The 57,671-nt window shown below is 38.5% G+C and carries 51 protein-coding genes and 1 other RNA gene (1 of these 52 only partly in view); 19 read left to right on the top strand and 33 right to left on the bottom strand.

Annotated features, from left to right (window positions below; genetic code table 11):
* Positions 1 to 281 precede the first annotated feature (281 nt).
* On the top strand, positions 282 to 566 hold the full coding sequence (locus tag K6I41_RS14715; protein WP_004794079.1) for a hypothetical protein: 285 nt from the start codon (positions 282 to 284) through the stop codon (positions 564 to 566).
* Positions 567 to 842: 276 nt separating this feature from the next.
* Positions 843 to 1,145, top strand: a complete 303-nt coding sequence (locus tag K6I41_RS14720) for a hypothetical protein (RefSeq protein ID WP_250374685.1) — start codon at positions 843 to 845, stop codon at positions 1,143 to 1,145.
* Positions 1,146 to 1,150: 5 nt separating this feature from the next.
* Here the strand turns inward: K6I41_RS14720 and K6I41_RS14725 are convergent, their stop codons facing one another.
* The 12 genes from K6I41_RS14725 to K6I41_RS14780 all read right to left on the bottom strand — a co-directional run bounded on the left by K6I41_RS14725 (position 1,151) and on the right by K6I41_RS14780 (position 19,140).
* Positions 1,151 to 2,101, bottom strand: coding sequence for a hypothetical protein (locus tag K6I41_RS14725; RefSeq protein ID WP_250374686.1), 951 nt, complete (start codon positions 2,099 to 2,101; stop codon positions 1,151 to 1,153).
* Between the two features lie 279 nt (positions 2,102 to 2,380).
* A complete protein-coding gene (locus K6I41_RS14730) occupies positions 2,381 to 3,292 on the bottom strand; it encodes a GIY-YIG nuclease family protein (RefSeq protein ID WP_250374687.1) in 912 nt (303 codons plus the stop codon).
* 13 nt (positions 3,293 to 3,305) lie between these two features.
* The gene (locus K6I41_RS14735; protein ID WP_250374688.1) at positions 3,306 to 6,356 is read right to left on the bottom strand and encodes a type I restriction endonuclease subunit R; all 3,051 of its coding nucleotides are present in this window, start codon (positions 6,354 to 6,356) and stop codon (positions 3,306 to 3,308) included.
* 38 nt (positions 6,357 to 6,394) lie between these two features.
* Positions 6,395 to 7,717 (bottom strand): restriction endonuclease subunit S, encoded by a 1,323-nt coding sequence (locus K6I41_RS14740; protein ID WP_250374689.1) that lies wholly within the window; start codon positions 7,715 to 7,717, stop codon positions 6,395 to 6,397.
* Positions 7,714 to 9,951, bottom strand: a complete 2,238-nt coding sequence (locus tag K6I41_RS14745; RefSeq protein WP_250374690.1) for a type I restriction-modification system subunit M — start codon at positions 9,949 to 9,951, stop codon at positions 7,714 to 7,716. The genes K6I41_RS14740 and K6I41_RS14745 overlap by 4 nt, the downstream gene beginning before the upstream one ends.
* A 27-nt stretch (positions 9,952 to 9,978) precedes the next feature.
* The gene (locus tag K6I41_RS14750) at positions 9,979 to 10,572 is read right to left on the bottom strand and encodes a restriction endonuclease subunit S (RefSeq protein ID WP_250374691.1); all 594 of its coding nucleotides are present in this window, start codon (positions 10,570 to 10,572) and stop codon (positions 9,979 to 9,981) included.
* A gap of 239 nt (positions 10,573 to 10,811) precedes the next feature.
* Entirely contained in the window at positions 10,812 to 12,752 is a 1,941-nt protein-coding gene (locus K6I41_RS14755; protein WP_250374692.1) for a DUF262 domain-containing protein, read from the bottom strand.
* Positions 12,753 to 12,881: 129 nt separating this feature from the next.
* Positions 12,882 to 13,240: a transfer-messenger RNA gene (gene ssrA, locus K6I41_RS14760) on the bottom strand.
* Between the two features lie 160 nt (positions 13,241 to 13,400).
* Positions 13,401 to 15,386: a gamma-glutamyltransferase gene (gene ggt, locus K6I41_RS14765; RefSeq protein ID WP_250374693.1), complete on the bottom strand. Its 1,986-nt coding sequence runs from the start codon at positions 15,384 to 15,386 to the stop codon at positions 13,401 to 13,403.
* A gap of 303 nt (positions 15,387 to 15,689) precedes the next feature.
* Positions 15,690 to 17,216, bottom strand: coding sequence for a DHA2 family efflux MFS transporter permease subunit (locus K6I41_RS14770; protein ID WP_107881053.1), 1,527 nt, complete (start codon positions 17,214 to 17,216; stop codon positions 15,690 to 15,692).
* 6 nt (positions 17,217 to 17,222) lie between these two features.
* Positions 17,223 to 18,374, bottom strand: coding sequence for an EmrA/EmrK family multidrug efflux transporter periplasmic adaptor subunit (locus K6I41_RS14775; protein WP_250374694.1), 1,152 nt, complete (start codon positions 18,372 to 18,374; stop codon positions 17,223 to 17,225).
* A 268-nt stretch (positions 18,375 to 18,642) separates the two neighbouring features.
* Positions 18,643 to 19,140, bottom strand: coding sequence for a thioesterase family protein (locus tag K6I41_RS14780; RefSeq protein WP_250374695.1), 498 nt, complete (start codon positions 19,138 to 19,140; stop codon positions 18,643 to 18,645).
* Positions 19,141 to 19,282: 142 nt separating this feature from the next.
* Between K6I41_RS14780 and hemB the strand changes: the two genes are divergently transcribed.
* Positions 19,283 to 20,296 (top strand): porphobilinogen synthase, encoded by a 1,014-nt coding sequence (gene hemB, locus K6I41_RS14785; RefSeq protein WP_004794101.1) that lies wholly within the window; start codon positions 19,283 to 19,285, stop codon positions 20,294 to 20,296.
* A gap of 25 nt (positions 20,297 to 20,321) precedes the next feature.
* Positions 20,322 to 21,437 (top strand): NAD(P)/FAD-dependent oxidoreductase, encoded by a 1,116-nt coding sequence (locus tag K6I41_RS14790; protein ID WP_250374696.1) that lies wholly within the window; start codon positions 20,322 to 20,324, stop codon positions 21,435 to 21,437.
* Here K6I41_RS14790 and K6I41_RS14795 read toward each other — a convergent pair.
* Positions 21,429 to 22,334, bottom strand: a complete 906-nt coding sequence (locus tag K6I41_RS14795; protein WP_250374697.1) for a TIGR01777 family oxidoreductase — start codon at positions 22,332 to 22,334, stop codon at positions 21,429 to 21,431. The genes K6I41_RS14790 and K6I41_RS14795 overlap by 9 nt on opposite strands.
* An 83-nt stretch (positions 22,335 to 22,417) precedes the next feature.
* Positions 22,418 to 22,870, bottom strand: a complete 453-nt coding sequence (locus K6I41_RS14800; protein WP_250374698.1) for an ABZJ_00895 family protein — start codon at positions 22,868 to 22,870, stop codon at positions 22,418 to 22,420.
* 374 nt (positions 22,871 to 23,244) lie between these two features.
* Between K6I41_RS14800 and K6I41_RS14805 the strand changes: the two genes are divergently transcribed.
* Positions 23,245 to 23,622: a VOC family protein gene (locus K6I41_RS14805; RefSeq protein WP_151761026.1), complete on the top strand. Its 378-nt coding sequence runs from the start codon at positions 23,245 to 23,247 to the stop codon at positions 23,620 to 23,622.
* 74 nt (positions 23,623 to 23,696) lie between these two features.
* On the opposite strand, the gene K6I41_RS14810 is transcribed toward K6I41_RS14805, so the two are convergent.
* A complete protein-coding gene (locus K6I41_RS14810; RefSeq protein WP_250374699.1) occupies positions 23,697 to 24,170 on the bottom strand; it encodes an OsmC family protein in 474 nt (157 codons plus the stop codon).
* 164 nt (positions 24,171 to 24,334) lie between these two features.
* On the opposite strand from K6I41_RS14810, the gene K6I41_RS14815 reads away from it, so the two are divergent.
* On the top strand, positions 24,335 to 25,603 hold the full coding sequence (locus K6I41_RS14815; RefSeq protein ID WP_250374700.1) for an exonuclease SbcCD subunit D: 1,269 nt from the start codon (positions 24,335 to 24,337) through the stop codon (positions 25,601 to 25,603).
* 9 nt (positions 25,604 to 25,612) lie between these two features.
* Positions 25,613 to 29,209, top strand: a complete 3,597-nt coding sequence (locus K6I41_RS14820; protein ID WP_250374701.1) for an AAA family ATPase — start codon at positions 25,613 to 25,615, stop codon at positions 29,207 to 29,209.
* Positions 29,210 to 29,336: 127 nt separating this feature from the next.
* On the opposite strand, the gene K6I41_RS14825 is transcribed toward K6I41_RS14820, so the two are convergent.
* Positions 29,337 to 30,179 carry an undecaprenyl-diphosphate phosphatase gene (locus K6I41_RS14825; RefSeq protein WP_151767746.1) on the bottom strand — a complete coding sequence of 281 codons (843 nt, stop codon included), beginning with the start codon at positions 30,177 to 30,179 and terminating at the stop codon, positions 29,337 to 29,339.
* Positions 30,180 to 30,286: 107 nt separating this feature from the next.
* On the bottom strand, positions 30,287 to 30,979 hold the full coding sequence (locus K6I41_RS14830) for a YggS family pyridoxal phosphate-dependent enzyme (protein ID WP_250374702.1): 693 nt from the start codon (positions 30,977 to 30,979) through the stop codon (positions 30,287 to 30,289).
* Between the two features lie 126 nt (positions 30,980 to 31,105).
* On the opposite strand from K6I41_RS14830, the gene K6I41_RS14835 reads away from it, so the two are divergent.
* Positions 31,106 to 32,143 (top strand): type IV pilus twitching motility protein PilT, encoded by a 1,038-nt coding sequence (locus K6I41_RS14835; protein WP_003653239.1) that lies wholly within the window; start codon positions 31,106 to 31,108, stop codon positions 32,141 to 32,143.
* Between the two features lie 19 nt (positions 32,144 to 32,162).
* Positions 32,163 to 33,281, top strand: coding sequence for a PilT/PilU family type 4a pilus ATPase (locus K6I41_RS14840; protein WP_013198760.1), 1,119 nt, complete (start codon positions 32,163 to 32,165; stop codon positions 33,279 to 33,281).
* 69 nt (positions 33,282 to 33,350) lie between these two features.
* On the opposite strand, the gene fur is transcribed toward K6I41_RS14840, so the two are convergent.
* Positions 33,351 to 33,788 carry a ferric iron uptake transcriptional regulator gene (gene fur, locus K6I41_RS14845; protein ID WP_004794120.1) on the bottom strand — a complete coding sequence of 146 codons (438 nt, stop codon included), beginning with the start codon at positions 33,786 to 33,788 and terminating at the stop codon, positions 33,351 to 33,353.
* A gap of 111 nt (positions 33,789 to 33,899) precedes the next feature.
* Between fur and K6I41_RS14850 the strand changes: the two genes are divergently transcribed.
* Positions 33,900 to 34,298: an outer membrane protein assembly factor BamE gene (locus K6I41_RS14850; protein WP_003653245.1), complete on the top strand. Its 399-nt coding sequence runs from the start codon at positions 33,900 to 33,902 to the stop codon at positions 34,296 to 34,298.
* Positions 34,299 to 34,362: 64 nt separating this feature from the next.
* On the opposite strand, the gene K6I41_RS14855 is transcribed toward K6I41_RS14850, so the two are convergent.
* The 10 genes from K6I41_RS14855 to K6I41_RS14900 form a co-directional block, all read right to left on the bottom strand.
* A complete protein-coding gene (locus K6I41_RS14855) occupies positions 34,363 to 34,677 on the bottom strand; it encodes an RnfH family protein (RefSeq protein WP_250374703.1) in 315 nt (104 codons plus the stop codon).
* A complete protein-coding gene (locus tag K6I41_RS14860) occupies positions 34,677 to 35,744 on the bottom strand; it encodes a hypothetical protein (RefSeq protein WP_250374704.1) in 1,068 nt (355 codons plus the stop codon). Before K6I41_RS14860 ends, K6I41_RS14855 begins: the two co-directional genes overlap by 1 nt.
* A gap of 151 nt (positions 35,745 to 35,895) precedes the next feature.
* A complete protein-coding gene (locus K6I41_RS14865; RefSeq protein ID WP_013198763.1) occupies positions 35,896 to 36,351 on the bottom strand; it encodes a bacteriohemerythrin in 456 nt (151 codons plus the stop codon).
* 249 nt (positions 36,352 to 36,600) lie between these two features.
* Positions 36,601 to 37,449 (bottom strand): class II glutamine amidotransferase, encoded by an 849-nt coding sequence (locus K6I41_RS14870; protein ID WP_013198764.1) that lies wholly within the window; start codon positions 37,447 to 37,449, stop codon positions 36,601 to 36,603.
* Positions 37,450 to 37,556: 107 nt separating this feature from the next.
* The gene (locus tag K6I41_RS14875) at positions 37,557 to 38,339 is read right to left on the bottom strand and encodes a GNAT family N-acetyltransferase (RefSeq protein ID WP_250374705.1); all 783 of its coding nucleotides are present in this window, start codon (positions 38,337 to 38,339) and stop codon (positions 37,557 to 37,559) included.
* A 122-nt stretch (positions 38,340 to 38,461) separates the two neighbouring features.
* Positions 38,462 to 39,367: an acetylglutamate kinase gene (argB, locus tag K6I41_RS14880; protein WP_004794131.1), complete on the bottom strand. Its 906-nt coding sequence runs from the start codon at positions 39,365 to 39,367 to the stop codon at positions 38,462 to 38,464.
* Between the two features lie 15 nt (positions 39,368 to 39,382).
* The gene (locus tag K6I41_RS14885) at positions 39,383 to 40,801 is read right to left on the bottom strand and encodes a phosphomannomutase/phosphoglucomutase (protein WP_005303157.1); all 1,419 of its coding nucleotides are present in this window, start codon (positions 40,799 to 40,801) and stop codon (positions 39,383 to 39,385) included.
* A gap of 198 nt (positions 40,802 to 40,999) precedes the next feature.
* Positions 41,000 to 41,452 carry a dUTP diphosphatase gene (dut, locus tag K6I41_RS14890; RefSeq protein ID WP_003653255.1) on the bottom strand — a complete coding sequence of 151 codons (453 nt, stop codon included), beginning with the start codon at positions 41,450 to 41,452 and terminating at the stop codon, positions 41,000 to 41,002.
* Positions 41,453 to 41,476: 24 nt separating this feature from the next.
* Positions 41,477 to 43,516 carry a UvrD-helicase domain-containing protein gene (locus tag K6I41_RS14895; RefSeq protein WP_004794135.1) on the bottom strand — a complete coding sequence of 680 codons (2,040 nt, stop codon included), beginning with the start codon at positions 43,514 to 43,516 and terminating at the stop codon, positions 41,477 to 41,479.
* Between the two features lie 193 nt (positions 43,517 to 43,709).
* Positions 43,710 to 44,363 (bottom strand): YiaD family glycine zipper/OmpA-like lipoprotein, encoded by a 654-nt coding sequence (locus tag K6I41_RS14900; RefSeq protein ID WP_005303150.1) that lies wholly within the window; start codon positions 44,361 to 44,363, stop codon positions 43,710 to 43,712.
* Positions 44,364 to 44,608: 245 nt separating this feature from the next.
* Between K6I41_RS14900 and yihG the strand changes: the two genes are divergently transcribed.
* The 6 genes from yihG to K6I41_RS14930 all read left to right on the top strand — a co-directional run bounded on the left by yihG (position 44,609) and on the right by K6I41_RS14930 (position 48,974).
* Positions 44,609 to 45,535, top strand: coding sequence for a 1-acylglycerol-3-phosphate O-acyltransferase, YihG family (gene yihG, locus K6I41_RS14905; RefSeq protein ID WP_013198766.1), 927 nt, complete (start codon positions 44,609 to 44,611; stop codon positions 45,533 to 45,535).
* Between the two features lie 16 nt (positions 45,536 to 45,551).
* Positions 45,552 to 46,598 (top strand): preprotein translocase subunit SecA, encoded by a 1,047-nt coding sequence (locus K6I41_RS14910; RefSeq protein ID WP_107881037.1) that lies wholly within the window; start codon positions 45,552 to 45,554, stop codon positions 46,596 to 46,598.
* A gap of 121 nt (positions 46,599 to 46,719) precedes the next feature.
* The gene (gene minC, locus K6I41_RS14915; protein WP_004641649.1) at positions 46,720 to 47,448 is read left to right on the top strand and encodes a septum site-determining protein MinC; all 729 of its coding nucleotides are present in this window, start codon (positions 46,720 to 46,722) and stop codon (positions 47,446 to 47,448) included.
* A 66-nt stretch (positions 47,449 to 47,514) separates the two neighbouring features.
* Positions 47,515 to 48,327, top strand: a complete 813-nt coding sequence (minD, locus tag K6I41_RS14920) for a septum site-determining protein MinD (RefSeq protein ID WP_004794144.1) — start codon at positions 47,515 to 47,517, stop codon at positions 48,325 to 48,327.
* A 2-nt stretch (positions 48,328 to 48,329) separates the two neighbouring features.
* Positions 48,330 to 48,602, top strand: coding sequence for a cell division topological specificity factor MinE (gene minE, locus K6I41_RS14925; RefSeq protein WP_000896934.1), 273 nt, complete (start codon positions 48,330 to 48,332; stop codon positions 48,600 to 48,602).
* Between the two features lie 84 nt (positions 48,603 to 48,686).
* Complete coding sequence (locus K6I41_RS14930) at positions 48,687 to 48,974, top strand: PA4642 family protein (RefSeq protein ID WP_003653274.1); 288 nt, start codon at positions 48,687 to 48,689, stop codon at positions 48,972 to 48,974.
* A gap of 41 nt (positions 48,975 to 49,015) precedes the next feature.
* Here the strand turns inward: K6I41_RS14930 and rhtC are convergent, their stop codons facing one another.
* Complete coding sequence (gene rhtC / locus K6I41_RS14935; RefSeq protein ID WP_250374706.1) at positions 49,016 to 49,636, bottom strand: threonine export protein RhtC; 621 nt, start codon at positions 49,634 to 49,636, stop codon at positions 49,016 to 49,018.
* 156 nt (positions 49,637 to 49,792) lie between these two features.
* Positions 49,793 to 52,834: a DNA translocase FtsK gene (locus K6I41_RS14940; RefSeq protein ID WP_250374707.1), complete on the bottom strand. Its 3,042-nt coding sequence runs from the start codon at positions 52,832 to 52,834 to the stop codon at positions 49,793 to 49,795.
* A 269-nt stretch (positions 52,835 to 53,103) separates the two neighbouring features.
* Here K6I41_RS14940 and trxB point away from each other — a divergent pair, with 269 nt between their 5' ends.
* From trxB to K6I41_RS14955, 3 genes are all read left to right on the top strand, one after another.
* Positions 53,104 to 54,051, top strand: coding sequence for a thioredoxin-disulfide reductase (trxB, locus tag K6I41_RS14945; protein WP_013198771.1), 948 nt, complete (start codon positions 53,104 to 53,106; stop codon positions 54,049 to 54,051).
* 122 nt (positions 54,052 to 54,173) lie between these two features.
* A complete protein-coding gene (aat, locus tag K6I41_RS14950) occupies positions 54,174 to 54,905 on the top strand; it encodes a leucyl/phenylalanyl-tRNA--protein transferase (protein WP_250374708.1) in 732 nt (243 codons plus the stop codon).
* Between the two features lie 18 nt (positions 54,906 to 54,923).
* Positions 54,924 to 55,739, top strand: coding sequence for an arginyltransferase (locus K6I41_RS14955; RefSeq protein WP_005303129.1), 816 nt, complete (start codon positions 54,924 to 54,926; stop codon positions 55,737 to 55,739).
* 41 nt (positions 55,740 to 55,780) lie between these two features.
* Here K6I41_RS14955 and rimI read toward each other — a convergent pair whose 3' ends face one another.
* The 3 genes from rimI to K6I41_RS14970 all read right to left on the bottom strand — a co-directional run.
* Positions 55,781 to 56,236 (bottom strand): ribosomal protein S18-alanine N-acetyltransferase, encoded by a 456-nt coding sequence (gene rimI, locus K6I41_RS14960; protein WP_013198774.1) that lies wholly within the window; start codon positions 56,234 to 56,236, stop codon positions 55,781 to 55,783.
* 107 nt (positions 56,237 to 56,343) lie between these two features.
* Positions 56,344 to 57,219, bottom strand: a complete 876-nt coding sequence (locus tag K6I41_RS14965; RefSeq protein WP_250374709.1) for a metal-dependent hydrolase — start codon at positions 57,217 to 57,219, stop codon at positions 56,344 to 56,346.
* Positions 57,220 to 57,459: 240 nt separating this feature from the next.
* A protein-coding gene (locus K6I41_RS14970) for a metal-dependent hydrolase (RefSeq protein ID WP_250374710.1) crosses the window boundary here: on the bottom strand, positions 57,460 to 57,671 show its 3' portion. It continues 670 nt past the right edge of the window; the window shows 212 of its 882 coding nt (coding positions 671-882); its start codon lies off the right edge, out of view; it ends in the stop codon at positions 57,460 to 57,462.

The following is a 57,671-nucleotide window of genomic DNA, read 5'->3' on the forward strand; positions in this document are numbered from 1 at the left end:
GTGATCTTTGGTGGTAGAGCTCCATACATTCTAGGAGTTGACCATGACCTTTTTTATATTAATCCCCTATCCTCTCTCGTAATTTTATTTATTTAAAATTTAGGCTTTCTCTCACCTAAAATATTTTAAATTTATAAATAATTTTATTTTAAAATTTTAATCATTTTATTTTCCTGTATTTCAGGCGGGTTAACTATTCCCTTTTTAAATGATTTTAATACTTTAAATATATGCGGCTTATTTTTTATTAATAACTTAGTGAAAATTATCACGAGAATAATATGAAACTTTATAAACCTATTTTGGCTTTAAGCCTTTTAATAGGCGATTACGGTGTTTCTGGTTGCGACATTCACACTCAGCAGGATTTTGAAGAAATTTGCCTGTCTGGTGGGCACACCCAAGCCAGTTGCGACTGTATTTACCAACGGCTTGAACAAGTGTATTCGCATAAGCTTATGCAACGACTAGAACATGTCAGTTTGCAAAGTCCTGCTCTCCCACAGGACTTTGCCCCTACTTTTTTTAGTGTGATGCGGCGATGCGATAAAGAAGACATGGGCTAAGCGTTTGGCTTAGCTCCCTTATCTCTGTGTCGCAATGGTGGATTACTTTAAATCAGCGCAAAAAATTAAAGTTCTGTTGTGGCACGGGGGCCTTGGGGAATGATTGCATTACGTCCTTTTCTAAGGATTTGTTCGTACCATTTGTCTTGAAGTATCTATGTTAATCAAAAAATTTAGTCTATTATTTTTACATAGAAAGAATGCTCAAAAAATTAATTCGTTGATTTTAAAAAAATTGTTTATCTAAAATTTAATATTTCAAAGCGAGCTATTCCTATGTCAATAGAAGATTTCTTTATAAAAGACTCTCCCTCTAAGAGATATCTTTTAATGAGCTTAGCCCTATTCATGTTAATAATGGCTTTAATTGCTTACTTTAAGGGAAAGTTGGGATTTGAATATGTATTTTCACTTATTGCAGGGTACGCCTTAATATTCTTTATTTTAAAAAATGCAGCATTACCACTTTTTCCCCCACTTACGAAAAAAAGTAGTGATGCAAACGCTATGGCTAGAACAACAATAGCAATTGTTTATATCCTTGCTTTCATAATTCTAACTATTTCTTATTTTTTATAATTTAATTACTCTTCAATTTTCTTGCTTCGCTCTACAGTAATATATTCATTAGGAATCACTAACTGCTTTTCCATATTCTTTACCTTATAAGAAACTAAAGTGCTTTTACCAATGCCTTGAAATAACACTTTAATATCTTTAAAAATAAAGGTTTTATACTGACTCAGTTCTTTAGTAGTCGTTTTTGGTAATTCAATTAAATCTGCATATGGTTCTTTGATGTATAAAGTCGCTTTTTCTACTCTCACACCAGTTTTTTGCATGGCATAGTTTAGAAACGTGTTACCAACCTCTTCAATAAAAAACATGGGGGTAAGTGGTATCAAAATCAAAATAATGGCAACTTGTAAGCTATCATTAATATGCGTTTCTAATCTTTTGAATTTCTTTATCGCAAATGTTTTAAGATGATCACTTGCTTCTGGGTCATCAATAATATCTTGCAAATTTTCAAATTTTATACGAAATTCTTTAATCTTCTGTCGGTTGATATAAAAAGGATAATAAGTAAAGGCAATAAAAAATACGGTAATACCTATGTAAAGATTGATTTTCCAATGCAGTAAAAACAAACTATGAATAACATATACGAGATAAAGGGATGCAGCCAATGTGGTAATGCTAATCTTTGGAAATGGCAGTTTTTGTCCAATTCTGATATGAGGTGGTAAGTACTTATCAACCACACTAAAGATGATATATGTCACTGGAACTAAGGAAATACCAAAGAAAAACAATATCGTGCTTAGCCCCGCATAAATAATAGAACATGCTACAAAAATTAGTAAAAAAATGAGCGTATCACCAAAGCTAATTTCCGAAGGGATATAGCTAATCGTCACTAAATATGCGACTAAGCATAATACACCTATAGCAATAATGGCTTTAGTCGTTGTGAGTGCTGTTTCATGCCACTGCCCCAGATTATTTAAAAATCTCGTTATTAAGTTGTTCATTTGATCTAACCAAATCTTATAAATTATTTAAGAATCGATGATTACCCTTTTCTTAAACCGCTCCCCAGCGGAGTAATCATCTTTTGAAATTTCCCCAAATTTCAGAGTATGTCCCTGCATACTGTGTAGCTAATTGTCTCCTTTTAAATACTTATATCCCTTGCATGTTGCAATATGCTTGTGTCACTTCAGATCAATACAAAAGTAAAGTTCTGTTTGTTAAAAAGGACTCGTGATTAGAAAACAATCAATTAAATTTTTCTTTTCTACTATCTAAACTTATGCACTATCTACTTGCTTTTGCTGCCACTCTGCATAAGTTAAATGGGTATTTATTTCTTTCCACTCTTTTCTCCCATTTGATGAACGACCTTGTATTACACCTGATGCTGCAGACGGACTACTAAACAAATAATCTTCATTAAAAGTAAAATCTTTAGAGTCAATAATTTCATTTTCAATTAAATGGTTACGCAATTTTGTGTAATTAAAGGTAGAGGATGATACTCTTTTTACTTGTGAGCCTTTTAAAACAAAAAACTCTCCATCTATCTCTTGTGCTTTAGCTTCTACTTCACGGCTAGATAAATAAAAGTTTGCTGTTTTATCAATCTCAGGTTCTACAAAACTATGCGTTTTTGATAAGTATTGTTGATAGCTAGGTCTTTTTAAATCTTTGAGGAAATCGTAGCCTAATACAGGCAAAACAATTTGTATTTGCTCTAAAAAAAACTCCATATCAGCAATATCCGACTCTGGTAAACGGCTATAACTATGTGCTGTACCATTTTCGAGCTGGCATTGTCCATTCTGTTTAGCAATATCCATTAGACGACTTTCAAGATATTTGATATGCGCTTTAGTTAAATTCTGGTCTTTACTTGTAATTAGACAAACTTTTTCCCAAAAATCTTTTCCACCACTTTCTTCTGTCCGGTTATGTTGTTTTAAACGATTAGCAACATCATCCGATTCCCCAATATACACTCTTGGATATAATGGATTTTCTGGATCATGGCTAATCAGAAAATATACACCTGTTTTTGTACATTCTTCACGCTGGATCAACTCGGCCAATTTACTACGGGGGGCAGAAAGTACATGTCCTGTCCAGTTAATAATTTCGGCTGTTAAAATCCCATTGGGTGTTCCATCCGCCAAAAATAACTTAATACTTTTACCTTGCCCCATTTCTCTTTCCTTACTATAAAATATTCTTCTTAGCACGAACATAAATATGTTTTGCCAATCGTTTAGCGACTTTTTTCCTTAATTCTTCTGTACCCATTACTTTATTACAAACTTCTTCATTCCCAGCAAGTCGGGTAAGGAAGAGGTCAATTAACTTCCCAGATAGATACTCAGTAAAACTATCTAAAGAGTTTGCATTCACTGCCTGTACGATTTCTTCATTTTCGATAGCTGCTTGCTCAATCTGATCAAAGAACAATTGATCAGCTATTGTAAAGTCTGTACCGAATGCCTCATTTAACTCATCAATCAAATGGGATACATTATCCGTAGATTCTGCCTGTCCTGTTCCAACATCCGTTGAACCTTTTAAGGCATTCGCTTCACCCTGCCCCAAATCGATACTATTTTCACTTATTTTCTGCAATCGATAAAATTGAAGTTCAACAATTTTAGATAAATCAACTTCATTTTCCTTAGAGCCTTTAGGCAACTTTTGTAGTAAGGCTTTTAAATACGCATAGCGTTGCTCATGTTCTGAGTCTGTAAAGTCCATGATTTGTGAGACAAACAGATATAAATTTAAATAGCTTTGTAATTGGCTTTTAAATAGCTTTTGTTGCTCTTGTTGATGTACAAGATCATCAGGATGAATTTTCTTATATTTATCGACAGCACGATCAATAATACTATTCAACTGCTTATGTTCATGCCCTGTTAGCTTGCTTCTATCCTTAAACCAAATATTTGCAAACTCAATTAAATCGGCCTCAAAGTAAAACTTCCATTGATTCAATGTATGGCCAAGCTCATTCAATTTCTGCTCATTTGGAATATCACTGAGTTTAGTTAACTCGTAGAATGGCTTAAATGCTTTATAAATATCATCGTGGGTATTCACAAAGTCCAATACAAAAGTATCTTCTTTGCCATAAGCACAGCGGTTCAAACGAGATAAAGTTTGTACTGCTTGAATTCCCGATAGCTTCTTATCTACAAACATGGTGTGTAGTAAGGGCTGATCAAAGCCTGTTTGATATTTTTCTGCAACCAATAATACTTGATAATCATTTGTATCGAATTGATCAGGCAATTCAGTTTCTTTAAAACCATTCATTTTAGGTTCTGTATACTCAGTACCATCAACCTTTAATTTCCCAGAGAAAGCCACTAACGACTTAATTCCTATATATTTTTTTTCTTTGATATATTCATCAAATGCGAGTTTATAGCGTACTGCTTGTTCACGAGAATTCGTTACAACCATTGCTTTAGCACGCCCACCAATTCGATGCATTGTCACTGTTCTAAAATGTTCTACAATAATTTCTACTTTCTGAGCGATTACGCTTGGATGCATGTAAACAAAACGAGTCATCAAGGCTTTGGTTTTATTTTTTGCAAGTTCTGGATCATTGTCAGCAATTTTGATTAATTTATAGTACTGCCCATATGTCGTGTAGTTTGCCAGAACATCTAAAATAAAGCCTTCCTGAATCGCCTGTTTCATACTGTAATGATGAAACGGGGCTTCTCCATTATTCCCTGCTTCATCAAAGCAAGCGAGTGTTTTCCATTTTGGTGTAGCAGTAAAAGCAAAGAAACTTAAGTTAGGTTGGCGACTACGCTTTGCTGCTTCAGCAAATAAATGCTTTTTCACGTCATCAGTTAATTCACTTTCATCCTCATCGCCATCATCTAAAAACTCTTGAGCAATTGCAGATTCAATCCCATCCTTATTCAGAATTTTACGTAGTTCCATTGCCGTTTCGCCACTTTGTGAACTGTGGGCTTCATCGACAATAACAGCAAAATTCTTTCCTTCCGTGCTCAAATCAACAGTAATTCCTTTTTCCGCTTGGGTGCGAATTGTCTGCATGATATATGGAAATTTTTGGATAGTGGTAATAATGATAGGTACATTCGAAGCCAAAGCATTGGTGAGCTGTAGGGTATTTTCATCAATTTTTTGCACTACACCATCTTTATGCTCAAACTGTGCAATTGTTTCTTGTAACTGTCGATCAAGTACAATTCGGTCAGTAATGACAATAATTGAGTTAAAAATTTTCTGATCATCTGCATTATGCATCGATGCCAATTGATGTGAGAGCCAAGCAATGGTATTTGATTTGCCAGAACCTGCTGAATGCTGAATCAAATAGTTATGACCTGAACCATTGACTTTACTGTGTTTAATTAATTTTCTTACGGCATCTAATTGATGGTAACGTGGAAAAATCATCGTTTCTTTTTCGATATATCGAAAACCTGTATCAGTTCTAATCTTTTTAGTTTCTACACTCAAATGCATGTATCGAGCAAAGATTTCAATAAAACTATGACGAACTAAAGTTTCAGTCCATAGATAATGCGTGCGTACATCACCTGCTACAGGCGGATTACCTTTACCGTTTAAATAGCCTTTGTTAAAGGGTAGAAAAAATGTATTTTCTCCATCTAATTTGGTTGTCATATAGACTTCACAGGTATCTACTGCAAAATGAACCAAGGTACGTTTTTTAAAATCAAATAAACGTCCTTTTGCATTGCGCTCTTTTTTATACTGGATTTTGGCATCTTCCACATTCCAACCCGATGCTGAAAACTCATTTTTGAGTTCCAGCGTAATAAGTGGAATACCATTTAATGAAAGTACCATATCTGGAATTTCATTAAATTCCGTATGGAGCTGACGTGTACATTTAAGTACGTTTGCATCATATTGTTCTTGAGTGGTTTTATTGATACTGGTATTAGGTGCAAAGTATGCCATTTTGATTTTTTTACCAAAGCATTTAAAGCCTTGGCGAAAAACCGATAATGCGCCTTCAGTATCTAACGCATATACTAAATCATTAACAATACGTGCTGCTGTTTCTTCTTTACATGAGTTATGAATTTTCTCCCAAACTTTCGGTTGTGTCGCTTGAATAAAAGCCACTACATCTTTGGGAAATAAAGCAATTCTTGAGTCATAGTCTTTCGGGTTACCTTTTACATAGCCACCATCTATTGTTAAGCTTTGTTCGATGGCTTGTTCAAAATAATATTCACTATGCATAGCTTTACTGCCTCAAAAAAATATGACTCAATGATTTTTTAATTTACTTTTAGATTTCGAACATCAATCTTCCCTGTAACTACTTGGGTGATTAAGGTTGAGCGATATTCTTTTAATCTTTTGATTGTTAATTCATATCTTTGACCAATTTGTTGATATTTTTCAACCTCCTGATCTAAATAATCAACTATCTGATTTTGTTCTTCAATTGGTGGCAACCACACAAAAGTATTTTTCAAAATCGCTTGAGTAATACTAAATACTTTTACACCTTTAATTAGCATACGAATCTGATTACGGTGCTCTTCAGTATCAAGTATATAAGCTAAAAATCTTGGATTATTAAGCTTACTCATTTTGGCAATAATTGTATGGTAGCCAGCAAAAGTAGGAATATCACTATTTAAGTAGGTAAAGTTACCAGCCCCTTTAACATCCTCAGAAGTATCAGCAAAAATGAAATCTCCAGACTTAAGTAAAGAATTTTCATCACTTTCTATATAAGCTTCAGGCACACATTTTAATTGGTGTTTAATAGGATCAACTTCAAAACCAAATTTAGAATGCACCTCACCATAGCTCACGCAAGGAATCCCCTCATCAACTAAATTCTCTTTTGTGATAGTCAAACCTTTTGAAAAGTCAAAAATAAACTTATTTTTTATGATTTCCCAATGTGAAGGAATATTGCCTAAAATTTTAATATGGCTCTCTTTCATCTCCACATCAGGTTTTAAGCCCTTTGTCACCGCATGAGAAATTAAAGCCACACGTTGTTCAGCTAATTTTTCCAATAAAATTTCTTGCTTAGAAATTAATGCATCAACTTGGGCGAGACGTTTATCTAAAAAATCTGCAATGATTTTTTGTTCATCCAAATTAGGGTAAACAACTTTAAATGAAGCTATGTCATCCCAACTCGCTCGGGGCATCTTAGATCCAAAAGTTGTTCCATTAACTTCATTAATGAAATCTTGAGATAAGCAGTAATAACTTAAAAATTTTGGATAAATTACTTCAGATGAACGAAATACTAACGCCTCAGTAGAAGATAATCCATCTTCTTCAGCTAAAAAAACCTTAGCCAAATAAGGTCTTAATTTCCCAAATAGTACATCATCCTTTTTGAATCTGTGACCAATCCCCTCACTCTCAAGTTCCACTGAATTAAGTAGTTTGCCTGTAAATGACTCAATGTTTTCTAAGCCAAAATATCTAAGATCAGATTCTTTAGCATCAACTTTATCTCCAATATTAGAAACAACAAACTTCATCCGCTTAACTTCCCAATGGCTAGGGATTTTTCCTAACCATTGCACACCACTCTCTTTGTAGCTTTCGTAACGTAGTAACTGACTCATGCAGACAAACCTCCTAACATCTGCATAATCTCCTGCTCAAGCTGAACAATCTCCGCCTTAATAACTTCTAATGGACGTGGTGGCTCATAGACATAAAAGTGACGGTTAATTGGAATCTCATACCCCACTTTAGTTTTACTATAATCAATCCACGCATCAGAAACATGCGGTAAAACTTCAGCTTTAAAATATGCCTCACAATGTACTCGTACTAATGGTAATAACTCAGACAGATCAGGCTCTTTGTCATAGTTCACAGGCAAAGGTAAGCTCAAATTATCAGGAAAGGAAACAAGCTCTGTATCACGTAACTGTGTATCTGGTTCAATATTACCTTTATTGTCTTTGCATATATCGGCAGTTTGATCACGCTCAGATAAAGCTTCCAAAATCGCTTTCTTCACAGGGGCACCCAATTTGAAAGTTAAATCTTTCAAAATTGGATCAAGTACTTTTAAGAAAGCATCACGATTTTTCCAAACCTGATCAGAAATTTTCGCAGTAAGTGCATTTTTAATAGCTTCCTGTTGTAAACGACCTGCTTGCTCTTCCTTCGAAATTTCAACAGTATCTTTTACTTTCTTACTCTTCGCTAAACTTGCAAAAGCAGATTGATCATCCAATAAGGCAATACGTTCAACAGAAATTTTAAAGTTCAAACGCAAAGGACGTTCTACAGTAAGCTTCAAATAACCAAAATCTTGATTATTAAAAATCTTTGAACATACCTTCGCTTCACCAGTATTATTTTGAATTAATGCACTAGTATCTTGATCTTTAAATTCCGAATAGAACTTAGTGAGCTCAACAATGTGTGCTTTAGATAATTCATTACGCTTATTACCCAAGCTTTTTGCCATTTTTTGATAATGGGCGGTGCCATCAATCAACTGAACTTTGCCTTTACGTTTTTCAGATTTTTTATTTGAAATAATCCAAACGTAAGTATAAATACCTGTGTTGTAGAACATCTGGTCAGGTAAAGCGATAATCGCTTCAAGCCAATCATTTTCGATAATCCAACGACGAATATTACTTTCACCACTGCCTGCATCACCTGTAAATAATGGCGAACCATTAAATACCACGGCAATACGTGAACCTTCACCACCATTTTCAGGCGAAGCTTTCATTTTAGAAATCATGTGTTGAGCAAACAACAACGATCCATCATTGATCCGTGGTAAACCTGCTCCAAAACGACCTGAAAACCCTTGCTTCTCTTCGTCATCAATAAAGTCTTTTTGGTTTTTCCATTCCACACCAAAAGGAGGATTTGAAAACATATAGTGAAAGTCTTTATCTGCATGACCATCATGCGGGACATAACCATCTTTTTCTTTGGCATTTTTCACACCAAGCGTATCACCATAAACAATATTTTCAGCAGGTTCATCTTTAATCAATAAGTCAGAGCAACAAATCGCATATGACTCAGGGTTATATTCCTGCCCATACATATCAAGGCTAATCTTGTCATTGTATTTCTTAAGAAATTTTTCAGACTCCGATAACATCCCACCTGTACCCGCTGTAGGGTCGTAAATACTGCGGTATACGCCTGCTTTAACAAGTTCGTCCTGATCTTCTTCAAAGATTAAGTTCACCATCAATTCAATCACTTCACGAGGAGTAAAGTGATCCCCTGCTTCCTCATTTGCCTGTTCATTAAACTTACGTACTAACTCTTCAAATAGGTAACCCATTTGTAAGTTACTCACGCTACTAGGTGCAAGGCTTAAACCTGACTCTACCAAACCATTACGAAATTCTTGGAAGACTTTATATAGACGGTTTGCATCATCAAGTTTTTCAATTTCTTTAGCAAATTCAAACTTGGCAAAAATATCCTTTGCTTTAGGTGAAAAACCATCAATATACTTTGTTAAATTTGCCGTAAATTGATCTGGATCCTCCAACAGTTTTTGTAGATTAAAACCACTGATGTTATAAAGATTTTGCTTACGATCTTTATCTGCAATTTGGCTCAACTGCTTTTGTAAAAAGACATTCGGGGTTTTATCTTGCAAATTCGCCACAGCTTTTTCATAGCATGCTTTCATCTCATCTGCATGCGGTGCAAGAATTGCATCAAAACGCCCTAATACAATTAATGGCAACATCACACGACGATACTGGGGTGGACGATAAGGTCCACGAATAATATTGGCGATACTCCAAACTAATCCAACAAGTTTAGAATGCTGTGGGTGTTGATTTACTTCATTTGTCATTTCATTCCTCCAATTCAAAAATTCGGTTTATTGCGCCACTTTGGCTTGCATTAAAATTTGTTCACTCTTTGCTTGATTGTACTCAGCACGTACAGCTATCAATTGCTGAAATACCAGTGCCTCTTTATTTGCATCTTGAGTAAATTGCAGTATTTCTTCTTGCTTATTTAAAGAGGGAATCACGATAGATGCTTCCTTTAAAATTGAAATACTGAGCATCATCAACAATGAACCCCTGCTATTCATTTCAAAATAAGATCGCATTGCTTGTGAATGGTTAAAGTACCAAGCTAAAAATTCTGGCTTTAAATCAGCTGATTGTAGATTGACCACGATAAATTGATTACTAACAACAACTTGATCTGCTTCAGTACCTTTGAACACATAAGCTTTTGGCTCTCCACGAGCGACCACAATAATCGAGTTGTATTTCAAATATTGAGGTATTGAGTCATAAGCCCATTCGAGTTCTGACCATTGATTTTCTGAAATAATAACTTGATCTTTGGTTAAATCTTTAATTTGAATTGCTTTTACATCAAAAGTATTAACTGATTTTTCAGGAGGGCGTTGCGTAAAGCCCGTATAAATCTCAGCAATATTTTTTAATTTCATCTCCATAGTATTTCCTTTTAATAAACTTGGAGTACTTTGTTATTTTTCAGATATAATCTATTTAACAAAGTCTCCTGTGATAGTGGATTTTGTTTTGAAAAGTTGTCTGATCGCCAAATCCCAACTTTTCAAATCATGCAGTAGAGCTCGTACTGAGCTTTTTACTGCATGAAATCACTATACGATATCATTTTGATTAATGCAAAAATTTTTGCACTTTTTATCGTACTGCAAAATAAAAATATTTAATTTTCCAATTCTTCGTGATGTTTTTTATAACCAATATATCCCTTTAAAGACCATCTTTTCATTGCAAACTTAATGTAGCGCTCTTCCTGCTCATTGATAATTTCACTATAAAAATCAGAATAATAATTAATAGTTTTCTTAACATCACTCATAGATTTAACGGTTTTCCGAACATTTATTCCTGCTAAGCGCATATGGTAAAGATCTGTTGGGGCTTCCTGCTCAAACCCTTCAAGATATCGATCTACTTTGATCCAAATGTCATCATCACTACCTTGAATATTTAAACGAAGTTCAAGTAACACAAAATTTCCAAGTCTTCTTTTTTGATAGTAATCAACTTCTCGACAATTTTGCCCCTCAAGATTTCTGTTCTTAGTGGCCCACAAATGCTCTACCGACAAATAATCATTGGTTTTACCAGCTGACCTACTTTTTAAAATTTTATCGATATTAATCGTTTTGTTTGGTTGTAAAGATGACTCATAATTCATTAAAAAATAACGGATACCTCGCCAGTTATAAAAATCGAAAGAACTTTTATTATCTAGTTCAAATGAAGCTTCAAACCATCCATCATGAGCAAGATTTTGAGTAAATTGAACTAATAAATATTCTAGTGCTTGATCATCATTAGTTAATGTTGTCTGACCAATTATCCTATGCTCCTCTGCAATATAGCTGTTTAACAAACCTCCATAAAAGTATCTACTCGCATACTGATATAAATCACCTTGTCCTGTATCTTTTCTAGGTGTCATACCATTAGCAATATAAACTCGGAAATTTAATGTTTCTAACAACTGTAAATGTTTTTCGAGGATCTCTCCTTTTCCTTTATTCTTTAACACTAAGGCTAAAAATAAGGGCATGATTGATGCATGAACATTCTGAGCTCTAATATTTTCGATTAATGGTTTAATAGCATTATCCAAACCAAAATAATTAGGGGCATAAAGATGCTCGTACCATTTTGCAGATACTTTTAAGAATTGAATAAAATCTTGAAGTTTGATGATTGTCTGATGTTTTTTTTCTACAGATTGAAGACATTGATCTATTTGTATTCTGGACTTAAGTACATCATAGCCATGTTGACTATCTGTTTTATTCATTTTAAAAAATACGACTAAACAATATCTTAAAAATGAACTTTCCTCGTTAGGAGAAGTTTTCTTAGCTTTATTTAATGACTGTAAAATATCAGACCAATGCTCCGTAATTTCAGTTCGCAGAGTCAGAGCTGACAATCTAATAGAACAATAAATAAGATAATTCTTTACCTTTTCTAATTCACTAAGCTGTTTACCACGGTTATTAATTACCTCAAACATAATGCCTGTTTCAGCATCTTCTTTAGGGGAATAAACCAAAAAGCCTAATCTATCTTCTAAAATATTTAGAATCTTCTCAGTTGAAATACCTAAAGCTGTCTTGTGAGATAACCATTTATTAATTGAATGGTAAGCACCTAATAATCGCTCATGTGATTCTAATGTTATTGGACAATTTTCTAAATTACAGTCTGATAGAATCACTTTTTCAAAAAATTTTCGAGTATCAACATTCAATCTCAAAGCAAATTGATCATTCCCAATTGCACCTCTTTTTAAATATTTGGTAATAATACTGTTTTTTAATACTTTACTTGAAAGAAGTGAAATACATTTAAAAAAAATGACTAATGTCGTTAAGCGTTGTTGTCCATCTACTATCTGATACTCATGTTTACTATCTTTATTCTGAGATAAAACTAACGTACCTGTATAATGCCTTACATCTGATTCATCTAATAAAAGATGTTCTATATCTTTTAATAATTCATCTATTTGTTTTTCATCCCAAGCATACCCTCTTTGATAGTCAGGGATTTGAAAATAATTTCCATCAAAAATTTCTGGTAATGTATGAAGTTGTTGAACGAAATTATTTTGCATTACACACCTAATTAAAGTTTTTATATTCAAGAAAATAAGAATCGCATTGTACTTACTTTAAATTTTTTTAATAAAATATTTTCCAATAAAAAACCCCGAAACTTAAGTTTCAGGGCTTTTCACGAATTTTGGTGGAGATGGCGGGAGTTGAACCCGCGTCCGCCAGCATTACGCTCGAGAATACTACATGCTTAGATATCGTCTATTGTTTTAACACCTTGTGACCCGACGAACAGGGTACAAGTTGCGATCCTCTAAGTTTGGTATAAAGCCCCGAGGCTTGACTCTATACGGACTTGTGTGCGTGCGCTACGGTCGGGTTCCTAAACCACAAGTATTCTAGGAAGCGGACAAACTGCCCTTAGGCAGCTAGAGCGTAAGTTTCGTCGTTTGCGACTAAAATATGCAAATTTGATTTACGAGAGAAAATGCGCTCTCGGCATGCATCTATGAGTTTCATCACCAGCGTCGAAGCCAATAACATCCCCATGAATGTCTGAACATCATAGCATAACTAAAATAAAATACTGTGCATTTTATCAACAGTCTGCTACTGATGAACATATTTACATAATTGAGTGTCTTTTGTTTTTTTCAAGGGCCACATAAAAAAGCTGCCAAAAATGACAGCTTTTTTTAGAGTTGGGTCTATAAAGCACCATTGCCTAACACAATACCTTCACGGCGTGGGTCTACCCCACCTGCGTATTTACTCTGATTATTAATATTTACTTTCATAATCGTTGAAATACCGCTGGTTTGCGCAGTATTGGCAACGCCATGCCCTTTCGCCTTTAAGCCTTCAATCAAATCAAGCAAAGAAAGCTGCACATTCGAGCTATCAACATTGGTGTTTTTGCTATTGGTCGCACCAAAGTTAACAAGCGAGGTCGCCTGCTGAGCGTTTAAGTTCCAATCCAATGCCCCCACCAAAGTTTTAACTACATATTGAATGATCGTACCGCCACCTGGTGAACCTGTTGCCATGTAAAACTCATCTGGCGTGGTGCCTTTAAACACTAAAGTTGGCGCCATGGTACTTCTTGGGCGTTTGCCACCTTCCACACGGTTAGCAACCAGTGCTCCCGTGCTGTCTAGCGGATTCGCACTAAAGTCAGTTAACTGGTTTGACAGCAAGAAACCATCCACCATGTGGAATGAGCCCATGCTCGATTCAACAGTCGATGTCATTGAAACCACATTGCCATAGGCATCTACAATCGTGAACTGAGTTGTTCCGTGTTCAACAGTGGTGTCAACACCCGAAGCTGGGTTGAAATTACCCGCTGGCGCAACGCCCATACTTTGGTTTGGATTAATTAGTGCTGCACGTTGTTTCAGGTAGTTTTTATCAATAAAGCTTGGAATGCCTTGTGCTGGTAAAGCGACAAAGTCAGTATCTGCCACATATTTATCACGGTCGGCGTAGGCTAAACGTTCTGCCTCAGACACTAAATGTACGCCCATCACATCGGGTACACCGCCTTCATTTTCAGGGTTTTTAGGTGGATACAGCGACATATCAAAGTTTTCTAAAATACCCAACGTTTGCGCAACCGCAATCCCGCCCGAAGATGGAGGCGGCATGGTACACACATAGTAACGGTCACGATACGTCGTACAAATCGGGTCGCGTTTTTTAACCTGATAGTTCGATAAATCCTGCAAGGTCATCAAGCTTGGCGTAATTGGAGTTCGTGCGGGGTCATCCCCTAACGTCTGTCCTGCTTTTGCCACAATCGCTTGGGCAATTGGACCAGTATGCAGCGCATTTGCACCTTGCGTGGCAAGTGCTTCTAGGGTTTTTGCGTAAGCTTTATTGGTCATAGTCTCACCCACTTTACGAGGTGAACCATCTGGGTAGAAATAGGTTGCCATTGCATTTGCATCAAGCGCTAAGCTGTTGGCATTGCTTGCAATTGCGTCTGCCAAACGCCCCGGAATACGAAAACCATTGTCAGCCAAACCAATCGCTTCGCCAAAAAGCTGGTTCCACTTGAGTTTGCCATGTTCTTGTTGTGCTTGTTCAAGCAAGCGCATCACTCCCGGCACACCAATCGAGCGGCCACTACGGCGGGCACTTGGTACAGGTGCTGGTGAATTTGGGTCATATATATCTTGGCGAATTAAATAATATTCGTTGGCTGCGGCTGGTGCGGTTTCACGGCCATCGTAAGCAGTAACTTTTTTGGTTTTAGCATCGTAATACATCATAAAACCACTACCAGCAATGGTGCTCGATTGTGGCTCGACTAAACCCAACACCGCTTGTACCGCAACGGCAGCATCGACTGCACTACCGCCTGCTCTTAAAACATCACAACCCGCTTTTACCGCAAGTGGCGTGTTTGCCACCACCATATATTTATCTGCGTATTTAACCGTGTTACCGAGTCTATAACCCGATGCACCCTCAGGTGCTGCTGGGTCACCATTTTGGTTTGAACCGACCACCACGTTTGAACCGTCTTGTGCCAGTTTGCTACAACTGGTGGGGTCATTATCTACAATTAAATTGGGTGGGGTTGTATTTGAATCATCCTTGGGCTGATCTGACGAGGAGTCATCTCCACATCCTTGTAATAAACCGACTGCTAATAAACTACTGAACAAAAATGAATATCTTTTATTCACGTGATAACTCCAATATATACGCCTGCCTATCCATGCAATTGCCATGCAAGCTTCTTTGTTTTCAGGTATTAAGTTTTTTTAATCTTTGATAAAAATAAGGTTTTATAATATTGAATGTTTAAGGGCGTTTTTTCCTGTGCCCTGTATTAAGCCTCCTTGCTTGATATTACACGCTTTTATATTTGATCTGCCCGATTCTGGCATGCTTTATTTAGTGAAATACAGGCAAAAACTACCATTTATAGACTCGCTCTATTTTTTAATAGATCTAAAAAAGCACCTCCGAAGAGATGCTTTTTGTGTTTAGTGAGATGGCATTCCGCTGACATCTCCTTTGGGTTTCGGACACAGCCAAATGACCAGCCCCGCAAAAACAAACACCATTGCAAACAGCAAAAATACATGGTTTGCCGACATGGTAATCGCTTCTTTATCAACGAGGTTTGAAATAATGCCTAAGGTTGAGTCAGCCGAAAAACCATTTTGTGCAAGGTTATTTTGAACTTCAGCAGTATTTAGGTTTGACACCATTTCACTTCGTGCAACTTTGGCATGGTCGTCCCACACGGTCACTGCAATTGAGGCACCAATCGCCCCTGCCATAGTTCTTAAAAAGTTCATAAGACCTGCAGCAGATGCAATCTCTTGCTGGAGTACCGAACCAAGTGCAATATTCGACAGTGGAATAAAGAAGAATGGTACAGCAAAACCTTGCAGGATCTGCGGCCAAGCCAGTGCCATAAAGTCGGCGTCTGTGGTCCAGAATGCCCGCATTAAGGTCACACCACCCAGCAATATCAAACCGAAACTCGCTAGTGCCCGTGGGTCATGTTTAGTCGAAAGCTTTGCCACAATTGGTGACATGGTCAAACTACCAAAGCCCATGGTTGCGGTTAAATAACCGGCCCACGTGGCGGTGTATGAAAGGTTCATTTGTAGCCACTGTGGAATCAGTACAATACTACCAAAGAACGCGCCAAAGCCGAGCGACAAGGCCAGTACCGAAATTGCAAAGCCCCTATGCCTAAAGACTTTGACGTCCACGACGGGGTGTTTGTCGGTCAGCTCCCATATGAGGAACACCACAAAGCCTATGGCGGCAGTCAGGCCTAACACCACAATGCTGGTGCTATTAAACCAGTCACGTTCGTGCCCCAAATCGAGCATGAGCTGTAGCGCGCCAATCCACAAAATCAACAGACCTAAACCGACGGTATCGATTCTTAAAGAAATCGTTTCTGTTTCGGCTGGTTTAAGCAAACGGATTGCCGCTAAAACACAAACAATACCAACAGGTATGTTAATAAAGAAAATCCAGTGCCAAGACAGGTTATCACTAATCAAACCACCCAGAATTGGTCCTAAAATTGGCCCAACGACGGTCGTCATTGCCCATAGGCCCATCGCCTGCGCATGCTTTTCTTGAGGGAAAATACGCATCAGCAAAGTTTGGCTGAGTGGCATGAGCGGGCCACCACATAGACCTTGTCCAATACGGAAAAACACCAACATGCCTAACGAGTTTGCTAGGCCGCACAAGAAAGAAAAAATAGTGAAACCAATCAGGCCAAAAATAAAAACCCGAACCGTACCAAAGCGCCCTGCAAGCCAACCCGTTAAAGGTACACAAATCGCTTCTGCAACAGCATACGACGTAACAACCCATGTGCCTTGTGTACTTGAAACAGCAAGGTTACCGGTAATGTGTGGTACAGATACGTTGGCAATGGTCGTATCGAGCACGACCATAAAGTTCGACAAGGCAATAACAAACGCTGCCAGTATTAAACGGCCACCGCTTAGTTCGGCAAAAGGTGTTTGCGTTTTCATAAGCGTTTACTTCGCAGATAAGTCGACTTTTGCTTCCATCGACAAGCCAACACGCAGTGGGTGTTCAGCAAGTTCTTTCGGGTCAAGTGCAATACGAACCGGTAAGCGTTGAACTACTTTAATCCAGTTACCTGTTGCGTTTTGAGCCGGAATTAAGGCAAAGGCAGAGCCTGTACCACCAGAGAAGCCCATCACTTTGCCGTGATATTCAACATCGTCGCCATATAAATCTGAAGTAAGCGTAACGATTTGACCCGGACGGACTTTTTTCAACTGACTTTCTTTAAAGTTCGCGTCTACATATAAATCATTCAGCGGCACAATCATCATCATGCTGGTGCCCGGTGCAACACGTTGCCCCACTTGAATGTTACGACGTGTCACCACACCATCAACTGGCGCACGAATCACGGTACGTTCTAAATCAAGCTGAGCTTGTTCAACATGCGCCTGTGCAACTTGTACATCAGGTGTTGAAACTTCGCTTACACCCTGAATTAACGCTTCGTTTGCAGCTAAGGTACTTTCGGCAGCTTTACGGCTTGAAGACGCTTGCGCTAAACCAGCTTTAGCAAGCTCTAGACCTGCTTTGGCTGTTTCAACTGCACTTTGTGCCTTAGTGAGTTCTTCTTTAGACACTGCACCAGACGCGGCAAGTTGTGCACGGCGATTTAACTCTAAAGCAGCTTTGTCGTAGTCTGCCTGCGCTTGTGCAACCTGTGCTTTAGCGCTGTTAATTTCGTCGTCACGAACCACAACTTGAGAGTTTAAAGAACTACTGTTTGCCGCAGTTTGTTTGTATTGGCGTTTTGCTTTTGCGAGTTCCGCCTCAGCTTGCGCTAATGCAATTTTGGCATCACGGTCATCAATACGAACCAGCACGTCACCACGATGTACCGTTTGGGTATCTTTTACAACAACCTGAGCGACCTGACCGCTCACCATTGAAGTAATTTGCGCGGTTTCAGCACCGACATAAGCATTATCCGTACTCACGGAATGATTTAAAAATAATGCCCAAATTGCATATAAAATAGCGGCGATCAATAAAATCAGCGCAAAAAAACCAAGAAATTTTTTGCGCTTGTTTTGATTGTTGTCATCCGAGGCAGATGTTGTTGGCACTGTTTCTTCTACATTGCTTTGTGCATCAGTCATGGTATGTTCCTAAAGATGAGTTGGCTTTGCCATCAATCTCGCACTACACCTTGTTATAGAGTTTTTATTTTTCTATAAACAAGACATACCGCATTGTCAAAGGAGCTAATTTTAACGCTAAAACCTCATGATATGAGAATAAAAAATTATAACTAATGCGTTCGTTCTAATTAAATTAATGTTTATCTCAAAGTTTTTGTGAAAATTCCTGCTTTTCAAATACTAAAAAAAGCGCACTTGGCGCTTTTTAAATACTTAAATCGGTAACTTAATAGGCGTATGAAGCAATACCCGCAGCAATTGCTTTGCCTTCATCATTGACCATGGTCATGCGCATGGTGCAGCCCTTACGACCTAAACGCAGAACTTCAGCACGGGCAATAAAGTATTTACCACGCCCCGGCGCCAAATAATCGACACGCATGTCGACAGTTGCCAAACGCGATACTTGCTTAATGGTCTCGGTTAGAGTTTCCGGCGTTGAACGACGATATAAGTGTTCCATTGCCACAATACCGCCAATGCTATCGAGCAAGGTTGCAGCAACTCCACCATGCAAAATCTGAAATGCCAGATTGCCAATCAGGTCCGGTTGCATCTCGATATAGCCTTCAATGTGGCCATCTACCACACGCATAATCATTCCACTATGCTTAAAAAAAGGAGAGCTATTAAACGCCTTACATAATTGGTTGAGAACCACAGTTAGGTCAGTTTTTGCACCTAAATGGATGTTCCCAGTCCAATTTTTCTTTTCATCACTCATACATTGCCTAAATTTAAAAGCATGATAAACACCCATAATTTTGTACAAATCCAGCATTATGGGGCTACAATACAGCAGTCGGTTGACAGTAATGGAATATCCGCCAACCTATCCTAGTGTAATACCGAACATCGAGATTGTTATGACTTATACGTTCAATCGTCCTGCATTTCCAGCCACTCGCATGCGCCGTATCCGTAAAAATGACCAGTTGCGTGCGATGGTCAGCGAAACACAGCTCACTACCAATCACTTGATTTATCCAGTATTTGTATTACCGGGACAAAATCAGACCCAAGATATTCCAAGTATGCCAAACATTCAGCGTTTGTCGGCAGATTTGTTACTGAAAAAAGCTGAAAGACTTCTGGAATTGGGTGTATCAAAACTGGCTCTTTTTCCAGTTACCCCGCAAGAAGATAAAAGCCTCACCGCAGAAGCTGCATGGCATGAAGATGGTTTAGTTCAAACCACTTGCCGTTTACTTAAAAAAGAATTACCAGAAATGGTGTTAATCACTGATGGTGCCCTTGACCCTTACACGACTCATGGTCAAGATGGCATTATTGATGAAACAGGCTATGTGCTGAATGACGAGACTGTAGAGTGCTTGATTAAACAAGCGTTAAGTCACGCAGAAGCAGGTGCCGAAGTAATTGCACCAAGTGACATGATGGATGGCCGCATTGGTGCGATTCGTCAAGCTTTAGAAGCCAATGGTCACATCTACACCAACATCATGGCCTACTCTGCGAAATATGCGTCTAGCTTCTATGGTCCGTTCCGTGATGCTGTTGGCTCTGCATCCAACCTAAAAGGTGGTAATAAATATAACTACCAGATGGACTTTGCCAACCGTGCCGAAGCATTACATGAAATCGCGCTTGATATTCAAGAAGGCGCCGACATGGTGATTGTAAAACCGGGCATGCCATATCTGGATGTGGTACGTGAAGTGAAAGATACCTTTGGTGTTCCAACCTTCATTTATCAAGTAAGTGGTGAATACGCCATGTTAGCGGGCGCAATTCAAAATGGCTGGTTATCAGATTCAGTGATTTTAGAATCACTCATGTGCTGCCGCCGCGCTGGTGCAGACGGGATCTGGACTTACTTTGCAGAAACCGCTGCTGAAAAACTCAAGGAAATGAACTAAGTTCGCAGAGAAAGGATAACACTGCATGCATATTGCAATTATTGGCGCGGGCATAAGTGGATTAATGTCTGCGCTGGAGTTGGTTGAACAAGGCTGTACCATCAGCATTTTTGATCAACAACAAGCGGGACAAGCAGCCTCTTGGGCTGGCGGAGGCATTCTCTCTCCGATGTACCCGTGGCGCTATGTGCATGCAGTGAACCAACTTGCCCAATTTGGCAAGGCCTCTTATCAAGCATGGAACCAAAAGCTCTACCCTGTTACAGGAATTGATTTTGAAATTCATGACACAGGCATGCTGATTTTTGATGAAGAAGATTTTGACGTTGGGCTTTCCTACGCCGAGCAGCATCAAGAACCGATGCAACGCTGTGAATATTTACAGCGCGATGCCCTAGAACAAGTTAATCCGCATATTTCCGATCAGTTTCAAGAAGCGATTTATTTCCCTGAACTATCTAATATTCGTAACCCTCGCGTATTACAGTCTCTCATTAGTTATTTAAAACAACATCCAAATGTTGAGTTTTTTGAACACGCTGCTGTTAAAAAACTAATTCAACAAGGTGATGTGATACAGGCGCTACAAACCGAAGATGGCCGCAAACATACAGCAGATCATTTTGTAATAGCTTCGGGTGCTTGGAGCCATTACTGGAACTCACAATTACAACTCGACATTCCAGTCGAACCTGTTCAAGGTCAAATGCTGTTATTTAAAACCCCTACTCACTGGCTACCGACCATGTGTATGAATCAAGTGATGTATTTGATTCCACGTATGGACGGGCATATTGTCTGTGGGTCTAGCATGGCACATCGTGGTTTTGACACTTCTACCGACGAAACGACTCAGCACAATATTTTAGAAGCATGTTTAGAAATGGTGCCTGAACTGGCCGATTTCCCGATCGTACAGCGCTGGGCAGGCCTAAGACCAAGCTCACCAAATGGCGTTCCCTATATTGGCAAAATGCCTGAAATGGATAACCTGTGGGCAAACTTTGGTCATTTTAGAAATGGTTTGTGTATGGGCGCAGGCTCTGCGCAATTGCTCCGTCAGCTTATGCTGGATCAACCGACATTAGTTGATGCCAAAGCATATTCTCCAGAGCGTTTGCAAAATAAAATCTTAGTCTGAGGCGAGTATATTCTCTAAACCCATTTTTAACTGAGGATAAGCAAACTCAAATCCTTCTGCTTGCAGGGCTGCGGGTTTAACGTATTGGCCATTTAAAATCAATTGCGACTGTTCCCCTAACAAACAACGGAAAACCGTGCTCGGCGCTGACAATATTGGTTTCTTATTTAAAACTTCTGCTGCTTGTTCAACAAAAGCTTTTTGAGTCACATTTTCTGGTGCCACGACATTGTGAATTTGAGCAGATTGAGGATGCTTAAATATAAACTCGATTGCGTTTAACACATCGTCAATATGTACCCACACCACAGGCTGACGACCATGACCAATTTGACCCACTAAATTGAGTCGAATAGGAAATAACATTTTAGGCAAAATGCCACCGCCCAGCCCAAACACTACACCTAAGCGAATAATTTTAGTGTTTTGCTGAGTATCTGTTAAAGCTGCTTGTTCCCACTCTTGGCAAAGTCGAGACATAAAAATAGGCTGTGGCGAGCTTTGTTCAGTGCACGCCTCTACCCACTTTTCTTGATCGTCTATACCGTAATAACCAATTGCGGAGCCAGAGACAATTACTTCGGGGAAAATTTGAGATTGCTTGAGCCACGCATACAATTTTCGGGTCGTATTTACACGGCTTTCAATGAGTTGTTTTTTACGTGACTCGGTCCAGCGTTTCTCGCCAATATTTGCACCTGCCAAATTCACCACATAATCAATTTGATGGGTTGAGATATCTTCAAACTTTTGTACCCACTGTAAGGCAGGATGGTCAGATGTCTTCCCAGCCTGCCGTGTTACAGCAATCACATTATAATTTTTTTGTAGTAGGAACTTAATTAAGTGCGTTCCGATAAAACCACTAGCACCCGTGATTAATACATTCTTATTCATATTTCCTCCTAAGCTGAGGACAACTGTTTTATTTCATTATATAAGACTCATTTATATTTAATCGTAGCTGTTTTTGTAGTGATCTATTGCACATTCAACATTTTGTCAGCCATGCGCTGTGCCTGTTTGCCATAAAACCAGTAGGTAATTAAATAAAGCGGAATAGCCAGCATTAAAATCATAATGACCATGATACTTAAGAACTGAGGCTGCTTGAGATAAAGCATAAAGTTTTGCAAAATCTCTGGGTTTTGTCTTGAAAATAAAAACAAACCAAATAAAACACCGCATAAGTTATAGCCCCAAAATATGAGGGTAAACCCTAAAGTAAATTTCTTTTTTTCTTGTACAGTCGGAGCACGGCGTTCTTTCTTTAAAAATCTAAATAAGACAAAAATCATTGCGCCTAAATATGGAACGGCTGTTAAAATACCACCTACACTCGCTGGCAATAGTGCTGCAACAACGCCTACAATTAAGGTAAGTATGATGCATATAGCAAAAAACCAGAGAAAGTAAGAACGTAATTTGGTCATATTTTTGCCTAATTTATGGGTTCAAAAAATAATTATAAATTTTTTTCGATTTTTTTTCATTTTTCTGTCAACCAATCCGAATCTCTTGACGTTATATAGAGTAACAAGGTCGCAGCAACCGAATACTTCCTTTGCACGGCATCCGCAAATTTGTTTCGGTGACCTTTCATTACGACTCTTTCTTCCTTCAGATTAGGTTTTGTTAGCAGCCAAACCCTTGATGAAGTCTTTGACCGACGATTCTCTCATCACTCGAATCGTCGGTTTTTATTTTCTAGCACGTTCATTTTACGCTCAACGTACACAATCGTTATTTCATAGCTATGAAAGCCATGCGTATACTTTTTACACCATAAAAATATGTTTTAAATAATATGAACAACATTGCCTATTTTGAAATCCAGTCTTCAAACCCTGCTCGCGACGCGCAGTTTTATCAAGCTGTGTTCGGTTGGCAATTTAAATTAGATCCAAACTTACCGATTGAATACTACCGTATTGAAACACCATCAATCATGGGCGGCCTTTTAAAACGTCCCGCCCAAACCCCGCCAATGGAATATGGCACCAATGCATTTACCTGTTCAGTTCATGTGGAAAACTTCGATGAAGTTGCTGCAAAAATTTTAGCGCAAGGTGGTATTGTGGCGATGGATAAATTCGCTATTCCCGGTCGCGCTTGGCATGGCTATTTTGTCGATTTAGATCACAACGTTTTTGGTATTTTTCAAGTCGATGAAAATGCAGCTTAAAGATCTTATTTAACGACTCTATTTATTTTTAATTTATAGCCACCGCCTTTTTATCGGTGGCTATTTCATATTGATTATTCAGCAAAGCTAAAACTGGCTTCACATGTAATTGGGAAATTCACCGAATTGGCAATCATGCATTCATGATGCGCTTCTTCATGCAATTTTGCTGCAAGCGCTTGGTCAGCACCTTTTTCCAAAACAATCTCTGGTCTTAAAATAATTTGGGTAAAGTGACCACGTTTAACTGGATCTGCATCCTCCATAAACCCCAGTGCATGGTCGACATAACTCACAACGTGAATATGATTGACTGCACATAGGTGTAAATACCAAAGCTTATGACAAGCTGAAGCTGATGCAACCAATAAATCTTCTGGGTTCCATCTGGTCACATCACCTAAATAGGCTGGGTCTGAAGAACCTTGAATCGTGGCCTTTTGCGGATGCTGAATACTAAAGTCTCGTTTATATGAACGATAAGATGAAGTGCCTGTGCCCGTATTGCCTTCCCACTGTATTTTTACTTCGTATTCATGAATGCTCATTTTGTTCTCAAAGTTCATGGTTTGACCTGATAGTAACAAAGCAGGGTTTAAAAGGAACAATTTAATTCAGTTTTTACGGCTGGCTTAAATAACGAGCACTTTAAAATGTCTTGATAAAATCTCCTGCCAATTTATGCTAACGTATCTGTGTTTATTTTGGCTTGATGTCTGTTTCTATGTCCGTACATTTTCTACATACTTCTGACTGGCATTTGGGACAGTTTTTTTATAATCATTCACGCCACTACGAACACCAACAATTTTTAAGCTGGTTACTCACTCAAATACAAGAAAAACAACCGCATGCCCTGCTCATTGCTGGCGATATTTTTGATGTGATTAACCCAGGTTCTCAAGCACAAAAACAACTCTACCAATTTTTAGCAGATGCGCACCGTATTGCCCCACACATGCAAACGCTCATGATTGCAGGTAACCATGACTCAGGCTATCGGATTGAACAGGTCGAGCCACTGTTAGAAAAATACAATGCAAAAACCGTGGGTGTAGTTCGCTGGAATGAAGATAAAACTCTAGATCTCGATCGACTACTTTTACCTATTTATAACCGAAATCAAGATATTGTAGCATGGTGCCTTGCCCTGCCTTTTTTACGTTCAGCCGAAATTACGGGCTTTAATGAACATACCACCAACAGCAAAAATGCGATTGCCTATTTGCACCAACAACTCATTGCTGAAGCCAAACGTCGTAAAACACCAGACCAAGCGCTTATTTTGATGTCACATGCCCACATGCAAGGTGGGGAAACATCCGACTCTGAACGTCCAATCATTATTGGTAATGAAGAAGCTCTTTCAACGACTTTGTTTGAAGATGCAGTCGACTACGTGGCTTTAGGGCATTTGCATAAGCCACAAAAAGTAGGCCAGCCGCATATCCGTTATAGTGGCTCGCCTATTCCGCTTTCTTTTAGTGAAATTAACTACAAACATCAAGTGGTAGAGGTCAAAATTGACCCAGCTCAAGAGACAGACAACCGTTTGCAATTTGAAGCTGTAGAAATTCCACGTTGCATACAATTGCACCGTATTCGTGGTGAATTAAACGAAGTATTGCAACAACTCAAAGCGTTGCCAAACGGCGTGATTGAGAATATTGACCACCGTGAATACGTTGATATTGAATATTATAGTTTAACGCCGCCGCAACCTAATTTACGTCAGCAGTTTGAAGCGGCTCTACCGCCTGACCGCTACCGTTTGGTGCGTATTTCACGTCAATATGTGAATAAAGATGCTACCGATTCAAATACCACTCAGCAAATCGCTCTTGAACCGCCAACACCAGAAAAACTCTTTCAAAATATCTGGGAAAAACAAGGTTACAGCGCCGATGATGCTGTCTTAAAAGATTTTCTGAGTCTGGTACAAGAGGCACAAAAAAATCTTGAAAATGATGCAACTCCCTAAGGATATGTCATGAAAATTTTATCCATTCGAATAAAAAATCTGGCATCTCTTTCTGATGAACACTTTATTGATTTTGAAAGTGCGCCCCTCGCCCATGCTGGTCTTATTGCGATTGTGGGAAAAACGGGTGCAGGCAAGTCGACCATTTTAGATGCGATGTGTCTGGCTTTGTTTAATCGGGTTCCTCGCCTTAAAGACAGCGACGGCAAATTAAAAGATGTCGATGGTTCAGAGTTACTCACTAACTCACCTTTGACTGTATTACGCCGTGGTACAGGACATGGTTTTGCGGAACTTTGCTTTATCGCACAAGATCAAAAACGCTATTTGGCACGTTGGGAAATTAAACGTGCGCGTGAAAACCCAAATGGTAAATTACAAAGCGTACAACGGCATTTAAAATGCCTGACCGATGGCGTCGTGCTTGCCGACAAAGCCAAAGCAGTTGATGAAAAAATCAAACAAATTACCCAGCTTTCTTTTGAACAGTTTACTCGTGCGGTATTACTTGCCCAGTCAGAAGTGACCGCATTTTTAAAAGCACGAGACAGCGAACGCGGTGAATTACTCGAGTACCTGACCAACTCCAGCATATTCGCCAAAATTGGTGAGCTGGCTTTTCGTAAAACAGCAGATATTGCAAAGCAGCGTAAACAGCTTGAAGAGTTCTTAGGCCATATCGAAATTTTGTCTGATGAAGAGATTGCTGCATTTACCGAACAATATCAGCAAGCCGAACAAAACCATCAACAGTTAGAACAACAAAAAAATGTCTTAGATAAACAGCAACAATGGTTTGAGCGTAAGGCGAAACTTGAGCAAGAAGTTCAAGCTAAACAGCAACAGTTTCAAACTCAACAAAATCATCATCAACAATTGGCTGGTGAGCGTGAGCAATTAAAACGACTCGAAGTTTTCTCTGAAATACGCCCACAAGTTTTTCAGCAAGCTCAAAATTTACAAACACTACAACAACTTGAGCCTCAAATTCAGCAAGCTCAGACCAAGTTTAATGAGTTGGTACAAATTTTTGAAACGGGACAAAAACAATATCAACTTGCAGAACAACAGCTCAAACAAACGCTGGATTTTGAGCAACAACATCAACAAGCTTTAAATCAAGTTCGACAGTCCATTCAAGAACGCGCATTTATTGCCGATGAATATAAAAAGTGCAAAGAAAAGAAAAATGTACTTGAGCAGAAACTCAGTCCACTGCAACAACAGCAAAACATTGTGCAACAGCAGATTGCACAGCTTGAGCAGAACAAAATTTATTTACAACAGCAGCTTACTCAGACTCAGCAATACGCTGTATTAGACAAAGGACTTTCAGCACATCTACATCAGCTTGGACAATTTATTCAAAATTATGAAGCAGTTGAACAACAGCTTGGAAACCCTACTCTTGCTCGTCAAAAGCTATCGGAAGCTAAAAGTGAACTCGAACAACTGACAGCCTTACTAGGCACAGTTGAACAAATTGATTTAAAACTTGAGCAACAGCGTAAAGATAAAGATCAGAAACTTGCCCAAATCATGCAGTTAGATCTAATTCAGCAAAAAATAAAAATTTATCATGAGCTCTATGCTGAGCTTCAGCAATTCACTGAAAAACATACTCAAACCTCTGCGCAAGAGCAGCAACTTAAAACCGTTTGCCAGTTAGCTGAGCAAGAGTACCAAACAGCAAAAACTGAACGTGAAAAGTTACAGCACGTTTTACAACAGCAGCGTTTATTACACACAGAAAATATCGAAAAATTACGGGCCGATCTTAAAGACGGCGAAGCTTGCTTAGTGTGTGGAAGCACAGATCATCCCTATCGTGTTGATGACAATGCAGTTTCTAAAGCTTTATTCGACTTGCAGCAACAACAAGAGCAACAGGCAGTAGCGTTAGAGCAAACTAAATTTAATACATGGCAAACCCAACAACAAACACTGACCCAGTGTAGTGCCGAGCTTGAACAAGTTCAAAAGTACTTAACTCAACTTACAGCCAAACAATCAAGCTTGCAGCAAGAGCTTGAGCAAGCGTTTAACCTCAATCAATTACACATTGAGCTTAATCAAGCTCCTGAACAAATCTTGCAAACGCTTAACGAACTCAGACAAGCCGCGCAAACTGCCATAAATTCATTTGACTCAGAAAACTTTCGCTTAACCCAAGCGATAAAACAACATAATCAATTTGTTCAAGCTATTCAGCATAATGAAAGCTTGCTCAATACGGCACAGCAATGGCAACAACAAGTTCAACATATTGTTGAGTGTTTATCGGAAACTGAACAACACGCATGGCAGCAAGCAAGTAGCCAAACAGCTAAGCAGACTTGGACTATTCTTGATGCACGCGCCAAGCAACTTGAGCAACAAGAACAGCTTGCACAGCGTTTTGAACAGCAGCAACAAGAACTTAAAATGTTAGTTGCCAATCTTGAGCAATTAACCAAGCAAATTGATGAGATCGATCAAAATCTCAAAGAGATTACGCTTAAAGGCCAACAAAATAATGAAAAAGCGGTGTCACTCATTCAACAAATGACAGGCCATGGTGATATTAAACCGCACGAATGGTTAATTGAGCACGACGCTAAACGTCAGCAGCAACAAACGGCGTATCATGAAGCTAAACAACGCTTCGAACAAACTAGACAGCACTTTGAGCAGCAAAAACAAGCGCTCGATCAACTTAAACATCAACATCAACACACTGCGGGGCAGCAGCAGCAGGTTGATGAGCAAATTCAAAACTGGTTAAAGGCCCATGCTGATTTTCAAGCATCTGATCTTACAGTGCTCATGCAAATTAATTCAGCCCAAGAACAAGACATTCGTAACCGACTTAATCATGCCGAGCGTTTATTAAGTGAAGCCTCATCTGCCCTTAAGACCATGCAAGAGCAATTAAGTGAGCATTTACAAACTCAGCCAGATATTGAACATGAAAAGCTTGTTAACCTTATTCAAAACAATATTGCACAGCTTAAAGCACAGCTTGAAGTACGTGATCGACTGAAGCTTAAGCTCGAAGTGCACCAACAAAACCTTGCCAAACAGCAGCAATACGCCGAGCAAATTCAAAACATTCACCAAGAAGAACATCGCTGGAGCAAAATTTCAGGTCTAATAGGTGATGCCAAAGGAAAAGAGTTCCGTGATTATGCGCAGCAATATCACCTAGATATTTTAGTTGAACATGCTAACCAGCAACTGGCGATGCTTTCTCAACGTTACACGTTAAAACGTCTAGAGCAATCGTTAAGTCTTGCGATTATTGACCATGATATGGATGGAGAAACCCGCTCTGTTGCATCTTTATCTGGCGGTGAATCATTCTTAACTGCCCTTGCCTTGTCTTTAGCCATTGCCAATATGGCCTCAGGTTCAATGAAAATTGAATCTCTATTTATTGATGAAGGCTTTGGTACTTTGGATGCTTCGTCTTTGCATATGGTTATGAATGCTTTAGATCAGTTGCAAAATCAGGGGCGCCAAGTCATTCTCATTTCACACATTCAAGAAATGCATGAGCGTATTCCTGTACAAATTCAGGTGAAACCACTTGGTGCTGGCGCAAGTACAATTGAAGTCGTAGGCTAATTTATTAGGATTTCATATCTTATACTTGATTGAATCTTATAGAATAAAGGGGCGTATTATTTACGCCCCTTTGTTTATTGTATGGTCTTAGTCTTGTACTAATTTTTTATTTTTAAAACATCAAAAATTAATTAACGCAGAGTACGACAATTGCGAAGCCAATACAGTACAAGCCGAACAAATGCCAGCGTCCATGTTCTAACCATGAAGACAACCATTTTAGCGCCAAAAGACCAGCACCGAAGCTAAAGCACATGCCCAATAAGCTTGGAACCATCGAATGGAATATTTGTCCATGTGCCACGGTTTGTAAGCCTTGAGCGTGAATTAAACGATATAACTCTTTTAAAATTACTGCTGGTGTTAATACCACAGCCAACGCAAAACTAAACTCTTCAGCCTTTTGACGTGATACCCCTAAAAATAGACCTGTAGATATGGTTGCACCAGAACGTGAAAAGCCACGGAAAGGTAAACATAAAGCCTGCACCGCCCCAATAATAGAGGCACTACGCAAACTAATTTCACCCTGCTGCCCGCGATCTAAACGCGAAGATAAAATAATCAGAACACCTGCCGAAATCAGCGCAGCTGCCATGAGTTTTGAGTTACTAAACAAATGCTCAATTTCGAAACTGCTCGCGCCGCCGAAGAACACATGTTTAATCAGAGATTGAAGCGCTAAACCGAGCACGCCTGTAATAAGCGTTGCCAAAATAATATAGAAGGCTTGTTTTTTAAAACTTTCCCATGAAGAAAAATAGGTTTTTTTCCAAGATTTCCAAAAGTAAACGATCACTGCAAACATCGTACCTGTATGTAACATCACAAGTAAGAAGGTCATATCAGGTGCAGATGGATCATACCCCATTAACTTTTCAGCTAAAATAACGTGTGCGGAACTAGAAACTGGCAATAATTCAGCGAATCCCTGAATGATTGCCAGAATGAAAACATGCAATAAATCCATACATTACACACTCAAATATTAAAATATCTGGGTTATAAGCTAGGAAAATTAAATTTAAATTAACAAATTACAGTTACTCGACAAAACGTTTATCTAAATTGTAAAAGTCATTTTTTCTCAACTGTATCGCGCTTTCCAAATAAAGCCGTTCCTACACGTACCATGGTTGAACCTGCTGCAATCGCAGCGTCTAAATCACCTGACATCCCCATGCTTAATGTGTCCCAGTGTTCTGGGTGGGCATGTTTTTCTTTCACAGCATCAAACAAGGCTTTAGCATCTACAAAAGCGGCGGTATTATCTGGCGCTGGAATCACCATCAAACCACGTAGTTTAATTTTTGCTAATTGGCTAATTTGAGTGACTAACTCGGCAACCTCATCTGGTGCACAACCATCTTTACTGTCTTGCCCATCAATATTCACTTGCAAGCAAATATTCAAGTCAGATTGATTTTGAAGTCTTTGATTAGATAATCGCTCAGCAATAATCAAACGATCTACACCATGTACCCAATCAAACTTTTCTGCCAAATGTTTAGTCTTGTTGCGTTGAACATGACCAATAAAATGCCATTCAATTTCTAAATCTTGTAAAGCTTCGATTTTGTCTAAAGCTTCTTGTAAATAGTTTTCACCAAATGCTCTTTGTCCTGCTGCATACATTTCACGCAAACTTTCACTCGGATGTGTTTTTGATACGGCTAAAAGTTGTACAGTTTCAGGCGAACGCTGAGCATGTTCACAAGCAACTCTGATTTGCTGTAATACGTGCTGCCGCGCATCTTGCAGGTAATTCATTGACAAGGTTCTCATTTTCAAAAAACTTTTTTGCTTTTCACCTAAAGCGAGGTGTTGGTAAGCCTCGGTGAAAGCCGTATATTATTCTACAAAATAATGACATATTTTGATTTACTTGGGGAAATTATGGATATTACAGAGCTACTCGCCTTCTCTGTGAAAAATGGCGCGTCCGATTTACACTTGTCTGCTGGCATGCCACCGATGATTCGCGTTGATGGTGAAGTCCGTCGCATTAACTTACCGGCTCTAGATCATAAAGATGTTCACCGTCTAGTCTATGACATCATGAATGATAAACAACGCCGAGACTACGAAGAAAAGCTTGAAACCGACTTTTCTTTTGAAGTGCCAAATGTTGCTCGTTTCCGTGTTAACGCGTTTAACCAAAACCGCGGTGCTGGTGCAGTATTTCGTACCATTCCATCTAAAGTGCTTACTATGGAAGATTTAGGCTTAGGTCAAATCTTTAAAGATATTTGCGACTATCCACGTGGAATCGTACTCGTTACAGGTCCAACAGGTTCGGGAAAATCTACGACGCTTGCAGCGATGATGGACTATATCAACGAAAATCGTTATGACCATATTTTAACGGTTGAAGACCCTATCGAATTTGTACACCAATCGAAGAAATGTTTGATTAACCAGCGTGAAGTGCACCGTGATACACATGGCTTTAACGAAGCACTTCGTTCGGCACTGCGTGAAGACCCCGATATTATTTTGGTCGGTGAGATGCGTGACCTTGAAACCATTCGTTTAGCACTTACTGCTGCCGAAACGGGTCACTTGGTATTTGGTACGCTCCATACGACTTCTGCTGCAAAAACCATTGACCGTGTGATTGACGTATTCCCTGCCGAAGAAAAAGACATGGTTCGTGCCATGTTATCAGAATCTTTACAGGCTGTTATTTCACAGACACTGTTGAAAAAGAATGGTGGTGGGCGTGTGGCAGCACATGAAATCATGATTGGTATTCCTGCCATTCGTAACTTAATTCGTGAAAACAAAGTCGCCCAAATGTATTCATCAATTCAGACTGGTGCAAATCATGGCATGACTACACTCGACCAAAGCTTAAAAGGTTTAGTTTCTCGTGGTGTGATTAGTCCACAAACGGCTCGTACTGCTGCAAAACAGCCTGAATCATTCCTATAAAAAGAATTAGAGAATAAATATGGATTTTAATGACTTACTCAACCTTATGGTTGAAAAAAAATCATCCGATCTTTTTATTACAGATGGTGTTGCACCATCTATGAAGATTAACGGACAAATTGTTCCAATTTCAAAGAATAGTCTTTCAGGCGAAGTAATTGGTCAACTTTTACATTCCATCATGAGCGAAAAACAGCGCAAAGAATTTGCCGACACTCGTGAATGTAACTTTGCCATTATGAACCGCGATAAAACTGCCCGCTTTCGTGTGAGCGCTTTTCAACAGCGTGACATGCCAGGAATGGTATTACGTCGAATTGAAACTAAAATTCCTTCAATTGATGACTTGCAGTTACCGCCCGTTCTTAAAGATTTATCAATGACCAAACGCGGCATCATTATTTTTGTTGGTGCGACAGGTACGGGTAAATCGACGTCTTTAGCTTCAATGATTAGCTATCGTAACCACAACACTAAAGGTCATATCATTACCATTGAAGATCCAATCGAGTTTATTCACGAACATGCAGGCTGCATCATTACCCAACGTGAAGTCGGAATCGATACGGATTCATTTGAAATTGCCTTAAAAAATACTTTGCGACAAGCACCAGATGTCATCTTGATTGGTGAGATTCGATCTCGTGAAGTTATGGACTACGCGATTGGCTTTGCTGAAACAGGTCACCTTGTATTGGCCACAATGCACGCCAACAATGCTAACCAAGCACTCGACCGTATCATTCACTTCTTTGAAAGTGACCGCCACAGTCAGCTCTACATGGACTTATCTCTTAACTTAAAGGCCATGATTGCTCAGCAACTTATTCCAACACCTGATGGCAATTCTCGCCGCGCCGCAATTGAAATTTTAATTAACTCACCATTAATTTCAGATTACATTCGTAAAGGTGAAATTCATGAAATTAAAGATTTAATGAAACGTTCACGTGAACTCGGTATGCAAACCTTTGACCAAGCATTGTTTGATCTCTATAAAGCAGGCCAAATTACCTACAAAGATGCATTAAAACATGCTGACTCACCAAATGATTTACGTTTGACGATTAAGCTTGCAGAAGAAGGACCTGATCAAATTGCAGGCACAAATCAGCATTTAACCTTCGACCGACAGTAATTTCTTCATAAAAAAAGGAAGGTTAAACGTAACCTTCCTTTTTTATTTGTTTTCTTTGTGTGAAAACGATTATTTCTTGCGCAGAACTTCCTGACATTCAGGTTCGTTACAGTAACCGTAGAGGTTTAATGAGTGACCCGTTAAGGTAAACCCATGTTGGTCTGCTACAGCATGCTGTTCCTTCTCGATAACATCATTAGTAAATTCAATAACTTTGTTGCAATTATGGCAAACCAAATGATCGTGATGATCTTCTTGCATAATTTCGAAAACAGAATGATTATTTTCGAAATGATGACGCTGAATGATACCTGCAGCTTCAAATTGTGTTAACACACGGTAAACTGTCGCAAGACCGACATCTTCCCCTTGTTCTAACAAAGTCTTGTAAATATCTTCAGCACTAAGATGATGTTGCTTTGAATTTTCTAATAATTCCAAAATCTTAATTCGTGGAAGGGTAACTTTAAGTCCAGCTTTGCGCAAATCTTGATTGGAAATAGGCATGAAAAAAGGTCTCTCAACAAATCTCAAGTTGGAATAGGCAATAGAATTTAGATGAAGTATGATCTATCCTTTGATCAAATGCATCATAATTTATTGGGATAGTGTAGCAAAATGCAAAAACTCGTGCTGACGTTATTAGTCACTTCACTCCTTGCTGGTTGTTCAATCTTTGGTGTATATAAGGTTGATATTCCTCAAGGGACTCCTTTGACCAAAGCTCAGGCCTCTCAAGTACAAGTCGGCATGAATTTCCAGCAAGTGCGTTTTTTGCTTGGTAGTCCAACTGTGACTGATCCACTCAATCCTCAGCGTTGGGACTACATTTACAACTATATCCCGGGAACTTATGCTAAAAAGGCAAAAATCCCCGCAGCACATGGTCAGCATTTAAAAATTTACTTTGATGGCACTGGCACAGTAACTAAAATTGAAGGTTTAGAAACTATTCCAGAGTCGCAACCAGGTTTACCTGCTTCTAAAGAAGCGATTTTAACTGCCCCACCACTATAATCGTTTTTTCTAATAAAAATAAACCCCTCAAGTGAAATACTTCGAGGGGTTTTATTTATGGGGCTTATTGCTTTAAGCGATTACTTTTAATATATCGCCCCACAGGATTTTTCTCGGCGCGGTTACGACGTATATCCTTAGGATTAATCGTTAAAGGTCGATAGATCTCTACCCTATCACCTACTTGTAAAATCGCCTGTGCTTCAACTTTTGCACCAAATATGCCAAGTTGTAATGGCTCAGGCAAACTTACCTGTGTCTGCAACCCACTCGCTTCAACTGCTTGTAATGCTGTCATTCCAGCTTCAAATGGAACAGCAACTAAAAACTGTTGCTCTGGGGCTGCAAAAGCAACCCACACTTGCTGAGCTTTTTCCATCAGATAATTTGTCCAACTACCGCAATCATGGCAATTACAATTGAAAGCGGTAAAACAATACGTACCGCAATACGCCACAAGTTATAGAACAACTCATTGCTAAAATTCATTGATTTACGCAAGTGGCTAATTTTCATAATCCAACCAGCAAAAATTGCATAGATCAAGCAAATGAGTAATCCCCAAAGCATCAAAATCAGCGTAAAGATGCCATGAAGTTCAGGCACAGCCCAAACTGCAATTGCTACAACAATAATCACCCATTGTAAAACGTACATCAGTTGACGTTGAGCGAGCTGTTCTTTAGCAAGTTGAATAAACAGAGCTGTTGTCATTACCGCCGTAAAAATCCAGGTAAAAACAGGAAGCTGTGCTTGAAGAGAAAAGAAACCAAACGCAACAACAGCAATTAACTGAGCTAACCAGATTGGAAGTACAGTTCTTGTAGCGCCTTCTTGAGAGTGAATTACAGACAAGCTATTTTGCCAGTAAAGTCCTAAGCCTAAACCACTCGCAACAAGAGCAAGTACAGTTGCATTACCCCACTCTTTAAACTCAACATTTGTCCAATGCCAAGGCTGTAAAGTTGTTCCCATTGTATTAGCTAGCACAAGAGAAGCGATTACACCGACTGTCATTAACACAATTAAAATCTGACGCGGAATAAAAGATAAAATTAAAGCCGCAACTGCAAGACCAGCAAAAACAATTTGCCCAGAAATACTGTTATTGAGCTGTACTGTCAGTAAATTGCCAGCAGTACTCAATACATTCCCGGCTAAAAATGGAATAAAAATAACTGCAAGCCAACCAGCCAAACGCCATTTTGATGAACTATCTGCTTCACGAGTTAAACTTGATAAAGCATTTAGAGCAGTAGTCTTCGACCGTTTTGCTAAGGCAATTTCTAAATAACAAACTGGCAAAGCCAATAGCAGCATTGTGCCTAACCACAATAACCAGAAATCGATTTGACGATCAATCTGGATCCCCATAGCGGGTGCCAATGTCGCCATAATGATGAAAGACAAGCAAAACGCCATCAGGGGCGATAACCATCGTGACATAGGTATGTCCTGCATTATGCATTCCTTGAAAAAGACTATAGATATTTTGCCCGTCTCATGCCTGAAAATCAAAGTTTGCTCAATAAAAAAAGCAAACTACCGAAACGATAGTTTGCTGCGCTAACTAAAATTATAAGTTTTGTTATTTAAGTTATGCGAAAAACCGAGCAAACCAGTTTTTCCCTTTCTTCTTTTCTTTTTCTCTAATAATTCCCATCATATTTTCTTTTACCGCCCCCACATAATCAGCATCATCATGTTGAATATGGTTAATTAACCATTTTGCTAAAATTTCTTGTAGCTCTTTTTCAACAGTATGTCCCATTTCAAAGCGCTCACGATATAACTCTATTTTTTTAATAAACAAGTCATGTACACGTTTATGTGGTACACGATATTTATAATCGGCTTCCTCTTGTAAACTTTCTTCGAAAGTAAAATGAGATTGCGTGTAATCAATAATATTATCTAAAACATCTTTAATTCGACGTCTATCTTCATCATCTTTTACATCATCAATTTCATTAATATAATCAAGTATTCGTTTATGTTGCTCATCAATAACATCAATACCCGTATTATATTCTGAAGCCCATTTCATTTTCATACATCTCCCCAATGATGTTCAATGACTGTTGCATAAACCTCATGATATATTTAAAGAATATAAATAAAAACAAAGCTATTTTGTCGGGTTTATCATATAAAAATCATATTAAACATAAATTATTGTTTTTATTTATTTTTTAAAAATTTAACCAACTAAAATAATAAAGTATTTTTTAAACAAAATACTTTATTATTAAACGTTTAATATATAGATATTCCTATTTATATATTTTAAATATACTTTATATTAATATTGATCTGCACGAGTAATACGTTTAATTTCAGGATTTTCCTGCTCACGCTTTAATCTCTCGACATGAGTAATAGCTTTTTTAATTGGCTCACCATGTTGAAATAAAATCATTTCACCGGGTTGATAAGCTGTCCAGTTTTCATTATGTGTTAAAGGTTCAGTTGTTATTACTGCTACACGATCTTCAGGGGTTGTTACCTGACTAAAATCAACTTCAACATCTAAATCAATTAAATGAGCCTGATTAAATGGATATTCTCGAACCAACCAATGTAATTTAGTAATCGCATAACTAAATAATGCCTTGCCATTCGATAAGCAATAATTAAATGTGCCGTACTCAGCGATTTGTGGCGAAATTTTTTCTAATACTTCAAATATCTGTTCAAGGCTTGGTTCTTCATAGCCAAAAGCTTCAACGAGTTGATCGAGCAAATAACAAAATGCGCGTTCACTGTCTGTATTCCCCACTGGCGTAAAACGTCCACTCAGTGGTGGATTAAAGTCATGTAAATCACCATTATGGGCAAAAATCCAATGACGCCCCCACAACTCTCGAATAAAGGGATGAGAATTTTCTAAAGTGATTTTACCTTGAGTCGCTTTACGAATATGCGCGATCACATTACGTGATTTAATAGGATAATTACGGATAAGATCGGCAATTGGAGATTCAACTGCCGACTGGTTATCGACAAATAAACGGCAAGCTTTATCTTCGAAAAATGCAATACCAAATCCATCACTATGGTCTGAGGTAATTCCTGCACGCTGTGAAAAACCACGGAAAGAAAAAGTAATATCCGTTGGTGTTGCACAATTCATTCCTAATAGCTGGCACATATCGCTTTTAAACTACTTCTAATTACCCCATCTGCTCTATTGTGCATGAGAGTAAAATTGCTTGCAAATCTCAATATGTGCTGGCTATTAGAAAATAGAACATATGATTAACGCTGACCCATTTTATTCATGACAAATGAAGTCGCCACTTTATTCACTTCCAGAAATACAAAATAATCTAGACAGTTAAACTCTTCATCAAAAAAAGCCTGTTTCGATAATTTTGATTGCATGCTCAAATACATTTGGAACAACTTTGGCATACGTTCATCTTGAGGAAAGCTAAACTCAGGATATTCAGGGTCATAGATTTTTTTCGAACGGATATCAATGGTTTTACTTTCAGGTAATTGCTGAATCTGGCGATGCGTGTAGTACGCTCTAGCCAAATTATCTTGCAAATGAATACTGACACAACCCATTAAATATTTAGCGCGCATTGACCATAGCACTTTCGGTGCAAGGTTCAACCATAGTGTCGATAATGCTTTACCATTACGAAAGCGTGGATGCACACAAGTACGTCCTATTTCTAACACATTAGGAAGATGTGATAACTGAGGAACAATATCAAACTCATGTGCGCTGTAGCTTTGCGCAATCTCATGTCCTTGAAATAGTTTTAGACGGGTATATGCGACAATCTCTCCAGTCCACTTTTCACGTAAGACTGCATGCTCACAACCAAAATCATAAATGTCTTGGTCTAAGTTATCTTCAAAATGAATTCCAAATTGTTGGCTAAATTGTTGTGCACGAAACCGCTGTACATCTTGTAATTCTTTTAAATTATCAACCCATTCAAAACGAAATTGTGTCTGATTTATTGCTTTATGACGATTTAGAGGTAAAGTCCAGGTTTGGCGATATTGATTAAATTTTTCCAGCATAATGAACGCTCCTAGTGACACCCCTTACACTAGTCAAAGCTCATGACAAAAAAATGACCAAACTAAAGTGGTATAAAAAAAGACCACCTAGGGTGATCTTTTTATTGAGAATAACGGATTTCTTAAGCTGTTTTAGTGCGATTAGAAATGAGTGTTCCAACCCCATGATCAGTGAAGATCTCAAGCAATGTTGCATGTGGTACACGACCATCAACAATATGTGCGCTTACAACACCACCTTTGACAGCATCTAGTGCACAACCTACTTTAGGAATCATACCGCCATAGATCACGCCTGTTTCAATGAGGCGATCAACTTCTTGCGTAGTAAGGCCAGTTAACAGGTTTTTATTTTCATCAAGCACACCAGTAATATTGGTAAGCAAAATTAACTTTTCAGCGCCTAGTGCTTCTGCAACCTTACCTGCAACTAAATCAGCATTAATATTATAAGTATTGCCTTCTTCATCTACGCCTAATGGCGCAATCACTGGAATAAAGTCACTTTGAGTAAACATTTCCAATACATCTGTTTTAACGCCAGTCACTTCACCAACCATACCCAAGTCGATATGTTTGATAGAACCGTCTTCTTCTTGCTTTTCCATAAGTAATTTACGGGCACGAAGTAAATTACCATCTTTACCTGTTAAACCAATTGCACGGCCACCATGTTTATTAATCAGGTTAACAATTGATTTATTTACGCTACCACCTAATACCATTTCAACCACTTCCATGGTTGCAGCATCCGTTACACGCATACCGTCAATACGGTCAGACTCGCGGCCTAACTGCTTTAAAAATGAGTCTACTTGTGGTCCACCACCGTGAACAACAATCGGATTTAACCCGACAGTTTTAAGTAAAACGATATCGCGAGCAAATGAACTTTCGAGCTCCGGATCAGTCATCGCGTTGCCACCGTATTTCACCACCAGCGTTTTACCAGTAAAACGTTGAATATACGGCAAAGCTTCAATCAAGATTTTTGCTTTGTCGACACCGATATGCTGATGTTGGGGCATTACGCCTCTCCTTACTTAGGCCTCTGAAAGTTCTTGTGCAATTTGCGGATAGTGCTCTTGCAACATATCTACAAATTTTTGCTGGATTTCCTTTAATCGTAAAGGATTATCTGCATCAAATCGTACTGTAAAATATTCACCAGTATTTGATGCTCGAATAATGCCAAAACCATCATCAAAATCAAGACGTACGCCATCGATTTTACTGATGCGGGCACCTAAACGATGACTTAAAATTTCAATATCTTGTAATACATACTTTGGATCAGACTGATACGTACCAATATAGGTATCTTCTGTACAACATCTTTCTGGATAAGGAGCAAATAATTCAGAAATTGTTGTCGCACTCGATTGAGTAAAATATTCCATTACACGTAATGCAGCATATAGACCGTCGTCGTATCCGAAACCACGCCCATCATTAAAAACGTAGTGGCCTGCATATTCTCCACCAAAAATGGCGCGTCCATTTGACTGAGATAAATAAGCTCTTAAAAAGCTACTTCCCGTGCGGATCATTTTTGCTTTTCCGCCAAGTTGTTCAACCGTTTTTTGAACCATGCGTGAACATTTCACGTCAAAAACAATTTCTTGCTCAGGGTGTTGTTCTAAACACATTTGCGCAAAAAGTGATAATAAACGGTCTGCTGTCAATATCTGGGCTTTTTCATCGACTAAAACGACACGGTCTCCATCACCATCCAGAGCAATGCCAATATCTGCCTGCTGCTCAACCACTGCTTTACGCAAATGAGTTAAATGAGCTGCATGCGAAGGGTCTGGTGCATGATCTGGAAACTCGCCATTCGGATGGGTTCGTAAAGCAATGACTTCACAGCCCATTTTTTCCAATATTAATTTTGAGCAGTGTCCAGCAGAGCCATGTAAACCATCTAAAATAACTTTTAAAGGACGTTTTAATTGAATATCTTTAAAAATGGCTTGCTGGTATTTCTGGCAAAATTCAGCTTTAAATTGAGGTAGGGTTAACTCAAGTACAGAAATGGAATGAGCTGGTACATAATTTTGAGCTTCATCACCCACCTGCTGAATCATTTCCGGAGACGGCGGTTCACCTTTTAAAATCCACTTAATACCATTATCAGATTTTGGATTATGGCTTGCAGTCACCATAATGCCATTGCCACCAAAATCTCTCGCAATGTAATACATCATTGGTGATGAACAACAACCAATGTTGGTAACTTTTAAACCTTGTTCTACTAAAATCTCTTCAATTAATTGTGCATAGGCTGGACTTGTGAGACGGGCATCATAGCCAATCACTAATTGGGTTTGTTCTGCTTGTTTGTATTGTTGTGCCAATCCGTAGGCAATCGAACGAACAACGTCCGCGGTTAAGTAAGAAAGTTTGCCTCTAATATCGTAAGCACGAAAAATACTTTTTGGAAATGAGTGTCTTACATTCATAGCGTATCTTCTATTTAAAGATCAATCCGATCTATCGCAAAAACATAGATTATTCAAAATTTTTGAAAGGTTTGTTTGCTAAAAAAGTTAAAAGAATATGAGTAAAGCGTGTTGTAATATAATCCATTGTAACATTCAAGATATAAAAAGAAACGCCTGTTCAACAGGCGTTTGATTTTCGTTAATATTTTAAAAAACTTATTGTTTACCTGTGTGACCAAAGCCACCAGCACCACGTAAAGTTTCTTCAAATTCTTCTACTTGCTCAAATTCAGCTTGTACGACTGGCACCAATACATATTGTGCCAAGCGCTCACCTGGTTCTAAACGGAATGTTGTTTGACCACGGTTCCAAACTGAAACCATCAATTCACCTTGGTAATCTGAATCGATCAAACCAACTAAGTTACCAAGCACGATACCGTGTTTATGACCTAAACCTGAACGCGGTAAAATTAAACCAGCAAAATTTACATCATGAATATAAATTGCCATACCTGTTTTAACTAAAACAGTTTGTCCTGGTTCAATATCAATTGCTTCATCGACGCAGGCACGTAAATCTAAACCCGCTGAACCTGCTGTTGCATATGAAGGTAAAGGCCATTCTTTACCTAAACGCGGATCGAGCAATTTCACTTGAACTTTCATGGGATTTCCTAAAAATTAAAAAAATTAACGCTTTAATAAAGCTTTTAAATTTGCCAGATATTGTTGAGCCTGTTCTTTAGGATCAACATTAGCCGCAATTTTCTTTTTACGCCCTAACCACTCGAGCTCATCTTGCGGAAGTTCATCAAGGAAACGGCTAGGTGTCATCTGTTTCATCTGTCCGCCATTTTTACGCTGTTCTGCCAGTGTTAACGTTAAACCTTGACGTGCACGGGTAATTCCCACGTACATGAGACGGCGTTCTTCCTCAATGGTTTCTGCCGCAATTGAGTTTTTATGCGGCAATAGTTCTTCTTCGAGTCCCATAATGTACACATATGGGAATTCCAAACCTTTTGCAGCATGTAGAGTCAGTAAGTTAACTTTGTCAGTATCTTCTTCTTCCTGCTGCTGTTCTAAAAGGTCAAGTAGAACCAGTTTTCGAATGACACTTTCAATATTCTTTTCATCAACGTCTTCTGCACGGTTAATGAGGTTTTGAATACTGGTAAATAAATTCTCAATATTATCGAGCTTACTTTTCTCTTGTGCAGGTGTTGCAGACTGTTCACGAACGTAATCCATATAACCAGCTTCGTTCATCATTTGACGAACTTTAGGCACAGGTTCATCATCTTCTAACAATTCACGTGTAAATGTCGCGATAAAGTCAGCAAATTCATGAAGCTGAGTTTCTGCCTTTTTAGGAAGCACCATGCTTAAACGTTGATCAGCAGAAGCACCAAGTAAAGACAAATTATTTTCTTGTGAGAATAAACCTAACTTCTCAAGAGTAACTGGGCCAATCGCACGTTTAGGCGTATTAATAATACGCAAGAAAGCACTGTCATCTTCTGGGTTAATAATGAGACGTAAATAACTCATCACGTCTTTAATTTCTGCACGAGCGAAGAACGATGTACCGCCAGAGAGTTTATACGGAATTTGCATTTGGCGAAGCTGTGTTTCTAATACACGTGCCTGAAAGTTACCACGATATAAAACGGCATAATCTTTCCAGTTTTTACCGTTCATGAGCTTATGAGTAAGTAGGTCTTTGACCACGCGTTCTGCTTCATCATCATCATTACGACATGTAATGATTCGGATAACCTCACCATGCCCTTTATCACTCCACAATTTCTTATCAAAAATATGCGGGTTATTTTGAATAACACAGTTCGCTGCTTTTAAAATACGGCTCGTTGAACGATAGTTCTGTTCAAGTTTAATAATTTGTAAATTGGGGAAATCCTGCTTAAGCAACGCCATATTTTCAGGCTTAGCACCACGCCATGCGTAAATCGACTGGTCATCATCACCTACCGCGGTGAACTGCCCCATTACACCAACTAATAGTTTCACCAAAATATACTGAGCGGTGTTGGTATCTTGATATTCATCGACCAATAAATAGCGAACACGGTTTTGCCATTTATCTCGTACTTCTGCATTTTCTTGCAGTAAACGTGTTGGCATAACAATGAGGTCATCAAAATCGACTGCATTGTAAGCACGTAAATTACGTTCATAAAGCTGGTAAAGATGGGCAAACTGTACATCTTCAGGTGTTTCACAAGTTGAATGTGCTTGCTCTGGCACGATCAGATCATTTTTCCAGTCTGAAATTTTCTTCATTGCCTTAGCAATTAATTCTTTGCTTTCTGCACCTGACAAATTGTCGCGATGCATCAAATCCATCAAAATACGCTTACAGTCGTCTGCATCTAAAATCGAAAAATTAGCTTTTAAAGGTAAATTTTTAAGTTCTAAACGTAAAAGGTTTAAACCAAAAGTATGGAAAGTCGAGACTGATAAACCTTTTGATTCTTCACGTGACAAGAGCTTGGTCACACGCTCTTTCATTTCACGGGCAGCTTTGTTTGTGAAGGTCATCGCAGTGATACGATGCGCTGGAATACGGCAATGCTGCACCAAATACGCAATTTTACGCGTAATTACCGATGTTTTACCTGAACCAGCACCAGCAAGCACCAATAAAGGGCCCTGAGTATATTTCATGGCTTCTTCTTGCTTGTTGTTCAATTGACTGGCAGATGACATCGTGTATTACCTCTTAATTTTTCGAGCATGATTATAGTCATCTCTGTTTTAGAATCCCAATAGTAAATCTATGGATATGTATAAATGATGTCTAATAATGCAATTTATGCGCCGCAGAATGTCGTGATTATTTCTTATACTGCACCCATAAAAAAACCACCCGAAGGTGGTTTTTGAAACAATAAACTAAATCTTATTGTTTAGCATAAATGCTGATTTCTACACGACGGTTTTGTTCACGGCCAGATGCAGTTGAGTTATCTGCGATCGGGTTAGATGAACCATAACCTTGCGCGTCGATACGGCTAGCAGATACGCCTTGGCTAGCTAAATAACTACGTACTGATTGAGCGCGTGCTTGTGATAATGGAATGTTAATTGAATCATTACCAGTGTTATCAGTATAACCTGTTACAAGAATTGCACTCTTGTTATCTTCAGCCAAAGTTTGAGCAACTTTGTTTAAAGTTGAATAGAAGTTTGGCTTGATGTTTGATTTGTTTGTATCAAAAGTAATGCTACCAGGCATAACTAATTGAACAGAACCATCTGGATTACGGTTAACGTCTACACCAGTACCCGCCATTTGTTGACGTAATTTTTTCTCTTTTTGGTCAAGGTATAAACCACTAGCGCCACCAAGAACTGCACCAATTGCTGCAGCACGGTTGTTTTGACGGCTAGAGTTTGCACTTGATTTAGAAATACCGTAACCAGCTGCTGCGCCAATTAAAGTACCTAATGCGGCTTTATCGTATTCAACGCCACCAAGGTTGTTACCTGTTGTTTGACAACCAGAAAGTACTACTGCTGCCCCTACCACTGTTGAAATAACTAATGCACGCATTGCATGCCTCCTCACTTTGAGTGTTTTGTTGTTGAGTGAATAATGAAACAAAAAGGAAGTATAAAACATTGATATTTTGTTAATAATAAACAGTTTAGTTACTTTTTTGTAATATTTTGATGCACTTTAAGATGCTACCTCATCACAATTTCTTCATTGTTGTCTAAGATATCGTTGTATTTCATATTATGACAGTTATAGTTGAACAACTTTTCTATGGATTTTAGACATTCGGGGTCATTCATATGTCAACTGCACCCAATAAGCAATCTGCGCTAAAAAAAATTACACGTGGACTCACTGTAGGTACAGTCATTACAGGAAGTACGTTTTTTCATGGTCCACCTGTTCTTGCACTAGGTCTGACTAAGCTTTTAAAAAAATCATCTAAAATAGATGAAACCAATATTCAAATTACAAATAGCTGGTTAGGGGTAAATAATTGGTTAATTGACCATGTTTTACCAAATCTGAAATGGGATATCACGATTGATGAGGGACTTGACCTAAATATGCAAGGTCGTTATCTCATGACGTGTAACCACCAAAGTTGGGTTGATACAACGGTGAATCAATATTTTGGTTTAACGCGTATGCCACTCACCCGTTTTTTTACCAAATGGGAACTCATCTTTATTCCTTTCGTTGGGCAAGCTTTTAAAATTCTAGGCTTCCCAATGATGAAACGTCACACTAAAGAACAGGTTGCAAAGAATCCTGAGCTCAAAGACCGTGACATGATGGAAGCACGTAAAGCCTGCGAGCAGCTTTTAAGCCAGCCCTTCACATTATTGAATTATTTAGAAGGTACTCGTTTTACTCAAGAAAAACATGACCAGCAAAAATCGCCATATAAGCATTTGCTTAAACCCAAAGCAGGTGGCTTGGCACTTGCCTTGAATATTTTGGGTGACAAAATTGATGCCTTAGTTGATATGACAATTGTCTATCCGAATGGCGTTCCTGGATATAGCGATTTCTGGCTCGGTGATGTTTCAAGAATTGCAGTAAATTTGCGTAAAATTGAAATTCCAGACTGGGTTCTTGGTGGAAACTATGAAGACGATGCGGTTTACCGTGAACGTTTTCAACAATGGGTGCATGAAATCTGGACCGAAAAAGATCAACTTATTGAGCAAATGAAATCTCAATATACCTCTACAAATATTTAAGAAAGCATCCGTTATTATGCAAAACAGCGCTGGGAAAAAAACGAAATATCATCATGTAGATCCAAACAGCCTTTCGTTTAAGCTGTTTTTGATCTATGACATCTTTATGGTGTTTATTATTATTTTTAACCTGTTCTGTCTTGCTACAAATTTCTTTTTAATGAGCAGTATTGGGGCATGGTTCTTTGAACACATTCATTTGCCCCAGATATTAAGCTTTTACCGTAATTCACTACACCCGTGGGTGATCACATCAGAAGCTTGGTTTATTGGTTTTTTAATTGTTGAGCTGCTCGTGCGCTGGAGCATTGCGATCATCAATAAACACCATAAACGTTGGTTCTTTTTCCCTTTTATTCACTGGTATGAAATTTTAGCCATTATTCCTCAGCTTCGTTTTCTACGTTTGTTCCGAGCTGGGATTATTGCTTATCGTTTACACGAAATGGGCTATCGAGTTATTCCGGAAAGCTGGAGAAAGACTGGTTTATTTTACTATCGCGTTGTCATGGAAGAACTTTCCGATCGTGTTGTTATTACAGTGATTGATGGCATTAGATATGAACTTCAAACAAGTTCTAGCCATAAACAGATTATTCACGACTTAGTTAATCATCATCGTGAGCAATTTACTGCTACCCTAACAGCATTATTACAAGAGTCTTTAGCGACTGCTTTAAAAGAACAAAAACCAGCAATAACAAAAGGTGTTGGGAAAATTGTAGATCAAGCTATTATTGATACGCCTGAGTTAACTCAATTATTACGCTTAATTCCTTTAGTCGGTGGTCGTATTGAACAGCAAATTCAGAGTATTGGCCAAAGATTAGGTGAAAATATTAGTGCAGGTTTAATTGAACCTTTAATTGAGGGTTCACCAAACAGTCCGAATTCTACTTATCAATTAATTTCTCAAAAAGTGAGTGAAATAAATATTAATAATCGTCAGCTTGAGCAATTGGTTGAATCTGTCGTATTCGAGACACTGGAGTCTGTACGAAAACAGGTCAAGGTCAAACAATGGCAACAAACGCTTGCGGAGTATGATCGAATCAAAGAATAAGCATTTACTTAATTTTTTATTAAACACGCTAGAGAATTGGCACGATTTGTTCTAGCATTTGCTCTATTTACAATAAACTTAACGATATTACAGCTCGTTTTAACGCCTTGAAGGAAGACTTATGGCTGATATCCGGATTACCGGCAGAATGGTTAACTTTAGCAGGATAACCTTCGATACCAATGATCATGATGTGATCCGCCAGCAATTATCAAATATATTAAATGAAGGTTCCTATCAAGGAACTTTAGTAATTATTGATAGTACGGTTGAGCAAGAGTTAATTGCATTAATTCAACTTCTGGTGAGCTTGGGTCTACAGCCTATGGCGGTAATCGACGGTATTTTAGGAGATGAAGCTCGCGCTATTCAATTCCCTGTTTTACCGGCAGATCAACCATTACAGCGTATTAAAGCCACAACAGAACAAGTCGCAATTGTAGAAAAACCTGCTACCGCTCCTGCATCATCTTCAGCAGAAACAAAAAAACCACTAAACAAGATAGCGGTTGCTCATATTACCTCTTATCATGATGAAATTTTACGTACAGGCCAATCCCTTGTACAAGATAACGGCGATATTATTTTAAAAGCTGGCATGAATAGTGGTTCTGAAGTGATTGCATCAGGAAATATACATATTTATGGCACAGTTCGTGGTAGAGTCATTGCTGGTGCGGGCGGGCACGCAGCTGCACGTATTTTTTGCCAATCTTTAGAGGCTGAGCTCGTTTCCATTGCCGGAACGTATTGTGTCGCAGATGATATCCCTAAACATGTGGTAAAAAAACCAGTACATATTTATTTAAATGAAAAGCAAGAGCTTGAATTTGAAGCGATTGAACTTTAGTTTATTAAGCAAATCACCAAAAAACAGCCCTTTTAAGGGTGAATGACCATAATAGGAGTGGATTCGGTGGCCAAAATTGTTGTCGTAACATCAGGCAAAGGTGGTGTAGGTAAAACTACAACGAGTGCATCTTTTGCAACAGGTTTAGCCCTTCGTGGTCATAAAACTGTTGTGATTGATTTTGATGTAGGCTTACGTAACCTTGATTTAATTATGGGTTGTGAGCGTCGTGTTGTTTATGATTTTGTCAATGTGATTAACAACGAAGCACGTCTGCAGCAAGCCCTTATTCGCGATAAAGATATCGAAAACCTTTATATTTTACCAGCTTCACAAACACGTGATAAAGATGCGTTGAGCGACGATGGTGTTGCTCGTGTTATTGATGAGCTATCTCAAGAATTTGATTACATCATTTGTGACTCACCTGCTGGTATTGAACGTGGTGCAATTTTAGCCATGTATCATGCAGATGAAGCAATCATTGTAACAAACCCTGAAATCTCTTCAGTACGTGACTCTGACCGTATTATTGGTATGTTAGATAGCAAAACCAAAAAAGTTGAACAAAACGAAGGACGTATACGTAAACATTTATGTATTACACGCTTCAACCCTGAACGCGCAGACCGTCAGGAAATGCTGACCATTGATGATATTTCTAAAGATATTTTACGCGTACCGACATTAGGTGTTATTCCAGAATGTCCAAGTGTATTACAAGCATCAAACGAAGGTAAGCCAGTAATTCTATATTCAGAAACTAAAGCTGGTCAGGGTTATGATGATTTGGTTGCTCGCTTTCTTGGTGAAGACCGTCCTTATAGACACATCACAGCTCAACCTAAAGGCTGGTTAGCACGACTATTTGGAGCGTAGATATGGCAGGATTCTGGAGTAAATTATTTAGCAGTGAAGAAAAACCATCAAGTGCTCAAACTGCCAAAGATCGTTTGAAAGTTATTGTTGCTTCTGAACAAGGTTTAGGCCGCCGTTTAAGCCAAGACAAGATTGATCAGATGAAGAAAGAAATCATGCAAGTGGTTAGTCGTTATGTCAGCGGTGTAGGCGAACAGCATATCCAAATGCAGGTTCGCTCTGAAGCTAATATCGAAATGTTAGAAATGAATATCAATTTACCTGAAGAACGATAATTCTATTTCTGACTATTCAATAAAACAGAATCAAGGCAAAATAACGCAAGTTATTTTGCCTTTTTTAAAACTGAGGAGATTGTCATGGCATTATCACAGCCAGCAACTTTCAATGAAGAATGGTCCGATGAGCGTGTTTTTGCCTACCTCAACCAACTTCCGCCAGCGGGCGTGAACGCAGATTTTCATGTGCTCTACCATGCATTCAAACATATGCGTCCAACAGACTATGAACGTCTTTTGACTCAATTTATTGCGGACGGACGCGATATTAATGCTAAAGACCCTGAAGGCCAACGCATCCATGATGTGATTGCCAAATTTCCGCGTCAATCGGCACCATTTTTAGAAGTTCTAGCAAAGTTTGCTTAAAAATAAAAAGCCTCTTCAAGAGGCTTTTTTCTTATCTAAATTTACCGATTACCAATGAGGAAAATACCAAATACGGTAAAAATACCACCTGAAATACCATCAATCCATTTTGAAAAATTACGATAAGCTGATCTAAAACTTGGTAATGAAAAAATAAAAGTCACAAAGCAGAACCATAAAATTGTTTCGACTGTGACAATAATAAAGAGCAGCCAATGAACCTGATCAAGTTGAGGATTGGCTAAAAATAAAGAGAAAACACTACCAAAATAAATAACAGCTTTAGGATTTGATAGATTGGTTATCAGGCCTTTAATAAAAAATAGGTAAGGTGCTTTTGGTAGCTCTACAGCAACATTATCTTCTTGCTGATTTTTTGAAAATGCTGAACGCAACATCTGATAGCCTAACCAACATAAATATAAGCCACCGGCGATGAATAAACCTTGCTTTAACCAAGCCATTTTCTCAAAAATAAGATTTAATCCCATCAGTGCCAAACAAGCCCAAAACATAACCCCTGCTGTGATACCACCCACCACTAACATAGCGTCTTTACGTGATCGACTAATCGCTGTTTGAGATACAAGAAAAAAATCAGGTCCTGGAGTAATAAGTGCACAAAAATGGATAAAAGCTAAAGTAATTAGAGCAAGTAACATGTTTTCCTCCAGATTTAATTCATTGTTATTTATTTAGGAAAAATACATTAGCATTTTTTACTATACGTTAAAATCTTTAAGTCATTTTATAAATAGATTCAGTTTATTTAAATTATAAAAAAAGCCTCCAGAGAGGCTTTTTTTAGGGATAAGTTCTTAAACTAAAATATCTCGCTTACCATTAGGCCCCATTGCGCTCACAATGCCGTTCTCTTCCATTTGGTCAATGATACGGGCAGCACGGTTATAACCAAGACTAAATTTACGCTGTAGCGACGATGTAGAAGCTTTACGAGTTTCTAAAACGAATGACACACATTGATCATAAAGTGCATCACGGTCAGAACCACCTTCACCCTCTTCAAAACCACGTGAAGTCGGTTCTTCATCAAATGGAGTCAAGATTTCGTCGACATAATCTGGCTCACCACGTTCACGCCAAGCATCACAAATGCGGTTGACTTCATCATCGCTAATGAATGCACCATGCACACGCTCAGGTTCGATTTTACCAGGCCCTAAGAACAGCATATCACCATGACCGAGCAAATCTTCTGCACCACCTGCATCCAAGATAGTACGCGAGTCGATTTTACTGTTTACACGTAATGCGACACGCGTTGGAATATTGGCTTTAATCAAACCGGTAATGACATCAACAGATGGACGTTGAGTTGCAAGCAACAGGTGAATACCAGCAGCACGAGATTTTTGCGCTAAACGCGTAATCATTTCTTCTGCTTTTTTACCCACCTGCATAATCATGTCGGCAAACTCATCAGCAACAATCACAATAGATGGTAATGGTGTTAAACGAGGTGCACGTTCTTGTGTCGCCGAATCACTTGGTTTCCAAGTTGGGTCAATTAGATCTTCCCCATTCGCAATTGCTTCTTCAACTTTACGGTTGTAGTCACTTAATTTACGAATTTTAAGAAACGACATCAGCTTATAACGACGTTCCATTTCATTCACACACCAGTTCAATGCGCTTACTGCATCTTTCATGTCAGTAACGACTGGAGTTAATAAATGCGGAATATCATTATAGTTTGCAAGTTCAAGCTGTTTTGGATCGATTAAAATCAAACGCAACTGGTCAGGTGTATATTTAAGCAACATCGATAAAATCATCGAGTTTACCGCAACCGATTTACCAGAACCCGTTGTACCAGCAACTAGCATGTGTGGGGCTTTCGCTAAATCAGTTAATACTGGATTACCTGAAATGTCTTTACCCATCGCCATACTAATTAATGCGCTTGGATCGCGATATGTTGGTGTTTCCAAAAGTTCAATCAAACGCACCATTTCACGGGCACTGTTTGGTACTTCAATCCCAATATATGGTTTACCAGGAATTACTTCCACTACACGAACAGAGGCCATCGACATTGAACGGGCTAAGTCACGTGAAATATTGGTTACCTTAGATGCTTTAACACCCGGTGCTAAATCTAATTCAAAACGGGTAACTACTGGCCCTGGTTGAGCTTCAACCACTTGAGCCTTAACATTAAATTCTTGTAACTTAATTTCAAGTAATTCTGATAAACGCGAAAGCTGCTCTTCAGTGAAGTTAACTTTCTTATTTGGATCAACCTTATCAAGTAGATCAAGACCTGGCAAAGTTGGTAAATCCAAACGCTTCTTGGCAACCTGCATTGCACGAGACATTGGTCGACCAGCTGCATCTGTTAATGGCGCATCTAAATCGAAATCATCTTCATCAATATCAAGATTTTCTTGGGGTTTCCCAGCAGTTTCCTGCCATGCCTCAATAAACTCTTCTTTTGAAAGTTTATCGGCCTGAATAGTCGTTTGAATAGGAGCTTTTACAAATGCTGAAGATTGCGCATAACTACTTGCTCTGACAGGTTCAGCAGGTGCAATATCTTCATCTATTAATAAATCATCAAAGTCTTCAAAAACTTGTTCATTTGCTAAATTTTTAGGTGACTGATTTACATTTGAAATATTTGAAGATGTTTCATTCGCAATATTCACAGATTGCGAAGTTGGCTCTGGTTCTACATGTTGATCTTGAACAAATGGTGTATGCACATCTGTTGCTGTTTTACTGTTTGGAACCGCAGCAAGCAACTCATCAAAAATTTCATCATCATTCCAGTCAAGACCATGTAGGTCTTGTTTAACTGTAGGTTGAGTTTGATGAACTTGTGAAATAGTCTGCTGGAATTGATCATGAGCAGGAGCTTGTTCTGTTGAATCATCAGCTGCTCTTAAAAGTGCATCAATTTCTTGCTTATGACTCGCATCATCACGTTGTAAAGCACGCCACACTTCACCCGTAGCCACTAAACGTTGGCTATCTTTTTCAAGCTTATGGGCCTGCTCAAGCGTATGTTCAAAGTTTTGAGTATTTGCAACTGGCTCAACTGCTACAGGTTCAGGTCGGCTCTGCTCTTTCGCTAATACATCTGCAAATAACCTTTCAGCAACCGCATCATGTCGTGTTGCTGTAGGTTGTGATTGAGTAGTTTCAGATTGAACTGGCACTTCTTTTTCATCTGAAGCATTGGCTTCAGTGTTTTGTGCAACTTTAACTGCCGCTGCTTTATTAGCAGGCTGAGTTGTTAAGTCATAATCGGATTCGTTTGGTGATACGTTTTTATAAAATAAATCTTGTAAATAGCTTGGTGTCGCTTTGAGCGTAACCCATGTTTTGCTCCATTGCACCCCAAATGCAAGAGTAAACAAGACCACTCCGAAAATGAGTAAGAATAAAGTCGCACCGTAAATTGTTAGCAGTTGAGATAGGCTTTGACCTAACTCGTAACCAATAATGCCCCCAGCCGCATTATCTAAAGTATCTGCCGGCACATTCCAATGTAAATAAAGCAGGCTAGACACAACCAAAATTAAAAAGAATTGTGCAGCATAACGAAATGGGCGGTTTAAAAAACTACGTGGCCACCATACCTGTATTGCTTCAATAAAAAGGAAAATTGGAATAAGCAAACTTGCCCATCCTAAAAAACCAAACAGCAAATCTGCAATCCATGCGCCAGCAATACCACTTGCATTGGATACTTGCTGAGTATCACTGGAAATATGCATCCAGCCCGGATCAAATGGTGTATATGTTACTGTTGCCAGAAACATATAAATCCCAAAAGAAACCAAGAATAATGTCATCAATAAGCGCTGTGCATAAACACTCGACACCGCAGTCATATACTGTCCTGTAACCCATTTAATTATTGGTTTAGAGATGTGAAGAACTACATTCTAGATCTTCAACGAATGAACTTTATATTATGCACCTGTTCTTACAAAAAAGGTGCATGATTCTTTACAGTTGTTGTTAACATGAGGCACTTCTATATTGTTATATAACTTAATTCGATTGACCTGATCAATATTATCCACATTGATTTAACGCTATTGATCGGCAAATTCACGTATAATTTTCAAAATTCTCGAAATAAATAAGGATACCCTCAATGAGTGCTCGTCATTCTCGGTTAATTATTCTCGGTTCTGGCCCTGCGGGCTATAGTGCAGCTGTCTATGCAGCACGTGCAAACCTTAAACCTACTTTGATTGCAGGTTTACAACTAGGTGGGCAACTTACAACAACAACCGAAGTTGACAACTGGCCGGGCGATCCTGAAGGTTTAACAGGTCCTGCATTAATGGATCGTATGCAAGCACATGCTGAACGCTTTGGTACAGAACTCGTCTATGACCATATTAACGAAGTGGACTTAAACGTACGTCCTTTTGTTCTAAAAGGTGATATGGAAGAGTACACATGTGATGCTTTGATTATTGCAACTGGTGCTACAGCTCAATATCTTGGCCTAGAGTCTGAACAAAACTTTATGGGACAAGGCGTAAGCGCATGTGCAACATGTGATGGTTTCTTCTACAAAAACCAAAAAGTAATGGTTGTAGGTGGTGGTAACACTGCTGTTGAAGAAGCGCTTTATTTATCAAATATTGCTTCACATGTAACGCTAGTACACCGCCGTGATAGCTTACGTTCTGAAAAGATTTTGCAAGATCATTTATTTGCCAAAGAAAAAGAAGGCAAAATCAGCATTATCTGGAATCACGAAGTTGAAGAAGTATTGGGTGACAATACTGGTGTAACAAGTGTTCGCCTTAAATCAACTCAAGATGAATCTAAGCAAGACGTAGAGGTTCATGGTCTATTCGTTGCAATTGGCCACAAACCAAATACTGGAATGTTTGATGGTCAATTAAACTTACGTGATGGCTATATCCAAGTACAAAGCGGTACTTCTGGTAATGCAACAGCAACTTCTGTAGCTGGTGTTTTTGCTGCTGGTGATGTCGCTGACAGCATTTATCGTCAAGCGATTACTTCTGCTGGGTCAGGCTGTATGGCTGCTCTAGATGCTGAAAAATATCTAGATAATCTTTAATTAATAGATTTCTAGAGTTTAAAAACAGCCGTTATTATAACGGCTGTTTTTTTAGAATAATGACTAGCTGACATATATTAATTTTTATAGCATAACCTTAAAGCTGATCTTATTTTATTTTTATGAATACACTTCCACTTTCTCAATTCATTTTCCCTGACCCTATTGAAGCCGATCCAGATGGTCATGGTTTAATCTGTATTGGAGCCGATCTCTCCCCTTCTACCCTATATGAAGCATACACCCACGGATTATTTCCGTGGTTCAATGAAGATGAACCCATTTGTTGGTGGAGCCCTGAGCCTCGTTGTGTGGTCTATCCTCAAAATTACAAGCCAAGCAAGTCTCTCCTTAGAAACATGAAAAAACATGATTATACAATTACGGTTAATCATGCCTTCGAAGAAGTTATTCGCTCATGTTCTTTACCAAGAAGTTATGCAGATGAAACTTGGATTAGCGAAGATATTATTCAGGGCTATTGTGAGATGTTTAATGCTGGCTATGGATATAGTGTGGAAGTCTGGGATCAAAACGAACTTGTCGGAGGTCTATACGGCATTACGATTGGCAAAGGATGCTTCGGTGAATCAATGTTTAGTAATGAAACTGATGTTTCAAAAATGGCTTTTTATACATTAATGCTGATTGGACAAGAAAATCAGCTCCCTTGGGTAGACTGCCAGCTTGTAAATAGTCACTTAATTAGCTTGGGAGCTTGTACACTTTCTCGTCAAGACTACTTAAAATCGTTACAAGATGTAATTATTCACCCCTCTATCAATTGGAAAAAGTATCAAGAACGTGTATTTTCAAGTAAAACAATAGCGTTAGATGCAAAATTAATGGAATGATAACAGGAGGGACCAATCATGAAATCATATCACCCGAAGTCCCTTTTAAATGATCTGCAGTATTATATTACTCCACCTCATGATTGCAGCTACCTAGAAAATAAATCGGCGCGCATGGTGTTTTTAGACCCTATTCATCGGATTGATGTGGTCACTCTTTCAGAACTTTCTCGTTTAGGATTTCGCCGTAGCGGTGACTTCGTTTATCGTCCTGAATGCCATTTATGCAGACAATGTTTGTCTTGTCGCGTTCCAGTTGCCGATTTCCAAATGAACAGCATGCAGAAAAAAGCGTGGAAAAGAAATCAAGATCTGACCATGACTGTTTTGCCAACTCAGCAAGCTGCTCAAATTCATTATGATTTATATGAACGCTATATTAATGAACGTCATGCTGATGGTGACATGTTTCCACCTAGCTTAGATCAATTTGAAAAATTTTTAGTACATAGTTGTACAGATAGTTTCTTTTTAGAGCTTTGGAAAGATAACCGTTTAATCAGTGTTTCTACCTGCGATCTAATGGATGATGGACTGTCTGCGGTCTATACTTTCTTTGATCCAGATGAACATCGTAGATCACTTGGTGTGTACTCTATTTTGAACCAAATCGAGTATGTGAAATCGCTTGGTTTAGAATATCTTTATTTAGGTTACTGGGTGCCGCACTCAGCCAAAATGAATTATAAGTCGCAATATACCCCTTTAGAACTTTTACTAGATGGGCAATGGCGCCGCTTAAATAGATCCTTGTCCCCCGACGAAATTCAACAGTTAGGTACATCACTTATGACAACGTTACCTTCTGAATGGAATAATTTAATTATTAAATAATTTTAATCTGACTTTCTTATGAAAAGCACTCAGATCAAAATTTAGAATAAAGAAGCAAAATCATCTGTACAGGTTTTTACCATAATGACTGCATGTTCCCGCCCCCCTTCTGGGGTAGGATAATAATTGCGACGCAGGTCAATTTGGTGAAAACCTGTTTTTTCATATAAACCGATAGCAGCTTTATTACTTTCACGAACTTCTAGAAATATTTGTACTGGTTGATTTTTTAATTGATCAATTGATGCATTTAATAATTCATATCCTAAGCCCTGACCTTGCATTTTAGGATCAACGGCCATGAGCAATAAATTTGCTTCATCTAGTACTGGTTGTAAAATACAAAAACCAACGACTCTATTTTGTGACTCAATGACAGTGCATTGATAAGAATTCAAAGATTCTACAAATTGCTGTCTTGACCATGGGTGTGTTTGCACTGATTTTTCGATTTGTACAACAATATCAACATCAGTGTTTTGCATAATACGAATCATGGGGTTCAGCACAATCAAAGTTCTAAAGTAATGCGTATTATAAAAACTTCACAAGAAAAAACGAGTAAAAAAAAGGACAATTAAATTGCCCTTTTTTACCATCCTTTTTAGAGACCTAGTTTTTCACGCCAAGTTGCTAACAGCGCTGTAGTGTCAGAATCATTTGGATGAAATTTTGGTCTTAAGAAATCAAGTAACTCTGGAATTTGACGTGTCATAAAACCTTTACGACCATACATAAACTTAAGCATGTACTTCGTATCTTTCCACGTTAATTTATCATCAGTCTTGAGTAACTTAGCAGTAAAATAAGATTGAGTTGCAAAGATTAATGCCATTGCAATAATCAAAGCTGCTGAGCGCATAAAATAAGCTTTCGGACGTTGCCCATACATGCTTGTGTACACATCAAATGCCACGGCTTTATGTTCATTTTCTTCAACTGCATGCCACATCCATAAATGATACATCGTGTCGTCTTGGAACATCGCCTGAATTTCAGGGTTTTGTAAAAGTTCAGCTGCAATGGTAGACGTAAAATGTTCTAGAGCACATGTTCCCGTCAAATCAATCATTTCTTTAGTGTAGCCAAAAGGTTTCATTAATTTGGTTACAACAGCTGTACCCATCTTAATGACTTTTCCTGTTTGCTTTTCCATATGGCGAACATCATAACCATAAGCTTGCGCTGAAGCATTAAATGCTAAATGCTCTTTCGAATGCATCGCTTCTTGACCAATAAAAGCACTGATTTCTTTTTGAAGATCTGGATCAGCAAGCTTTGGATCATTTCGAACAGCACGAGTACTATTTACAAAGAACTGCTCACCTTCTGGGAAAAGGGCCGATAATGCTGTCATAAAATGTGTCAATGCCGCATCATAGTTTGCCCAATAGCGTGGGACCTGAGTAAATTCAAAGTCCATACGACGCACAGGGAAACTAGCACCAGCACGATTGGAAATATTTACCTTAGCATTCATCTCAGACTCCTTTTAAGTGAATAGCTAATTCACATATAACTTTATTTATTTTCTTAATATTTATAATCATACGTCTTTCGAGGTACCAATTAAGTGCAGATGAGGACAGAGAAATATCAGATGAGGTCATTAATAACCCCATAAAGGTGCATAGACTTACTTATACTTATGGTTAGCAAATAATACTTAAAAAGAAAAAAGGGCTACTCATGAGCCCTTTCAAATCAACATAGATTTAAATTACAAACCTAATTTTGCTTTCCATGTTTTCAATAGACTAACTGTATCTAAATCATTTGGATGAAAACCAGGCTTAAAGTAAGCTAACATTTCTTTAGCCATACCAGTAATAATGCCTTTAGATGGGCTATATCCATATTTATAAATTACTGATAGTTCATTTAAATTCAACTTATTGTCTTGTTTTAATAAACGAAGTACAAAAGATGATT

The sequence above is a fragment of the Acinetobacter sp. AS23 genome (assembly GCF_023612055.1).
In the GTDB taxonomy this organism is placed as follows: Bacteria; Pseudomonadota; Gammaproteobacteria; order Pseudomonadales; family Moraxellaceae; genus Acinetobacter; species Acinetobacter oleivorans.

What these genes read in the sequence shown, in the direction of transcription:
- K6I41_RS14715 (WP_004794079.1), top strand. Translation starts at nt 282, where the DNA reads ATGAAACTTTATAAACCTATTTTGGCTTTAAGCCTTTTAATAGGCGAT.
- K6I41_RS14720 (WP_250374685.1), top strand. Translation starts at nt 843, where the DNA reads ATGTCAATAGAAGATTTCTTTATAAAAGACTCTCCCTCTAAGAGATAT.
- K6I41_RS14725 (WP_250374686.1), bottom strand. Translation starts at nt 2,101, where the DNA reads ATGAACAACTTAATAACGAGATTTTTAAATAATCTGGGGCAGTGGCAT.
- K6I41_RS14730 (WP_250374687.1), bottom strand. Translation starts at nt 3,292, where the DNA reads ATGGGGCAAGGTAAAAGTATTAAGTTATTTTTGGCGGATGGAACACCC.
- K6I41_RS14735 (WP_250374688.1), bottom strand. Translation starts at nt 6,356, where the DNA reads ATGCATAGTGAATATTATTTTGAACAAGCCATCGAACAAAGCTTAACA.
- K6I41_RS14740 (WP_250374689.1), bottom strand. Translation starts at nt 7,717, where the DNA reads ATGAGTCAGTTACTACGTTACGAAAGCTACAAAGAGAGTGGTGTGCAA.
- K6I41_RS14745 (WP_250374690.1), bottom strand. Translation starts at nt 9,951, where the DNA reads ATGACAAATGAAGTAAATCAACACCCACAGCATTCTAAACTTGTTGGA.
- K6I41_RS14750 (WP_250374691.1), bottom strand. Translation starts at nt 10,572, where the DNA reads ATGGAGATGAAATTAAAAAATATTGCTGAGATTTATACGGGCTTTACG.
- K6I41_RS14755 (WP_250374692.1), bottom strand. Translation starts at nt 12,752, where the DNA reads ATGCAAAATAATTTCGTTCAACAACTTCATACATTACCAGAAATTTTT.
- K6I41_RS14770 (WP_107881053.1), bottom strand. Translation starts at nt 17,216, where the DNA reads ATGAAAACGCAAACACCTTTTGCCGAACTAAGCGGTGGCCGTTTAATA.
- K6I41_RS14775 (WP_250374694.1), bottom strand. Translation starts at nt 18,374, where the DNA reads ATGACTGATGCACAAAGCAATGTAGAAGAAACAGTGCCAACAACATCT.
- K6I41_RS14780 (WP_250374695.1), bottom strand. Translation starts at nt 19,140, where the DNA reads ATGAGTGATGAAAAGAAAAATTGGACTGGGAACATCCATTTAGGTGCA.
- hemB (WP_004794101.1), top strand. Translation starts at nt 19,283, where the DNA reads ATGACTTATACGTTCAATCGTCCTGCATTTCCAGCCACTCGCATGCGC.
- K6I41_RS14790 (WP_250374696.1), top strand. Translation starts at nt 20,322, where the DNA reads ATGCATATTGCAATTATTGGCGCGGGCATAAGTGGATTAATGTCTGCG.
- K6I41_RS14795 (WP_250374697.1), bottom strand. Translation starts at nt 22,334, where the DNA reads ATGAATAAGAATGTATTAATCACGGGTGCTAGTGGTTTTATCGGAACG.
- K6I41_RS14800 (WP_250374698.1), bottom strand. Translation starts at nt 22,870, where the DNA reads ATGACCAAATTACGTTCTTACTTTCTCTGGTTTTTTGCTATATGCATC.
- K6I41_RS14805 (WP_151761026.1), top strand. Translation starts at nt 23,245, where the DNA reads ATGAACAACATTGCCTATTTTGAAATCCAGTCTTCAAACCCTGCTCGC.
- K6I41_RS14810 (WP_250374699.1), bottom strand. Translation starts at nt 24,170, where the DNA reads ATGAGCATTCATGAATACGAAGTAAAAATACAGTGGGAAGGCAATACG.
- K6I41_RS14815 (WP_250374700.1), top strand. Translation starts at nt 24,335, where the DNA reads ATGTCTGTTTCTATGTCCGTACATTTTCTACATACTTCTGACTGGCAT.
- K6I41_RS14820 (WP_250374701.1), top strand. Translation starts at nt 25,613, where the DNA reads ATGAAAATTTTATCCATTCGAATAAAAAATCTGGCATCTCTTTCTGAT.
- K6I41_RS14825 (WP_151767746.1), bottom strand. Translation starts at nt 30,179, where the DNA reads ATGGATTTATTGCATGTTTTCATTCTGGCAATCATTCAGGGATTCGCT.
- K6I41_RS14830 (WP_250374702.1), bottom strand. Translation starts at nt 30,979, where the DNA reads ATGAATTACCTGCAAGATGCGCGGCAGCACGTATTACAGCAAATCAGA.
- K6I41_RS14835 (WP_003653239.1), top strand. Translation starts at nt 31,106, where the DNA reads ATGGATATTACAGAGCTACTCGCCTTCTCTGTGAAAAATGGCGCGTCC.
- K6I41_RS14840 (WP_013198760.1), top strand. Translation starts at nt 32,163, where the DNA reads ATGGATTTTAATGACTTACTCAACCTTATGGTTGAAAAAAAATCATCC.
- fur (WP_004794120.1), bottom strand. Translation starts at nt 33,788, where the DNA reads ATGCCTATTTCCAATCAAGATTTGCGCAAAGCTGGACTTAAAGTTACC.
- K6I41_RS14850 (WP_003653245.1), top strand. Translation starts at nt 33,900, where the DNA reads ATGCAAAAACTCGTGCTGACGTTATTAGTCACTTCACTCCTTGCTGGT.
- K6I41_RS14855 (WP_250374703.1), bottom strand. Translation starts at nt 34,677, where the DNA reads ATGGAAAAAGCTCAGCAAGTGTGGGTTGCTTTTGCAGCCCCAGAGCAA.
- K6I41_RS14860 (WP_250374704.1), bottom strand. Translation starts at nt 35,744, where the DNA reads ATGTCACGATGGTTATCGCCCCTGATGGCGTTTTGCTTGTCTTTCATC.
- K6I41_RS14865 (WP_013198763.1), bottom strand. Translation starts at nt 36,351, where the DNA reads ATGAAAATGAAATGGGCTTCAGAATATAATACGGGTATTGATGTTATT.
- K6I41_RS14870 (WP_013198764.1), bottom strand. Translation starts at nt 37,449, where the DNA reads ATGTGCCAGCTATTAGGAATGAATTGTGCAACACCAACGGATATTACT.
- K6I41_RS14875 (WP_250374705.1), bottom strand. Translation starts at nt 38,339, where the DNA reads ATGCTGGAAAAATTTAATCAATATCGCCAAACCTGGACTTTACCTCTA.
- argB (WP_004794131.1), bottom strand. Translation starts at nt 39,367, where the DNA reads ATGCCCCAACATCAGCATATCGGTGTCGACAAAGCAAAAATCTTGATT.
- K6I41_RS14885 (WP_005303157.1), bottom strand. Translation starts at nt 40,801, where the DNA reads ATGAATGTAAGACACTCATTTCCAAAAAGTATTTTTCGTGCTTACGAT.
- dut (WP_003653255.1), bottom strand. Translation starts at nt 41,452, where the DNA reads ATGAAAGTTCAAGTGAAATTGCTCGATCCGCGTTTAGGTAAAGAATGG.
- K6I41_RS14895 (WP_004794135.1), bottom strand. Translation starts at nt 43,516, where the DNA reads ATGTCATCTGCCAGTCAATTGAACAACAAGCAAGAAGAAGCCATGAAA.
- K6I41_RS14900 (WP_005303150.1), bottom strand. Translation starts at nt 44,363, where the DNA reads ATGCGTGCATTAGTTATTTCAACAGTGGTAGGGGCAGCAGTAGTACTT.
- yihG (WP_013198766.1), top strand. Translation starts at nt 44,609, where the DNA reads ATGTCAACTGCACCCAATAAGCAATCTGCGCTAAAAAAAATTACACGT.
- K6I41_RS14910 (WP_107881037.1), top strand. Translation starts at nt 45,552, where the DNA reads ATGCAAAACAGCGCTGGGAAAAAAACGAAATATCATCATGTAGATCCA.
- minC (WP_004641649.1), top strand. Translation starts at nt 46,720, where the DNA reads ATGGCTGATATCCGGATTACCGGCAGAATGGTTAACTTTAGCAGGATA.
- minE (WP_000896934.1), top strand. Translation starts at nt 48,330, where the DNA reads ATGGCAGGATTCTGGAGTAAATTATTTAGCAGTGAAGAAAAACCATCA.
- K6I41_RS14930 (WP_003653274.1), top strand. Translation starts at nt 48,687, where the DNA reads ATGGCATTATCACAGCCAGCAACTTTCAATGAAGAATGGTCCGATGAG.
- rhtC (WP_250374706.1), bottom strand. Translation starts at nt 49,636, where the DNA reads ATGTTACTTGCTCTAATTACTTTAGCTTTTATCCATTTTTGTGCACTT.
- K6I41_RS14940 (WP_250374707.1), bottom strand. Translation starts at nt 52,834, where the DNA reads ATGACTGCGGTGTCGAGTGTTTATGCACAGCGCTTATTGATGACATTA.
- trxB (WP_013198771.1), top strand. Translation starts at nt 53,104, where the DNA reads ATGAGTGCTCGTCATTCTCGGTTAATTATTCTCGGTTCTGGCCCTGCG.
- aat (WP_250374708.1), top strand. Translation starts at nt 54,174, where the DNA reads ATGAATACACTTCCACTTTCTCAATTCATTTTCCCTGACCCTATTGAA.
- K6I41_RS14955 (WP_005303129.1), top strand. Translation starts at nt 54,924, where the DNA reads ATGAAATCATATCACCCGAAGTCCCTTTTAAATGATCTGCAGTATTAT.
- rimI (WP_013198774.1), bottom strand. Translation starts at nt 56,236, where the DNA reads ATGATTCGTATTATGCAAAACACTGATGTTGATATTGTTGTACAAATC.
- K6I41_RS14965 (WP_250374709.1), bottom strand. Translation starts at nt 57,219, where the DNA reads ATGAATGCTAAGGTAAATATTTCCAATCGTGCTGGTGCTAGTTTCCCT.